The 54,998-nt window shown below is 60.9% G+C and carries 55 protein-coding genes and 1 pseudogene (2 of these 56 only partly in view); 25 read left to right on the forward strand and 31 right to left on the reverse strand.

The window, feature by feature from the left end; all coding sequences use genetic code 11:
• The 4 genes in view from J3P77_RS21325 to J3P77_RS21340 are tightly spaced (at most 32 nt apart) and all read left to right on the forward strand, a layout consistent with a single transcriptional unit that may run on beyond the window.
• On the forward strand, positions 1-1,265 hold the 3' portion of the coding sequence (locus tag J3P77_RS21325; RefSeq protein ID WP_434678553.1) for a COG3014 family protein. 127 nt of this gene lie to the left of the window's left edge; 1,265 of the gene's 1,392 nt are visible here — the last part of the coding sequence; its start codon lies off the left edge, out of view; the stop codon is at positions 1,263-1,265.
• Between the two features lie 21 nt (positions 1,266-1,286).
• Entirely contained in the window at positions 1,287-1,658 is a 372-nt protein-coding gene (locus J3P77_RS21330) for a YcfL family protein (protein ID WP_434678554.1), read from the forward strand.
• 32 nt (positions 1,659-1,690) lie between these two features.
• Positions 1,691-2,281, forward strand: coding sequence for a penicillin-binding protein activator LpoB (gene lpoB, locus J3P77_RS21335; protein ID WP_434678555.1), 591 nt, complete (start codon positions 1,691-1,693; stop codon positions 2,279-2,281).
• Between the two features lie 3 nt (positions 2,282-2,284).
• The gene (locus tag J3P77_RS21340; RefSeq protein WP_434678556.1) at positions 2,285-3,025 is read left to right on the forward strand and encodes a penicillin-binding protein activator LpoB; all 741 of its coding nucleotides are present in this window, start codon (positions 2,285-2,287) and stop codon (positions 3,023-3,025) included.
• A gap of 68 nt (positions 3,026-3,093) precedes the next feature.
• Here the strand turns inward: J3P77_RS21340 and J3P77_RS21345 are convergent, their stop codons facing one another.
• From J3P77_RS21345 to J3P77_RS21355, 3 genes are read right to left on the reverse strand one after another with little or no spacing between them, the layout of a single operon-like run.
• Positions 3,094-3,726, reverse strand: a complete 633-nt coding sequence (locus tag J3P77_RS21345; protein ID WP_434678557.1) for a LysE family transporter — start codon at positions 3,724-3,726, stop codon at positions 3,094-3,096.
• A gap of 56 nt (positions 3,727-3,782) precedes the next feature.
• A complete protein-coding gene (locus tag J3P77_RS21350; protein WP_434678558.1) occupies positions 3,783-4,370 on the reverse strand; it encodes a mechanosensitive ion channel domain-containing protein in 588 nt (195 codons plus the stop codon).
• Between the two features lie 16 nt (positions 4,371-4,386).
• On the reverse strand, positions 4,387-6,297 hold the full coding sequence (locus tag J3P77_RS21355; RefSeq protein WP_434678559.1) for an ATP-binding cassette domain-containing protein: 1,911 nt from the start codon (positions 6,295-6,297) through the stop codon (positions 4,387-4,389).
• 46 nt (positions 6,298-6,343) lie between these two features.
• On the opposite strand from J3P77_RS21355, the gene J3P77_RS21360 reads away from it, so the two are divergent.
• Positions 6,344-6,817, forward strand: a complete 474-nt coding sequence (locus J3P77_RS21360) for a TIGR02444 family protein (protein WP_434678560.1) — start codon at positions 6,344-6,346, stop codon at positions 6,815-6,817.
• Here J3P77_RS21360 and J3P77_RS21365 read toward each other — a convergent pair.
• The gene (locus tag J3P77_RS21365) at positions 6,814-7,638 is read right to left on the reverse strand and encodes an AlgP family protein (protein WP_434678561.1); all 825 of its coding nucleotides are present in this window, start codon (positions 7,636-7,638) and stop codon (positions 6,814-6,816) included. The genes J3P77_RS21360 and J3P77_RS21365 overlap by 4 nt on opposite strands.
• A gap of 217 nt (positions 7,639-7,855) precedes the next feature.
• On the opposite strand from J3P77_RS21365, the gene J3P77_RS21370 reads away from it, so the two are divergent.
• On the forward strand, positions 7,856-8,533 hold the full coding sequence (locus tag J3P77_RS21370; RefSeq protein ID WP_434678563.1) for an FKBP-type peptidyl-prolyl cis-trans isomerase: 678 nt from the start codon (positions 7,856-7,858) through the stop codon (positions 8,531-8,533).
• A gap of 87 nt (positions 8,534-8,620) precedes the next feature.
• Here the strand turns inward: J3P77_RS21370 and rsd are convergent, their stop codons facing one another.
• The 8 genes from rsd to J3P77_RS21410 form a co-directional block, all read right to left on the reverse strand.
• Positions 8,621-9,094 carry a sigma D regulator gene (gene rsd, locus J3P77_RS21375; RefSeq protein ID WP_434678564.1) on the reverse strand — a complete coding sequence of 158 codons (474 nt, stop codon included), beginning with the start codon at positions 9,092-9,094 and terminating at the stop codon, positions 8,621-8,623.
• A 172-nt stretch (positions 9,095-9,266) separates the two neighbouring features.
• Entirely contained in the window at positions 9,267-9,794 is a 528-nt protein-coding gene (locus J3P77_RS21380) for a disulfide bond formation protein B (RefSeq protein ID WP_434678566.1), read from the reverse strand.
• 218 nt (positions 9,795-10,012) lie between these two features.
• Positions 10,013-11,257 (reverse strand): heme biosynthesis protein HemY, encoded by a 1,245-nt coding sequence (locus J3P77_RS21385; RefSeq protein WP_434678567.1) that lies wholly within the window; start codon positions 11,255-11,257, stop codon positions 10,013-10,015.
• Positions 11,254-12,375 carry a uroporphyrinogen-III C-methyltransferase gene (locus J3P77_RS21390; RefSeq protein WP_434678568.1) on the reverse strand — a complete coding sequence of 374 codons (1,122 nt, stop codon included), beginning with the start codon at positions 12,373-12,375 and terminating at the stop codon, positions 11,254-11,256. The genes J3P77_RS21385 and J3P77_RS21390 overlap by 4 nt, the downstream gene beginning before the upstream one ends.
• 53 nt (positions 12,376-12,428) lie before the next feature.
• A complete protein-coding gene (locus tag J3P77_RS21395; RefSeq protein ID WP_434678570.1) occupies positions 12,429-13,202 on the reverse strand; it encodes a uroporphyrinogen-III synthase in 774 nt (257 codons plus the stop codon).
• A complete protein-coding gene (gene hemC, locus J3P77_RS21400; protein WP_434678571.1) occupies positions 13,199-14,140 on the reverse strand; it encodes a hydroxymethylbilane synthase in 942 nt (313 codons plus the stop codon). Before hemC ends, J3P77_RS21395 begins: the two co-directional genes overlap by 4 nt.
• A 229-nt stretch (positions 14,141-14,369) precedes the next feature.
• Complete coding sequence (locus J3P77_RS21405; RefSeq protein WP_434678572.1) at positions 14,370-15,116, reverse strand: LytR/AlgR family response regulator transcription factor; 747 nt, start codon at positions 15,114-15,116, stop codon at positions 14,370-14,372.
• Entirely contained in the window at positions 15,113-16,195 is a 1,083-nt protein-coding gene (locus J3P77_RS21410) for a sensor histidine kinase (RefSeq protein WP_434678574.1), read from the reverse strand. Before J3P77_RS21410 ends, J3P77_RS21405 begins: the two co-directional genes overlap by 4 nt.
• A gap of 135 nt (positions 16,196-16,330) precedes the next feature.
• On the opposite strand from J3P77_RS21410, the gene argH reads away from it, so the two are divergent.
• Positions 16,331-17,725, forward strand: a complete 1,395-nt coding sequence (gene argH / locus J3P77_RS21415) for an argininosuccinate lyase (RefSeq protein ID WP_434678575.1) — start codon at positions 16,331-16,333, stop codon at positions 17,723-17,725.
• 256 nt (positions 17,726-17,981) lie between these two features.
• Here the strand turns inward: argH and J3P77_RS21420 are convergent, their stop codons facing one another.
• Positions 17,982-18,656: a glutathione S-transferase family protein gene (locus tag J3P77_RS21420; RefSeq protein WP_434678576.1), complete on the reverse strand. Its 675-nt coding sequence runs from the start codon at positions 18,654-18,656 to the stop codon at positions 17,982-17,984.
• A 167-nt stretch (positions 18,657-18,823) separates the two neighbouring features.
• Here J3P77_RS21420 and J3P77_RS21425 point away from each other — a divergent pair, with 167 nt between their 5' ends.
• From J3P77_RS21425 to J3P77_RS21435, 3 genes are all read left to right on the forward strand, one after another.
• The gene (locus J3P77_RS21425) at positions 18,824-19,105 is read left to right on the forward strand and encodes a hypothetical protein (protein ID WP_434678577.1); all 282 of its coding nucleotides are present in this window, start codon (positions 18,824-18,826) and stop codon (positions 19,103-19,105) included.
• Positions 19,106-19,335: 230 nt separating this feature from the next.
• Entirely contained in the window at positions 19,336-19,584 is a 249-nt protein-coding gene (locus J3P77_RS21430) for a TIGR02647 family protein (protein WP_434678578.1), read from the forward strand.
• Positions 19,585-19,763: 179 nt separating this feature from the next.
• Complete coding sequence (locus J3P77_RS21435) at positions 19,764-22,616, forward strand: class I adenylate cyclase (RefSeq protein WP_434678580.1); 2,853 nt, start codon at positions 19,764-19,766, stop codon at positions 22,614-22,616.
• Between the two features lie 51 nt (positions 22,617-22,667).
• Here J3P77_RS21435 and rnk read toward each other — a convergent pair whose 3' ends face one another.
• The 3 genes from rnk to cyaY all read right to left on the reverse strand — a co-directional run bounded on the left by rnk (position 22,668) and on the right by cyaY (position 23,782).
• Positions 22,668-23,072, reverse strand: a complete 405-nt coding sequence (rnk, locus tag J3P77_RS21440; protein ID WP_434678581.1) for a nucleoside diphosphate kinase regulator — start codon at positions 23,070-23,072, stop codon at positions 22,668-22,670.
• Between the two features lie 135 nt (positions 23,073-23,207).
• Positions 23,208-23,447, reverse strand: coding sequence for a DUF1289 domain-containing protein (locus tag J3P77_RS21445; protein WP_434678583.1), 240 nt, complete (start codon positions 23,445-23,447; stop codon positions 23,208-23,210).
• Positions 23,448-23,449: 2 nt separating this feature from the next.
• On the reverse strand, positions 23,450-23,782 hold the full coding sequence (gene cyaY, locus J3P77_RS21450; RefSeq protein WP_434678584.1) for an iron donor protein CyaY: 333 nt from the start codon (positions 23,780-23,782) through the stop codon (positions 23,450-23,452).
• A 239-nt stretch (positions 23,783-24,021) separates the two neighbouring features.
• On the opposite strand from cyaY, the gene lptM reads away from it, so the two are divergent.
• The 6 genes from lptM to J3P77_RS21480 are packed head-to-tail and all read left to right on the forward strand — an operon-like array spanning position 24,022 to position 28,596.
• Positions 24,022-24,168: an LPS translocon maturation chaperone LptM gene (gene lptM / locus J3P77_RS21455; RefSeq protein ID WP_434678585.1), complete on the forward strand. Its 147-nt coding sequence runs from the start codon at positions 24,022-24,024 to the stop codon at positions 24,166-24,168.
• A gap of 9 nt (positions 24,169-24,177) precedes the next feature.
• Entirely contained in the window at positions 24,178-25,425 is a 1,248-nt protein-coding gene (gene lysA / locus J3P77_RS21460) for a diaminopimelate decarboxylase (RefSeq protein WP_434678587.1), read from the forward strand.
• Between the two features lie 4 nt (positions 25,426-25,429).
• Positions 25,430-26,260, forward strand: a complete 831-nt coding sequence (gene dapF, locus J3P77_RS21465) for a diaminopimelate epimerase (RefSeq protein ID WP_434678589.1) — start codon at positions 25,430-25,432, stop codon at positions 26,258-26,260.
• 13 nt (positions 26,261-26,273) lie between these two features.
• Positions 26,274-27,008, forward strand: coding sequence for a DUF484 family protein (locus J3P77_RS21470; RefSeq protein WP_434678590.1), 735 nt, complete (start codon positions 26,274-26,276; stop codon positions 27,006-27,008).
• Between the two features lie 3 nt (positions 27,009-27,011).
• The gene (gene xerC, locus J3P77_RS21475; RefSeq protein WP_434678592.1) at positions 27,012-27,911 is read left to right on the forward strand and encodes a tyrosine recombinase XerC; all 900 of its coding nucleotides are present in this window, start codon (positions 27,012-27,014) and stop codon (positions 27,909-27,911) included.
• Positions 27,904-28,596, forward strand: a complete 693-nt coding sequence (locus tag J3P77_RS21480) for an HAD family hydrolase (RefSeq protein ID WP_434678594.1) — start codon at positions 27,904-27,906, stop codon at positions 28,594-28,596. The genes xerC and J3P77_RS21480 overlap by 8 nt, the downstream gene beginning before the upstream one ends.
• A 179-nt stretch (positions 28,597-28,775) precedes the next feature.
• On the opposite strand, the gene sutA is transcribed toward J3P77_RS21480, so the two are convergent.
• The 4 genes from sutA to glnK form a co-directional block, all read right to left on the reverse strand.
• Positions 28,776-29,102, reverse strand: coding sequence for a transcriptional regulator SutA (gene sutA / locus J3P77_RS21485; protein WP_434678595.1), 327 nt, complete (start codon positions 29,100-29,102; stop codon positions 28,776-28,778).
• Positions 29,103-29,200: 98 nt separating this feature from the next.
• Positions 29,201-29,626, reverse strand: coding sequence for a secondary thiamine-phosphate synthase enzyme YjbQ (locus J3P77_RS21490; RefSeq protein WP_434678597.1), 426 nt, complete (start codon positions 29,624-29,626; stop codon positions 29,201-29,203).
• Between the two features lie 243 nt (positions 29,627-29,869).
• Positions 29,870-31,207, reverse strand: a complete 1,338-nt coding sequence (locus J3P77_RS21495) for an ammonium transporter (protein WP_434678599.1) — start codon at positions 31,205-31,207, stop codon at positions 29,870-29,872.
• Between the two features lie 34 nt (positions 31,208-31,241).
• On the reverse strand, positions 31,242-31,580 hold the full coding sequence (glnK, locus tag J3P77_RS21500) for a P-II family nitrogen regulator (protein WP_002555808.1): 339 nt from the start codon (positions 31,578-31,580) through the stop codon (positions 31,242-31,244).
• Between the two features lie 419 nt (positions 31,581-31,999).
• Here glnK and J3P77_RS21505 point away from each other — a divergent pair, with 419 nt between their 5' ends.
• Both J3P77_RS21505 and J3P77_RS21510 read left to right on the forward strand, forming a co-directional pair.
• Positions 32,000-32,284, forward strand: a complete 285-nt coding sequence (locus J3P77_RS21505) for an accessory factor UbiK family protein (RefSeq protein WP_434678600.1) — start codon at positions 32,000-32,002, stop codon at positions 32,282-32,284.
• 126 nt (positions 32,285-32,410) lie between these two features.
• The gene (locus J3P77_RS21510) at positions 32,411-33,904 is read left to right on the forward strand and encodes a YifB family Mg chelatase-like AAA ATPase (protein WP_434678601.1); all 1,494 of its coding nucleotides are present in this window, start codon (positions 32,411-32,413) and stop codon (positions 33,902-33,904) included.
• 155 nt (positions 33,905-34,059) lie between these two features.
• On the opposite strand, the gene J3P77_RS21515 is transcribed toward J3P77_RS21510, so the two are convergent.
• The 3 genes and pseudogenes from J3P77_RS21515 to J3P77_RS21525 all read right to left on the reverse strand — a co-directional run bounded on the left by J3P77_RS21515 (position 34,060) and on the right by J3P77_RS21525 (position 37,156).
• Positions 34,060-34,920, reverse strand: a complete 861-nt coding sequence (locus J3P77_RS21515) for a methyl-accepting chemotaxis protein (protein WP_434682096.1) — start codon at positions 34,918-34,920, stop codon at positions 34,060-34,062.
• 42 nt (positions 34,921-34,962) lie between these two features.
• Positions 34,963-36,084 (reverse strand): annotated as a pseudogene (locus J3P77_RS21520) (Cache 3/Cache 2 fusion domain-containing protein); the annotation flags it as partial.
• A 151-nt stretch (positions 36,085-36,235) separates the two neighbouring features.
• The gene (locus J3P77_RS21525; protein ID WP_434678603.1) at positions 36,236-37,156 is read right to left on the reverse strand and encodes a LysR substrate-binding domain-containing protein; all 921 of its coding nucleotides are present in this window, start codon (positions 37,154-37,156) and stop codon (positions 36,236-36,238) included.
• Between the two features lie 158 nt (positions 37,157-37,314).
• Between J3P77_RS21525 and J3P77_RS21530 the strand changes: the two genes are divergently transcribed.
• A complete protein-coding gene (locus J3P77_RS21530; protein ID WP_434678605.1) occupies positions 37,315-38,697 on the forward strand; it encodes a NorM family multidrug efflux MATE transporter in 1,383 nt (460 codons plus the stop codon).
• A 30-nt stretch (positions 38,698-38,727) separates the two neighbouring features.
• Here J3P77_RS21530 and J3P77_RS21535 read toward each other — a convergent pair whose 3' ends face one another.
• Complete coding sequence (locus tag J3P77_RS21535) at positions 38,728-40,383, reverse strand: putative bifunctional diguanylate cyclase/phosphodiesterase (protein ID WP_434678607.1); 1,656 nt, start codon at positions 40,381-40,383, stop codon at positions 38,728-38,730.
• Between the two features lie 202 nt (positions 40,384-40,585).
• Between J3P77_RS21535 and rep the strand changes: the two genes are divergently transcribed.
• Positions 40,586-42,595 (forward strand): DNA helicase Rep, encoded by a 2,010-nt coding sequence (gene rep, locus J3P77_RS21540; RefSeq protein ID WP_434678609.1) that lies wholly within the window; start codon positions 40,586-40,588, stop codon positions 42,593-42,595.
• 112 nt (positions 42,596-42,707) lie between these two features.
• Entirely contained in the window at positions 42,708-43,277 is a 570-nt protein-coding gene (locus tag J3P77_RS21545) for a xanthine phosphoribosyltransferase (protein WP_434678610.1), read from the forward strand.
• Between the two features lie 260 nt (positions 43,278-43,537).
• Here the strand turns inward: J3P77_RS21545 and J3P77_RS21550 are convergent, their stop codons facing one another.
• A complete protein-coding gene (locus tag J3P77_RS21550; protein WP_434678611.1) occupies positions 43,538-44,857 on the reverse strand; it encodes a sigma-54 interaction domain-containing protein in 1,320 nt (439 codons plus the stop codon).
• 260 nt (positions 44,858-45,117) lie between these two features.
• On the opposite strand from J3P77_RS21550, the gene J3P77_RS21555 reads away from it, so the two are divergent.
• From J3P77_RS21555 to J3P77_RS21565, 3 genes are read left to right on the forward strand one after another with little or no spacing between them, the layout of a single operon-like run.
• Positions 45,118-45,999, forward strand: a complete 882-nt coding sequence (locus J3P77_RS21555; protein ID WP_434678612.1) for an MBL fold metallo-hydrolase — start codon at positions 45,118-45,120, stop codon at positions 45,997-45,999.
• Between the two features lie 28 nt (positions 46,000-46,027).
• The gene (locus tag J3P77_RS21560) at positions 46,028-47,278 is read left to right on the forward strand and encodes an NAD(P)/FAD-dependent oxidoreductase (RefSeq protein ID WP_434678613.1); all 1,251 of its coding nucleotides are present in this window, start codon (positions 46,028-46,030) and stop codon (positions 47,276-47,278) included.
• On the forward strand, positions 47,271-48,086 hold the full coding sequence (locus J3P77_RS21565; RefSeq protein ID WP_434678615.1) for a sulfite exporter TauE/SafE family protein: 816 nt from the start codon (positions 47,271-47,273) through the stop codon (positions 48,084-48,086). The genes J3P77_RS21560 and J3P77_RS21565 overlap by 8 nt, the downstream gene beginning before the upstream one ends.
• A 253-nt stretch (positions 48,087-48,339) precedes the next feature.
• On the opposite strand, the gene J3P77_RS21570 is transcribed toward J3P77_RS21565, so the two are convergent.
• The 6 genes from J3P77_RS21570 to dadA form a co-directional block, all read right to left on the reverse strand.
• A complete protein-coding gene (locus J3P77_RS21570) occupies positions 48,340-50,271 on the reverse strand; it encodes an acetyl-CoA hydrolase/transferase C-terminal domain-containing protein (protein ID WP_434678616.1) in 1,932 nt (643 codons plus the stop codon).
• A gap of 128 nt (positions 50,272-50,399) precedes the next feature.
• Positions 50,400-50,819 carry a c-type cytochrome gene (locus tag J3P77_RS21575; RefSeq protein WP_434678617.1) on the reverse strand — a complete coding sequence of 140 codons (420 nt, stop codon included), beginning with the start codon at positions 50,817-50,819 and terminating at the stop codon, positions 50,400-50,402.
• A gap of 180 nt (positions 50,820-50,999) precedes the next feature.
• Positions 51,000-51,548, reverse strand: a complete 549-nt coding sequence (locus tag J3P77_RS21580; RefSeq protein ID WP_434682097.1) for a cupin domain-containing protein — start codon at positions 51,546-51,548, stop codon at positions 51,000-51,002.
• Between the two features lie 155 nt (positions 51,549-51,703).
• Positions 51,704-52,777, reverse strand: coding sequence for an alanine racemase (alr, locus tag J3P77_RS21585; RefSeq protein WP_434678618.1), 1,074 nt, complete (start codon positions 52,775-52,777; stop codon positions 51,704-51,706).
• Between the two features lie 69 nt (positions 52,778-52,846).
• Entirely contained in the window at positions 52,847-53,200 is a 354-nt protein-coding gene (locus tag J3P77_RS21590; protein WP_434678620.1) for a RidA family protein, read from the reverse strand.
• Entirely contained in the window at positions 53,172-54,473 is a 1,302-nt protein-coding gene (gene dadA, locus J3P77_RS21595; RefSeq protein WP_434678621.1) for a D-amino acid dehydrogenase, read from the reverse strand. Before dadA ends, J3P77_RS21590 begins: the two co-directional genes overlap by 29 nt.
• Before the next feature lie 157 nt (positions 54,474-54,630).
• Here dadA and J3P77_RS21600 point away from each other — a divergent pair, with 157 nt between their 5' ends.
• Positions 54,631-54,998, forward strand: partial view of an Lrp/AsnC ligand binding domain-containing protein gene (locus J3P77_RS21600; protein WP_434678623.1) — the 5' portion only. Its footprint extends 121 nt past the window's final position; only the first 368 of its 489 coding nucleotides appear in the window; the start codon lies at positions 54,631-54,633; the stop codon falls past the right edge of the window.

The following is a 54,998-nucleotide window of genomic DNA, read 5'->3' on the forward strand; positions in this document are numbered from 1 at the left end:
ACGCCGCACTGACCACCCTCGAAAAGAACAACACCAGCGCCGACAAGGATCTGCTGTATTACTTCGAGAAAGGTGAGTTGCTGCGTGCCAAGGGTGACTTCACCGGCAGCCAGGCCGCCTGGCGCGCGGCCGACCAGGTGGTTTACAAGTGGGAAGAGTCGGTGAAACTCGACACCGAGAAGTACCTCGCCCAGTTCGGCAGCTTTCTGGTCAACGACAAAGTCCGTCGTTACGAAGGCTATGACTACGAAAAGGTCATGCTGACCACGCAGATGGCGCTCAACCTGCTGGCAAGCAACGACTTCGACGGCGCTCGTACCGAAATCAAGAAAACCCACGAGCGCGAGGCCGTGATCGCCGAGCTGCGCGACAAGGAATACCTCAAGAGCGAGCAGGAAGCCGAGAACCGTGGTGTGAAGACCCAGTTCAAGGACCTGCAGGGTTACCCGGTCGCTTCGCTGGACGCGCCCGAAGTCGTCGGCCTGAAGAACAGCTATCAGAGTGCCTTCAGCCATTACCTTTCAGGCTTCGTGTATGAAGCCCTGGGCGAAAAGGGCCTCGCCGCGCCGGGCTATCGCAAGGCCGCTGAACTGCGTCCCAACACGCCACTGCTGGAACAGACCATCAAGGACCTCGACGCCGCCTCCAGCAAGGAAGGCAATAGCGAGGTGCTGATCGTGGTGCAGACCGGCTTCGCGCCCGCCCGCGATTCGGTACGCATTCCGCTGCCGCTGCCGATCAGCGGTAATCTGGTGATCACTCCGCTGTCGTTCCCGGTGATCAAGCCGGACACCACGACCCCCGCTTTCAACCAGATCACACTGGACGGCAAGCCGCTCAACCTGACGCTGCTCAACAGCACTACTGACATGTCGCGCCGCGCCCTGCGCGACGACATGCCCGGCATCATCCTGCGCACCACCGTGCGTGCGATTACCCGCGGCGTTGCGCAAAAGCAGATCAACGACGTCAACCCGCTGGCTGGTCTGGCGGTCGGCATCGCCTCGGCAGTCACCGAGGGCGCGGACACCCGCACCTGGCGCACCTTGCCGGACAACACCCTGGTAGCGCGGCTGCGCCTGCCACAGGGTGAGCACCAGATCATGTTGCCCAGCTCATTGGGCGGTTCTCGTGTCCAGGTCAAGGTCGACCAGCGCTATCAGGTGATTCCGCTGCGCGCGCTTGGCAATCAGGTGTACGCCGGCAGTCTGGCGGCGCAAGTGATACCGACCCAGGTGCCGCAAGCCATCGCAGTCGCCAAATAAACCCTGAAACGGAGATTTCCAATGCGTATCAAGATTCTCGGCGTGCTGGCCTTGGCCATGCTCGCCGGTTGCGCCACCCCGCCGCCGCCAGCGCCGGGCAGTGCCGCCAGCAAGGTCGTGCCGATGGGAGACACCAAAAACATTGAGGTTGGCGCCATGCGCGTGGCCCGCGAAAACGGCTTTCTGACCGTCAAGGCGCAGCTGACCAACACGAGCAGCCGAAACCGAATGATGTACTACCGCTTCGCATGGCTGGGTAACGACGGGTTCCCGGTGGCCGACGAAGAAGGCTGGAAAAGCCTGACGCTGTATGGCTCGCAGAGCACGGTCCTGCCAGCAATCGCGCCGGTTCCACGCGCGACTGACTTCCGTCTCGAAATCAATACGCCTTGATCACCCTTCGTTCAGTTCAAAGAGAATTCCGTATGCTGTCCATTCGTCTGTGCTCCATCGCTGCAATTGCCCTGCTGGCCACCGGCTGCGCCAACAACTCGCCGGTTCTTGGCAACAAGAACATCAACTACGGCGACACCAAGGCCGTCGAAACCGTGACCAACGAATTCGGCTCCACCGATCTGCAAATGATCGCTGAAAGCATGACCCGCTCCCTGGCACAGTCCGGCATTCTGCAGGGCCGCCCGGTCGTTCAGGTCTACGATGTGAAGAACAAGACCAGCGAGTACATCGATACCCGCGAAATCACCACATCCATCAAGACCCAACTGATGAAAACCGGCACCGCCCGCTTCGCCAGTGACAACACCCAGATGCAAAGCCAGGTCGACCAGCTCAAGCTGCAGAACCAGAGCGGCCTGTACAAGCAGACCACCGTTGCCAAGACCGGCAACATGATCGCGGCCAAATACCGTCTGGAAGGCTCGATCAGCTCCATCGTCAAGCGCAGCAGCGATTACAAGGACGTCTTCTACAAGTTCAGCCTGCAACTGATCGACGTGGAAAGCGGTCTGGCCGAATGGATGGACGAGAAAGAAATCCGCAAAACCACGGAGCGCTGACCAATGCGTGCATGGATGGGAATCATCGGCATGGTGTGCGCCTTCGGCGTCCAGGCTGCACCGAAGATCGCCGTGACGGACATGGCGTTCCAGGAACGTGTGGAGCAGTACATCCACACCGTTTCGGCCAGCAGTAATCTGCAGGTCAATCGCTACAGCGCCAGCGGCTCGGCCAGCTATGACGAGTATGAATCTCGCACCAGCTACATCGAGCAGGGCGAACTGCGCAAGTTCAGCGGAGACATCAAGGGCGAGATCCTCAAGTCGGGGATGTTCCAGCTGGTGCAGGGCACGCCTTACACCGCCAGCTCCAAGGAAGACGTGTACGACGTCATCAAGCGCATCAAGAACGGCAACTTCAAGGGCGCGGATTACGTGCTGTTCGGCACAGTCTCGGACATCGACTTTCGCCAGGACGTGGGTGAGATTGCCAACACCGATAGCCACTCGGCGATTCTCGGCCTGACGCTGGTGGCCGATTTCAGCCTGATCAATACCCGCACCTTCGAAGTCACGTCGGCGTTCACAGCGATGGGTGAAGGTCAGGACACCAAACTGGTAAACGGTCGGGACATCAAGGTCTCACTCAACCGTGGCCGCGTGGTCCGTGATGTGTCCAAATCGATTGGTATGGATGTCGCTCGCCAGCTGCGCGAGCAGCTGCGTGGTGAGGTGGAGTACACCGGCCAGCCCGTGCCGCAGAACAACCTGCCTCGCGACGAGGCGCCGCGGATTCTGCGTTGAGCGCGGGCTCTTGCCTGAACCGCCCAGTCGGCTCCTCGCTGTAGAGGAGCCGATTGACTCCAGCAGGCTCAGGCCGTTCCGCGGTGCAACGTCGCGAGAAACCCCGCAGCCCCCACGAACAGACTGGCAAACGTGCGATTGAGCCGGCGCTGCTGCGCTGGCGTCTTCAGTGCCCGCAGCACTCGGGCAGCGAGCCCGGTGTAACCCGCCATCACCATCAGATCCACAGACACCATGGTCGCCGCGATAGTCACGTACTGAATCAGCAACGGCGCGGCCGGATCGATGAACTGCGGCAGGATCGCCAGCATGAATACCAGCGCTTTGGGATTGCTGATGTTGACCAGAAAGCCTCGGAAAACCAGACTCAAGGGCTTGCCGATCGGGCGGATCGTCGACTCGTCTGCCAGGTCGGCGGGCAAGGCGCACCACTGTTTTACGCCCAGATAGATCAGATAGGCCACGCCAAACCATTTGATCAAGGTGAATGCCAGCTCGGAAGCCGCCAGCACGGCACCCAGCCCGGCTGCCACGACTGCAATCTGCGCCACCAGTGCGATTTGCAGACCGAGGGCGTTCCAGTATCCGCGCCAGAACCCGTATTGCAGGCCGCAGGACATCGACGCGATGGCGCCGGCGCCTGGGGAAAGACTGATTATCCAGCTAGCGGCCAGAAAACCCAGCCACGTCTCAAGTTCCATCGCACCCTCCAGGCAGAATCATGTGTCGCTACGTTAGTGCCTGACCGCGATGATTGCTACTCGCCGAGGTTTTTTTCGACAGAAACCTGAGGCAGCACGTCGCTGCCGCGCCAGCGGCGGACCGATTTCTGGAAAAACTGGCTGTTGGGCACCTGAACCAGCGAGCCGCCTGACTCCGGCATCTCGATCAGGGTCGTGAACATCAGGTTGATAGCGACCACACGGCCCTTCACCCCGGGCTTGTCGAGCGTATCGACCAGCTCGACGACGTCCCCGATACGGAACGGGCCGATGGTGTAGATCAGGATCGCGCACAGCAGGTTGGACAGCACACTCCACATTGCGAAGAACGCAACGGCCGCAACGGCAACGAAGCCAGACAACGCCGTCCAGAGCACCGTGGCCGAAACGCCGAGGCGACCCAGCACGAGCACGCAAGCGCTGCCCATGATCAGCCAGCGAAGGACGCCACGAACCGGCACCAGCAACTCTGGGGGCAACGGATAGCGTTCGCCCAGCCTGGTCAGAAAACGCCCCACCAGCCGCTGCAACACATAACCGGCCAGCAGGATAAGCAGAATCTGCAACCCCAGCAGGATAGGCTCCACCCAGTGCGGGGCAACCAGAAAACCGAAAACTTCCATCAATCTACCGCCTTGTTCACGACAGCGCTTCGAGCTCGGCCTGCATCGACTCCAAAAGCTCCAGCGCTTCCATCCACGCTTCTTCCAGCTCTGACTCGCGAGCCTTCAGTTTCGCCTGCTCCGCGAGCAGATCACGAAGTTTGTCCTTGTTGGCTGCGTCGTAGTTGGCGCTGTCAGCCAGTGCCGCTTCGACTTTGGCCAGCTTCTCATGCAGCGTGCCGAGATCACGCTCCAGCTTTTCCGCTTCACGCTTGTGCGGTGCAAGCTGTTGGCGCAATGCCGCAGCCTGCTGTCGCTGGGCCTTCTTGTCGGTCTTGTCGGCGTTGACCGGCGCGTTGCTGACCGGGGCATTACGCAGGCGGTAATCCGCCAGCCAGCGCGTGTAATCGTCCAGGTCGCCGTCGAACTCCTGCACGCGACCGTCGGCTACCAGCAGGAAGTCGTCCGTCGTGCTCTTGAGCAGATGGCGGTCGTGGGAAACCACCAGTACCGCACCGCTGAACTCCTGAAGCGCCATGGTCAGCGCCAGGCGCATCTCAAGATCCAGGTGGTTGGTCGGCTCGTCGAGCAGCAACAGGTTGGGTTTTTCCCAAGCGATCAGCGCCAGGGCCAATCGGGCTTTCTCACCACCGGAGAAATTCAGCACAGGCTCGTCGAGACGTGCGCCACGGAAGTCGAAGCCGCCCAGGAAGTCCCGCAGCGTCTGCTCCCGTTCGGTCGGCGCGAGCCGTTGAAGGTGCAGCAACGGGTTGGCCTTGGCGTCCAGCGAGTCGAGCTGATGCTGGGCAAAATAGCCCACGGTGAGGTTCTCGCCACGCACCAGTCGACCACTCTGAGGAGAAAGCTCGCCCGCGAGGTTCTTGATCAGGGTCGACTTACCGGCACCGTTGGGGCCGAGCAGGCCAATCCGCGCACCGGGAGTCAGCTGTAGCTTGACCTTCTCCAGCACGGTCTTGTCGCCATAGCCCAAGCGGGCATCGGACAGGTCCAGCAACGGGCTGGAGATCTTGTCCGACTCGCGGAAAACGAAATTGAAGGGCGAGTCCACGTGCGCGGCGGACAACTCTTCCATGCGCTCCAGAGCCTTGATGCGGCTCTGCGCCTGACGTGCCTTGGTGGCCTGGGCCTTGAAGCGCGCGATGTACTTTTCCATATGCGCGCGCTGCGCCTGTTGTTTCTCGTAGGCTTGCTGCTGTTGGGCCAGCCGCTCGGCACGGGCGCGCTCGAAGGCGCTGTAGCCGCCCCGATAGAGCGTGATCCGACGCTGTTCGACGTGGGCAATGTGATCGACCACGGCGTCGAGAAAGTCCCGGTCGTGGGAGATCAGCAGCAACGTGCCGGGATAGCTCTTGAGCCATTCTTCCAGCCACAGAATTGCGTCGAGGTCCAAGTGGTTGGTGGGTTCGTCGAGCAGCAACAGGTCGGATGGGCACATCAGCGCCTGCGCCAGGTTGAGGCGCATCCGCCAGCCACCGGAGAAGCTGCCGACCTGGCGCTCCATCTGCTCGTTGGTAAAGCCCAGGCCAGCCAGCAACTTGCGGGCGCGGGCGTCGGCGGTATAGCCATCGGCGCTGTCGAGTTCGGCGTGCAGTCGAGCCTGTGCCGCGCCATCCTGCGCCGCCTCGGCTTCAGCGAGCTCACGCTGAACCTCGCGCAGGCGAATATCGCCGTCGAGCACGTAGTCGACGCCCAGGCGTTCGAGCGTGTCGACCTCCTGCCGCATGTGCGCAATGCGCCAGTCGGCAGGCAGCAGGCAATCGCCAGAATCAGGCGTCAATTCACCGCGCAACAACGCGAAGAGGCTGGATTTACCGGCGCCGTTGGCACCGATCAGGCCGGCTTTCTGGCCGGCGTGCAGGGTCAGCTCGGCGTCTTCTAGCAGACGTTGCGGACCACGCTGTAAGGTAAGGCTTTGAATTCGAATCATAATGGCGGCGGAGTCTACCAGCTTCGTCCCGAACAGGTTGATCACTATGCCTTCTGACCTCTGGAGTTTCACCCTCGATTTTTACGCCAGGGCTGGCGTTGAACAGGCATGCCTGGCCCTGCAGGCCGACGGGGCGAACGTTTGCATGGTGTTGTGTGGGGTCTGGCTGCGAGTGCGAGGCGTTCCATGCACTGCGCAACGTCTTGATGAAATCGGTCAACTGGCCACCCCGTGGCACGACGATGTGGTGCGGCCGCTGCGCGAGCTGCGCACCCAATGGAAAAGCGCCGCACAGCACGACGTAGCGCTGGGCACGCTGCGCAATCAGGTCAAGGCTCTGGAGCTGGATGCCGAGCGGCAATTGTTGGTCCGATTGCAGACAATGACTGAGAGCTGGTCGGAAACTGGAGAAGTGGCCCAGGGAGAATGGCTGGGCGGACTGGCGGGAGCGGCGGGTGAAAACAACCACGACGCGCTGCAGGTGCTGCGCGTCGCGGCGGATCTGACGACTGACGCTTAAGACGCGCTGGTTGGCGTCACGCCATTGCCCGCCGCAGGCGCGGTCGGGGCGGCTGGAGCGGGAGCGGCGGTTGCCGAGTTCGGCGCTGATTTGACGGCGCGCTTGGCAGCAGGTTTCGCCGCAGCCTTGGTGGCGGCCGGTTTGGCTGCAGACAGGGCAATCGCCTTGCTTGCCGCCGCCTTTGCAGGTGCTTTGGCAGCAGAAGGTTTAGCCGCAACTGGCGTGGCAGCGGCTGGTTGCGCGGCAGATTTGGCGGCAGGAGTGCGTTTGGCGACAGCCTTGGCAACCGGGGTTTTGGCGGCGGGGACTTTCGGCTCAGCCGCTTTCGCGGCTGCAGCTTTGGCAACCGGGGCCTTGGCGGCAGTCGTCTTGGCAGCTGATGGCTTGGCTGCGACTTTCACCGGGGCTGCCGGTTTGGCTTCACGTGCGATCAGCACCTTGCCAACGGCTTCTTTGACTCGCCCGACGCCTTGCGCCAGTTTCAGGCTTTCCTGAGCGTCGCGCTTGAGTTGCAGGATGTAGGCACGGGTTTCGGTCTGACGCTCCTTGAGTGCGTCGAGCAGTTCTTCCAGCTCACTGACCGCGCCCTTGCTCTTCTTCTGAACCTTGGCTTTGCCCAGCGTGGCGGCGTCCTGCATTTTGGTACGCGACTTGTGCAGTTTTTCCTGCGCTTTGCCACGTTGTTTTTCAAGTTTGGCGAGCAACTTTTCGGCATCAGCCAAAGCTTGGGAACAAGCGTCTTCCAGATGTTCGAGCAAGCTGCCCGACAGCTGCTGTAGCAGGTGCAACGGGGTGTTTACTGGCTTTTTTTTGGCCGACATGACTTACCTCCTGGCTGACGAATTTGCGGCTCATACTAGACCTCTGCCCGAACCGCGGCTAGGGCATCTTGACACCATCGGATCCACCCTGTTGCATACCGCCGCGAATCGCTGGAAATGTCACAGCATCCGCCATTGAAAATTTCATTCACTCACAACCCCAACTGTACGAGCTGGCGCTGGCATAATCGCTGCCTTCCCAGGCCGGAGAGCATTTATGTCGCGCTACCTGTTAACGTCGTTGTTCCTGTTGCTGCCGATGGCTCAGGCTGCGGAAACCGCCCCCGACGCCAGCTCTCATGAGCTGGCCTACAGTCTGGGCGCGAGTCTGGGCGAGCGCCTCCAGCAGGAGGTACCTGACCTTGACCTCAAGGCATTGGTCGATGGGCTGCAGCAGGCTTATCAAGGCAAGCCGCTGGCGCTAAAACAGGAGCGTATCGATCAGATCCTGCGCGAGCATGACGCGGCGATGGCGCAGGTCGAGGCCTCGGGGCTGCCGGATGCGCAAAGTACCGCCGCGCTGAGTGCCGAGCGCCAGTTCATGGATGCAGAAAAAGCCAAGCCTGGCGTCAAGGTGCTGGCCGACGGCATTCTGGTGACCGAGCTGGCACCTGGCGCCGGCCCCAAGCCGGACGTGAATGGTCGCGTAGAGGTGCAATACGTGGGACGCCTGCCGGACGGTACGATTTTCGACCAGAGCAAGAAACCGCAATGGTTCCGGCTCGACAGCGTGATCAGCGGCTGGACCACTGCACTGCAGGAAATGCCGGTAGGTGCAAAGTGGCGGCTGGTGATTCCGTCGGACCAGGCTTATGGCGCTGAAGGCGCGGGCGACCTGATCGACCCGTTCACCCCGCTGGTATTCGACATCGAGCTGATCGCCGTTTCCGAATAAGCCTGACTGGCAGGCAGATATGCAAAAGGGTGCGAAAGCACCCTTGATTACTGCACGTCATTTGCACATCGCAGCGATGCCAAGGCATCAGGCCTGGGTAGCGACTTCTTCTTTATGGGAGTTGTGCAGCACCTCGATCAGGCAGTCTTCGAGCTCGAAGCGCTCATGCAGCAAGCCGCCCAGCTTGTTGAACTCGCTCGCAACGATCGAGCAGTCCGAGCAGTCGCCCTTATCGCACCGGTCGTTGAACGCCAACGCGAATTTGGTGATGACATCCAGTCTCGGATAGATCGTGTCGGCCAGCTCAAGCCCACGCTCATCGTTGAACGCCTTGGCTTCGTTGCTCAGCTGTTCATAGATTTCGAAGTGTCCGGCTGATACGTAATCAACCAGGATTTCACAAAACCGCTGCAGCGCCTCGATATCCGCCGCCAGTGCTTCGGGCGTGTCACCCAGCGCATCGTAGGCCTTGATCAGTTCATGGCGATCCTGCAACCAGCGGTCAACCAGCAGATTGACACCACCCCAACGTTCCTGAGCGTTCTGACAACTTTCCAGCATGATGTTTTTCTTCCCTTCAAGGGGTATGCGGTCCTGTGCTGGCCCTGATGTTCACAGGGACCCGCCTGAGTGAAGCGTCAGGACTGCATACTTCCAATGACGCGTGCGGCCCAGATTATGCCCGCACGACAAGGCCATCAAGGTACGCAGGAGAGAAAGTTCATACAAGCGTTTAATCCCCCACCCGACCTTCGGCAACCGGCCGTCGCCCCGGGCCGCTGAAAAGCGGGTAGCCGGCAAGCAAAATGAGCGCACTGAAAGCCAACAGACTCAATTCAGGAAGGCTGAATCCGAACAACGACCAGTTGATTTCGGCACAGAATACGAATTCGCTGTCCAGGCGGTTAACCCAGGCGTCCAGCGACAATGCGTGGAGCAAGTGTTCGAACCGGGCCACGATGGGCACTAGTTGATCATCCGTAGCCGTCTGCAACCAGACCTGACTACCCGCCACTCCAGCTCCAACGGCTGCAATCAGCAAAAGGACAAGACCATATCGACGCCAGCCTGCGGTACCAGGTGAATGCCAGGCTGCGGCTAAACACAGAGCACCACAGACAATCATCACGGCCCGTTGCGCCAGACAAAGGACGCAAGGCTCAAGACCGAAGGTTTCTTGCAGGTAAATGATCGTGCCGAGGATCAGTGCACATGCGATGAAAGCAAACAGAAACAGGAAGCGTGTGCAAGCCAGATGCATGGCGAATCCGTAACCAAAGACTAAGGCGGTTACGGTAGAGGAAAGCGCCCGACGCTATCAAGGCGACAAAGTACAGACCATTCGCTGTTTTAAGAGGAAACGGCGCATGCAACACAGCGGCTTTTGTACGCACGAATGTAGGAAATATCTGGACCAAATCACGGGCCCGGAAATTCGATACGGCGGGGCATGAGACCTTTGCGGGTCTCATGCCTTCATCAGATGCTGGTCAGTGCCGGAACCGGTCTAGTCAACAAACGCTCGTCCAGCATTCCCAACCCCTCCTGAAACAGCTGGTTGCTGCGATCGGTCTCACCCAGTTGCGCCAGCAAACGAGCCAGTTCCGCACAGGTTTCCGGATTGCGCTGCATGCGCAGGCTGCTTTCCAGATAGTCCCGCGCCTTGCCCCACAAACGGCTTTGCAGACAGATGCGGCCCAGACTCAGCAACAGACTGGCATCGTTGGGATGCTGCTTGAGCCAGCCTTCGGCGGCGTGCAGCTGTTTGGCGAGATCGCTGCCTCGTACCAGCCCGTAGAGACGAGCCAGATGGCTGTGATACTCACGCTTGAGCGCGGTGCGCAGGACTTCCTCGGCCTGGGCGTCCGCTCCCAGTCGACGCAGTTGCTCGGCATAGGCGAGCACCAGCTGGGGCTCCTGACGCTGTGCGGAAGTCAGGCCTTTCCAGGCATTTTCCAGCGAAGGCAAACCGGTCGGCGCCCCTTCGCTCTCATCCCGCCAGGCCGCCAGTGTCAGGTTTTCGCCCCAGGCTCGACGCTCCAGCTCAGCCAGTTCCTTGGGCGGCAATACCTTGTCCTTGCGCAGCTCGGGAAGCATGCGGATCAGCTCGGACCAATCCCCGCGTTGCTGATACAGGCGTTGCAGCTGACGCAGAACCTGCGGGTTGTGCGGATGGCGTTCATACATCGCCTGCAGAGTGATCAGCGCGCCATCGGTGTCGCCACGATCCTGTTGCAGCTGCGCGTGGCTCAAGGCGATTGCCAGTTCAGCCTGAGGCTGTCGCTCCAGCGCGCGTTCGAGCAGATTGTCGCAATCTTCGTAGCGGCCCTGCTCGTTGGCGGCCCGCGCCGCGCCGAGGTAATACAACAGCGGCTGCGGATCGGCCTCGGCGGCGCGATGCAGATGGCGCTGGGCACTGGCCCACCGGCCTTCGGCGAGGTCCATCTGGCCCTGTTCGATGGCCACCTGCACGCGGCGGCGATTATTGCGGCGCGACCATGGGTTGACCACTCCGCCGGATGTGGTCAGCAGAGCGATCAAGGCACGAACAAGGAAGATCACCAGCAGCACGGCGATCAGCAAGCCCAGCGTCGCCCACAGGCTCGATTCATAACGGAAGTTGTTGTACGCGATCAGCACGTAGCCGGAATGCTCTGCAATTGCGACGCCGATCAGGGCTGCCACCACGATGGCAATGAACAGCAGGACATAGACGCGCTTCATGGGCTGACACTCCGCTGCGACTCGGCAGGTTCGCTGGCAGCATGGCGACGCTCGATGTAGGCCTGCACCGCGCTCAGGCTTTGCGCCAGATCCGGCGTCTTAACCGCCACCGGTTGTGTCGTCAGCGCGTTCAGACCCTCGCCGATTGCTTTGCTCTGAGGATCATCCTGATTGAAATTGGCCTGCAGCACGTTCCTGGCTTCGGCCAGCGCCTTGGCGTAAACCTGCGGCTCGCCGTTCAGAGCCGCCCATTGCGCTTGCTCCAGTGCAAGGCTCAGGGCAAGTCTCACTTGCGACAAACCTTGTCCCGCCAGAATCGGGCGAATGTCCTTGTCGGCGTTGAAGTCGACACGGAAGTAATGGGAAATGGTGTTCCACCAGCGCGTCAGGTAGCCGTCTTCGGATTTGTCTGAAGTCAGGCCCAACAGCGACTCGCCCTTGTCTTCGTACTCAGGTGCCAGCTTGTTGAGCTGCACGGCCTGGTCACGCAGGGCAGCCAGTTGCAGGAACAGCCCCGTGCGATCCGGCTGCTCGATGCTGCGCAATGCGGCGAGACTGCGCGCGAGTTGCTCGCGGGCGGCGAAAGAGCCGGGGTCGTCCTGCTCGCGCAGGATTTCATCGGCACCCTGAACCAGCGCCAGTGCACTGTTGATATCCTGCAGCGCCGACAGACGCAGGCTGGCGAGACGCAACAAATGCTCGGCCTCGGCCAGACGCCAGTCCTTGCGGCTGGCACCCAGCACGGTTTCTAGACGCTGGCTGAGGCGCTGCTGATCGCCCTGCAATTGCGCAACGAGACGGCGGCTGTCTTCCAGTTGGTCAGCTGGCGGGAACTGAGCCAGGCGCGCGTTCAGTTGCTGATCACTCTGGGCGAGCGCCAGAGTCTGCTCGGCAATATTCTGCACCTGACCACGTTGCTGCTGGTGCCCGGCCTGCAACATGCGCAGCTGCCACACGCCCCAGCCGGCAACGGCGACGCCTGCAATGCCCAGCAGCAACGCGAGGATGACCAGGCCGCTGTTGCGGTTGCCGGGACGTTCGGGGCGAACCGGATCGGGAGTGGATGTCGGCGTTTTGATTACCGATTCTTCGTCTTTGGGCAAGGCTGTTTCGCTCACGTATCCATCCTTTGCATGTTGGCGTAATAGCGTAACGACGTGCTGTCGACTCACTACGCCTTGAGGGCAGGCTGCGGCTGATTCCGCAACGCTGCCAGCAGTGCCAGGGCACCGGCGCCCTGGCAATCAATAACGGTTGATGCTCCGGCTGTTCGGGCAATCTCGGCGACCCGCGCACTTGGCACAAAAAGAGGCAGCCCGGCGAGCCGGGGCCACGAATCACCCGCCAGCTCCAACAGATGTTCAAAACCCTGCCCACTGCTGACCACCAGCCCGTTCAAGCGTTCCAACTCGACCCGGTGCAACAGCGCCGAGGCCGGATAGGACGGCAGGAAACGCCGATACAACGGCAGATAGTCGACGCTGACACCTTGTTCGCGGAGGCGCTCGCCCAACCATTCGCGGCCGCCTTCGCCGCGCAGGATCAGCACCCGACAGTCCGGCTGGGCAACCACTTCCTGCAAGCGCGGCAGGCCGAGCAAGGCCTCGCTGTCATCGCCATCCGCGGGCCAGCTTACATCGAGCCCGTAATCGGCCAGGATCTGCCCGGTCGCCTCGCCCACACTGAACCACGGCTGCATGGGCGGCTGCGGCCAGACTTCGTCGATCAATTCCACCGCCAACCGGGCCGCAGGCTTGCTCACCACGATGACCGCAGAATAGTCGAGCAATATATAGATGACCGAACGCTGCGCGGGCGTGAGCTCAAGTGGCTCGGTTTCAAGCAATGGCAGGCTGCTGCTGAAGATGCCTTCTTCGCCCAGAGCACGGGCCAGAGCCGCCGACTCCTGTGCGGGGCGCGTCAGCAGCAGGCGCCAAGCGCTCATTCGTTGTCGGCCTCGCCGTACACGGCTTTGAGGATTTTGCCCGCACCCTGCGCCAGCAGTGCCTCGGCCACTTCAACACCAAGTGCCTGAGCGGACGTTTGTGGCGCACGTGCTTGCGCATGCAGAAGTACGCCGCCCGACGGAGCGCCTACCAGACCACGCAGCCAGACCTGATCACCTTCGAGTACTGCGTAGCAGGCGATGGGCACCTGGCAGCCGCCGTTGAGGTGCTTGTTCAACGAGCGCTCGGCGATAACCCGCACCGCCGTATCGGCATGATGCAACGGCGCGAGCAATGCGTGGATTTCAGCGTCGACACTGCGGCACTCGATACCTACGGCGCCCTGCCCGCCAGCCGGCAGACTGTCTTCGACACTGATCGCCGACGTGATCCGGTCTTCGAAGCCCAGGCGGATAAGCCCCGCCGCGGCAAGAATGATAGCGTCGTATTCACCCGCATCGAGCTTGGCCAGACGCGTATTGACGTTGCCCCGCAGGAACTGGATTTTCAGATCGGGACGACGCGCCAGCAACTGTGCCTGACGCCGCAGGCTGGACGTTCCGACGATGCTGCCGGCAGGCAGTTGCTCAAGGCTGGCATAGGTGTTGGAAACAAAAGCGTCGCGTGCGTCTTCACGTTCGCAGATGCAAAACAGCCCAAGGCCTTGCGGAAAGTCCATCGGCACGTCTTTCATCGAATGCACGGCGATGTCTGCCTCGTTTTCCAGCAAGGCAGTTTCCAGCTCTTTGACGAAAAGCCCTTTGCCGCCGATCTTCGACAACGGGGAATCGAGCAGCTTGTCGCCACGGCTGACCATCGGCACCAGGGTAACAACCAGACCCGGGTGCGCCTGCTCCAGCCGCGCCTTGACGTATTCGGCCTGCCAGAGGGCCAGCGCACTTTTGCGAGTGGCAATGCGGATTTCGCGAGAGGACATTGAACAACAATCCGTACTTGATAGATGCCACGGATAATAACAGCTCAGCCAGAAGGACTTCAGTCATCGACTGAAAACTAGCGTCGGCTCAATGATCTCGATCGGGAATCGGGCCGTTATGCGTCGGACGTTATCCGCTCGCAAGAACCCGGACTACTCACCACCGCAGGCGGATGCGAATGCATCGACTCGGCCTCTGCAAGCAGGACGTCTCGCTTGCCAAGGCGGTCTAGAGCTGTTGCATCATCTTGCGTACGCCTGCGACATGCCGACGGCTGACGATCAAGGCGTCACCGTTGAGCCCTCTGAGGAAAAGCTGAAAATGTCCCAGAGGCGTACGTTGCAGACGCTCGATCCGCTCACGCGCCACCAGCGCATTACGGTGGATACGAACGAATCTGTCGCCAAACTCGTCTTCCAGCGCCTTGAGCGGCTCGTCGAGCAACACTTCGCCGCCGTCATGACGCAAGGTGACGTACTTATGATCGGCGATGAAGAAGATCACCTGATCCAGCGGGATCAGCTCAATGCCCTTGCGGGTCCTGGCGCTGATATGGCTACGGGGGCCGTTGCCGCTTTCGGCAGCCGGACGCGTCATCGCGGCCAATTGCACACGGTTGGGCCGCTCGGCCTTCTTGAGCGCCTCGATCAGGTTCTCCGATCGAACCGGTTTGACCAGATAACCAACCGCGCTGACCTGAAAGGCATCCAGGGCAAATTCGTCGTGCGCAGTACAGAAAACAACCGCAGGCGGTGCTTCGCGCTCGCACAATTTGGCAGCCACTTGCAGGCCGTCGATACCCGGCATGCGGATGTCCAGCAGGACAACATCCGGCTTCAGATTTTCAATCAGCGCCAAAGCTTCTTCGCCATTGGCGGCGCTGGGTTCAAGTACCCGGTAGCCCTCGATTTCGCCGACCAATCGGCTCAGTCGCTCGCGGGCCAGGGGTTCGTCATCAACGATCAGGACATTCATATAGCTCTGGCTTCCTGCGTGAGTCTCGCACAAGGATAGCGTAGACAGGTGTAGTGACGACCGTCACGGCGCTCCACGCTCAGACTGGCGTGCGGGCCAAAAAGTGCCGTAAGACGAGCACCAATATTTACCAAGGCCTGTTGAGTACCGTGAGGAGTCTGCCGTGTGGCAACTTCATCAAAGGGATTGCTGACGCACAATGTAAATTCTCCCCCTCTGTAGTCTGCGTCGACCCGGACCACGCCCCCCTCGACTCGCGGGGCAATACCATAGATCAATGCGTTTTCGAGTAGTGGTTGCAAGGTTAGCTGGGGAATCGGCAAGTCATCGGGAATTGTCTCCACCCTCCAGTCCAACTGTAGACGCTCGCCGAGACGATATTGCTCAATCGATAAATATCGTTTCGCCAACGCCAGCTCCTCGCGCCACGAAACCAGGCTCCCGGGTCGCGCCAGACTGGCCCGGAAAAGGTCGGAAAGATCCAGAACCGCCTGCTCGGCCTTGACCGGGTTGCTGGCAACCAGGCTTGCGATGCTGTTGAGTGTGTTAAACAGAAAGTGCGGGCGAATGCGCGCTTGCAGCGACTCGATCCTGGCCCGCAGCTCGCCCTGCTGTTGCTTGCGCCACTGACTTTGCAAATAAAAGTAGCGCAGCATCAGTGCGGACATGATCAGGGCGATCAATGCGTAGCGCAGGTAGCGCTCGACCATGCCGCCTGCCGATGTCCGCCCGTTGAGCTGGCAGATATCGGTGACTGCCGTACACAACAGCGTCAGCGCAACCACCAGCAGACAGCTCAGCAGCCCGGCCAGTCCGGGAGGCAATCGCGCCAGCCATGGCCGCAGACCGCAAAGCAATGCCGCGGACAGCAGCACGATCCACTGCACGAACAGCGACATCAGCGCCAGACGCACCCAGTCGAATCCTGTATGCATGGGCTCGACCAGAACGAGAACCAGCACCATCAGTTCGGCGAGCACGACAAGCACCAGCAACGCCTGCGGCAGGCACAGTTCGGGAAGGAAGAAATCTTTGCCGGGCGCGGGGCTCGCGGACGGGTCTGCAGGGTTCTTTCGCATGGGGTCAGTCTCGTCCCTGGCCTCATCAGCGGCAAGCCGTACGGGGATAAAAAAGCAGCAACCCTGTTATCATCCATCCGCCGTTGTGCCGCGTTTGCGGGCACGCCACTTTCAAGCACAGCTATGAGCGAATCCATGAGCACCGACAAGACCAACCAGTCCTGGGGCGGCCGCTTCAGTGAACCCGTCGACGCCTTCGTCGCGCGCTTCACCGCCTCCGTCACTTTCGATCAACGCCTGTACCGCCATGACATCATGGGTTCGATCGCGCACGCCACCATGCTGGCCAAGGTCGGCGTGCTGACCGACGCCGAGCGCGACACCATCATCGATGGCCTGAACACCATTCAGGGCGAGATCGAAGCGGGCCAGTTCGAGTGGCGTGTCGATCTGGAAGACGTGCACATGAACATCGAGGCGCGCCTGACCGACCGCATCGGCATCACCGGCAAAAAGCTGCATACCGGGCGCAGCCGAAACGATCAGGTGGCCACCGATATCCGCTTGTGGCTGCGTGACGAAATCGACCTGATCCTGAGCGAAATCACTCGTCTGCAGCAGGGCCTGCTGGGCCTGGCGGAGCGCGAAGCCGACACCATCATGCCGGGTTTCACGCACTTGCAGACCGCGCAGCCGGTGACCTTCGGCCACCACATGCTGGCCTGGTTCGAGATGCTGAGCCGCGACCATGAGCGTCTGGTCGACTGCCGCAAGCGATTGAACCGCATGCCACTGGGCAGCGCCGCGCTGGCCGGCACCACGTATCCGATCGATCGCGAGCTGACCTGCAAACTGCTGGGCTTCGAAGTCGTTGGCGGCAACTCGCTGGACGGCGTTTCGGACCGTGACTTCGCCATCGAATTCTGCTCCGCGGCCTCGCTGGCCATGATGCACTTGTCGCGCTTCTCCGAGGAACTGGTGCTCTGGACCAGCGCCCAGTTCCAGTTCATCGATCTTCCTGACCGCTTCTGCACCGGCAGTTCGATCATGCCGCAAAAGAAGAACCCGGACGTTCCCGAACTGGTTCGCGGCAAGAGCGGCCGTGTGTTCGGCGCGCTGATGGGCCTGTTGACCTTGATGAAAGGCCAGCCACTGGCCTACAACAAGGACAACCAGGAAGACAAGGAACCGCTGTTCGACGCAGCCGATACCCTGCGCGATTCGTTGCGCGCCTTCGCCGACATGGTTCCGGCCATCAAGCCAAAGCACGCGATCATGCGTGAAGCGGCGTTGCGCGGGTTCTCCACTGCCACCGACCTGGCTGACTATCTGGTGCGCCGCGGCCTGCCGTTCCGCGACTGTCACGAGATCGTGGGCCACGCCGTGAAGTACGGTGTCGAAACCGGCAAGGACCTGGCGGAAATGAGCCTGGAAGAACTGCGCAAGTTCAGTGACCAGATCGAGCAGGACGTGTTCGCCGTGCTGACGCTTGAAGGCTCGGTCAACGCCCGCAACCACATCGGCGGCACCGCGCCGGAGCAGGTCCGTGCAGCAGTGGCGCGTGGGCAGGCGTTGCTGGCAGGGCGTTGATGGGCACCTGATCGCCAGCAAGCTGCCTCCCACAGGTATTGCGCTAGTCGATCAAGCGTGGGGGGCTTCGGTAAGGGCCTGCACTTTTTCTGGGAGCCCGCTTGCTGGCGAGAGGTCTGTACACGCGCAGCAGATCTGTTGCCTGTCACGCCGCCCTCGCCAGCGAGCTGGCTCCTACAGGTAATGCGCTAGTCGATCAAGGCGCGGGGGCTTCGGTATGGGCCTGCACTTTGAGCTGCACCCTTGGCGGTTTCGACTACCCCTCAGCCTGCGCTACCGCCTGCACCCGCGCCATGAATCGTGGCCAGTCCGCTTCGCGGTCGGCTGCGACTTTCTGCACGTTTGGGTTGGCACCCAAGTGATCGAGCAGTGCGCGCGCGCCGGGTAATCTGCCAAGCAGATCCAGGTCGAACATCTCCTGACTTACGCGCTGGGCAAGGTTTACGGTGTAGAGAAAGTAGATATCCGCGAGGGTGAACTGGTCGCCTGCCAGGTAAGGCGCGAAGCAGGCGCGCTGGGCGAGCGCGGCGAAGCCTTTGATCAGATCGCGCCGGGCCTTGGCCCGCAGGTCGGGCGGCGTCGGACGGCCACCGAAAATGACTTCGACGTAACACAGGCGCGCGGGCAGCTCGATGTACAACTCGATTTCCTTGGCGATGGTCCACATTTGCGCGCGAGCGAACGGATCGGCAGGCGTCAGCGGCCGGTCGGTCGAGATTTCTTCGAGGTAACGCAAGATAACGTCGGTCTCGCTGATGAAACCCTCCGACGTGCCCAGAACCGGCACCTTGCCCCGCGCGCTGACGGCGAGAACGTCCGGGTTCCGGCAGCCGTGCAGAGGCACGACCTGGAACGGCAGCTGCTTTTCCAGCAGCGCCAGCTGGACCATATTGAAATAGTTGCTTGCAGCAAATCCATAGAGTTTCAGCACGGTGCCCTCCTTGAGCGTGATTTGAGGGGGCCAGACTCTATCGACTTTTCAGGCAAAGTCAGCGCCAAGGAATGGCAGAAAAAGCTTTTCAGACGCTTCCTACATCGCCCGCCGATTCAGGCCACAGGATTGCGGTTAAAATGCGCTCCTAATTTGAGGAATTGCCCATGACTGATGTAATCGATAACGCCGACGACGAAGAAGAATTCACAGCTTCGACCCTGATCCAGGCCATCGAAAACCAGATCGAAGCCGACAACCCGCCTGCCGCCAAGGCCATCTTCAACAAGCTGACGCTGGTCGGCTATGAGCGTGACGACATTCTGGAGCTGATGGCCCACGTGCTGGCCTTCGAGATCGACGCCATGCTTGAAGCGGATCGACCGTTCGACACTCAATGGTACGAAACTGCCTTGCGTGCCCTGCCAGAGTTGCCTCCCGAGAAGTAACCTCTGATGAATAACCCAGATAAATAACCAAAGGAACGCGGCGAGATATCAGGCAGGTTTTTCAGACCCTGACTACACTGCAAAAGCCCCCTGTCGACGCTTGCCCGGGGCTTTCGCGCCAAGCCGGCTTCAGCGGTGTTCCGATGCCGACGAGCATTGACCGCGCTCGTCGATCTCAGAATCTTCCGTCAGCCTGCGAGGACGTATTACTACAAAAGTCTGGAGCACCTATGTCGTATACCCCTGAGCTGGTTGCCGAACTGGAAATCCTTGCACTGTTTAACCTGGCCAATACCCAGGAAGGCCTGAAGGTCCATCACGTCGCCGCACCTTCGGCCATTGCAGCTGCACAACGACTGTTTGAAAAAGGCCTGACGACACAGGTCGATGGCGGTTATCTCACCAGCCTCGGGCTGGAAGCCGCGGAGCATGCTCAATCACTGCTGACAATTCTCAACGTATCCAGAGAAGCCGCCTGAACACCCACGGGGCCTGCACAAAAAAAATGTGATGGCCCCTTCATTTCTGCAATGATCGGTCGATATAAAAAATTGGCGTCAGAATAGTAACTCGACCGAACATGCATCCTTTCGGCTGTAGCTTCTTCGCCATCTTGCTCATTATTTCAGCGCCTGCACGGCAGGTAACATGAGTTGCGATGACGCATAATCTCGAACTTCGCCCCGACCTGGATGAGGGCATAGACCGCAAGGTGCTCCACCAGCTACGTAGCCGCTTCCTGACTCTCAATGACGGGCGGTACGCGCGCGCCATGGAAGGACTGTCGACGCGCCAGCAAAGCGTGTTGACCCTGCTGCCGCTGTTCTTCCATGTGAACCACCCGCTGCTGCCTGGCTATGTTTCCAGCAGCACGCCGGCCGGCGTCTCGCATTACGAGCCTGATGCCCAGGCGCTTGCCGAAGCGCAGCGCCTCACGCGCTCGTTTTCCTACAAAGCCCGCCGAGGAAATCCACCCCAGCCTATTCATGGCCTGTTTCTCATGGGCAGCCTCGGCACCTTGGCCCAGGCGGACCAGAGCGACATGGACGTGTGGGTGTGCCATGACTCGGAACTCGCGCCAGAGGCCATCGCCGAGCTGCGCAAGAAATGCCAGGCCCTTGAAGTCTGGGCAGCCAGCATGGGAGCGGAAGCGCATTTCTTCCTGATCGATCCGCAACGCTTCAAGTCGGGGGAGCGTGACACGCAGCTCAGTTCGGATGACTGCGGAACCACCCAGCATTACCTGTTGCTAGATGAGTTCTATCGCACTGCGATCTGGCTGGCGGGCCGCACGCCAATGTGGTGGCTGGTGCCGGTCTATGAAGAAGAGAATTACGAGGATTACAGCCACACGCTGTTGTCCAAACGCTTCATTCGCGCGGACGAAGTCCTCGATCTGGGCCCTATGGCGCATATACCGCCCGGCGAGTTCATCGGCGCCGGACTATGGCAGCTGTTCAAGGGCATCAATTCGCCTTACAAGTCGGTGCTCAAGCTGCTGCTGATCGAGGTGTATTCAAGCGAATACCCGAGCGTCCAGTGCCTGAGCCTGCGATTCAAGCAGGCGGTGTTCGCCAATAAGGTGGACCTGGATGAACTCGACCCGTACATGGTGGTTTACCGCCGCATCGAGGATCACCTGCTGGCGCGCAGCGAGCCCGAGCGGCTGGAACTGGTGCGTCGCAGCCTGTACCTGAAGGTCAACAAAAAGCTCACCGGCCCCGCACGGCAGCGCAGCAACAGTTGGCAACGCCAGCTCCTGGAGCGCTTGACTCGCGAGTGGCACTGGGACGAGCGCCAGCTTGCGTTGCTCGACAGCCGTAGCCAGTGGAAAGTCCGCCAGGTGGCGCACGAGCGACGTTCGCTGGTCAATGAACTGAATTTCAGCTATCGGTTCCTGACCCAGTTCGCCAGGCTGCAGAACATTACCAGCTCGATCAATACCCGAGATCTGACGGTATTGGGGCGCCGACTGTATGCCGCCTTTGAGCGCAAGGCCGCCAAGGTTGAGTTCATCAACCCCGGCGTTGCGCCGGATCTGGCTGAAGACACAGTGACGCTGGTGCATTCGCCCAACAAACGCGAGCCGGGCAAGCATCAGTGGGCGTTGTATAACGGCAATCTGGCCGTGCATGAGTGGGAAAACTTTTCGCCGATCAAACGCAGCCGGGAATTGCTCGAACTGCTGACCTGGTGCCATCGCAACAATGTGATCGACGCCACCACACGCCTGGCCCTGCATCCTGGAACCAGCGATCTGAGCGAGTTCGAGCTGTTCAATCTGCTGGGCGCGCTGCAACAGACCATTGCGCTGCCCCTGGCCGAGGTCAGCGATGAAGTTCTGCTCAAGGCCAGCGCACCGAAGGAGATCCTTCTGCTGGTCAATGTCGGCGTCGACCCGCTGCGCCACCACCGCGATCTGAACATTCTGATGACCACGGAGCGCACTGACTCGCTCAGTTACGCCGGGGTCCGGGAAAATCTGGTCCTGACCCTGGACCAGATCACCCTCAACAGCTGGAACGAGACACTGGTCAGCCGGTTCGACGGCCCGCATGCATTACTCGACTGCATCAGCGAGCTGCTCGGCAGCCTGATGGACAGTCCGAGCGAGCCGCATATCCGCGTCCGGTGTTTCTGTCACAACCGAGCCTCGGCTATCGCCCAGCGCGTCGAAGAACTGGTCAACACGGCAAGACTCCTGCACGCCAGACGACTGAACCATCGCTATCTGATCCAGGTGCAGCAGCAGTACCACGTGCTGGAGATGAACCCCGATCAGGTCACTCATGTGGTCGTCAACAGCCTCAAGGGGCTGTTCAATTATCTGGGCGAAGAGCGGCCCCGCTACAGCCCGCTGCACCTGGACCCGCAGGCACTGGACGATCACGATCTGGCGCTGGTTCTGCCGTTTGGCCAGCCCGAGTGCATTCAGGTGTTTTACCGATTGAATGAAGAGGAAGCGGACCTGTACGTGCTCGACGAACACAACGCGCTCTGGCACCAGCGTCTGCCTTATCACGATGACCACAGTTTACTGATGCCGCTGCAGCGCTTTTTCCATTCGCTGGTGTACCGCCGCGGCGCATCGCTGCCACTGGACAATCCCGCCGAACCGGTATCGCTGGAAACCCTTTATTACCAGGTTCTGCCGTCCGGAGCCGGTCATGCCCGGCGAATCGAACCGCGCCCGGCGCCCACGGCCGCGCACCGGCCTTTTTATGACGTGCAGGCGATCATTGAAGAAACCTCACCGGGCCAATTGAGCGTGACGCTGTACTGTGACAACAGTGAATACTCCGAGCTTGAGTACGGCGATCAGCTTTATACCGAAGTTGCCCGCCAGATCCTGGCAAAACGCCGGGAAACCCGGCGCTATCGCTGCTACATCACCGACCTTGATCTGTCCGGTCTGCTCAATGACGGACACGGGCAAAGCATTGTGTTCCTGCGTCACAAGGCCGAGCTGGAAAAGCTGCTTAATGAAGCCATGGATGATGTCGGCGCTTGACCTGTAGGAGCGCGCTTGCCCGCGACGGGCAAACACCACAGCCGTTTCAGGCTACTGATACTCTCCGGCCGCCTCCGGCTGATATTCCACCGCCAGCAAGGTCAGTTTGAGGGTCTTGCCGCCCGGTGCGGGCCAGTCGATATGCTGACCAACCTGCAGGCCCAGCAGCGCCGAGCCAATCGGAGCCAGAACGGACACGGTGCCTTCGACCCCGGCATCCTGCGGGTATACCAGCTTGAGGTGATAATCCTTGCCACTGCCCTCTTCACGGCAATGCACGCGCGAATTCATGGTTACCAACCCTGCAGGCACCTCGTCGTGACCCACCACTTGCTCGGCGCGATCCAGCTCAGCCTGCAGCGCCTGAACGCCCGGACTGTTCTCGTCCTGGTTGGCGATCAACCGTTCGAGACGCTGCACATCGAGTCTGGTGAGGATGATGGGTGTGGTGTTCATGGCAAGGCAAACTCCTGTTCTGCATGTGAAAAACAAAACCCCGCCAGCGTGGGCGGGGTTTTGGTTAGCCTCTCTTTCAAGAAAAGCAGGTTCTGACACTAACACAGGCCAATAAATACACAACCCGACGGGATGTCAGCAGGTCGTGGCGGCTTGTCTGCGTTGCTCGGCATCGAGACAGATCTGCCGCCTGCGCGAGTCGTCGGCCGAGCGCCACTCGCGAATGTCTTCTACATGGCGGAAGCAGCCCAGGCAGACTTTCTGCTCGTCGAGGCGGCACAGGCTGACGCAAGGGGACGGCACGGCCGGGCTGACGTTGCTGAACAACGGCTTTGGTGGCCGCGGCGGCGGCGTGGGAACGTTGGGCTGGGTCACAATCAGATCTCGTCGAAATCCAGTTCGACGCCGGCCTGTTCAAGCGTGATCCGCGCCAGCATCTCGCTCAGCAGTTCGTCGCTGGAATCGCAGGCCCAACGACCATGCTCTTCGTCGTAGTCGAAGTGAAAACCGCCCGAACGCGCGGCCAGCCACAGCTGACGCAAAGGCTCCTGCCGGCTGAAAATGAGCTGCGAGCCGTTCTCGAACTTCACGGTCAGAACGCCGGCCGAGTTTTCAAGATCCAGGTCCAGGTCGCTCTCGTCGAAGATATCCTCCAGCGCCTGCTGGGTGGCATCGACCAGATCGTGAAAGCGGGCTTCGGTCAAACTCATTGCGGGAACCTCGAAAAGTGTCTGCTGATGACGCAGTCACGCAAGATACGGACGCCGCAAGCCAAATGCAAAGCTTACCCGCCGAGCGCGTCAGGCAGGCGCCAATAAATCCGAGGCACTGCCGCTAATCCCCGGATATCGGCTCGCAGGCCCGCCGGACGGGCGGGAGACCACGTAGGCAATTGGAGAGGTGGTCGGTATACTCGGGCGCAATTAACGCTTTTACAAAGGATTTCGCCATGAAGCGCCTGATCTCTTCGCTTGCTGCGCTCGTCGCGGTCGCTTGCCTCGTTACTGCCTGTGGTCAGAAGGGCCCGTTGTACCTGCCTGACGACACCAAGTCTTCCGACGAGCAAGGCAAATCGCACTCGCACAAGCATTTATAAGGGAATCCCATGGACGCCTTCAACTACCGCGACGGCGAGCTGTTCGCGGAAGGAGTGGCTTTGTCTGCCATTGCCGAGCGCTTCGGCACGCCGACCTACGTCTACTCCCGCGCTCATATCGAAGCGCAATATCGCGCCTATGCCGATGCGCTGAGCGGCATGCCGCATCTGGTGTGCTTCGCGGTAAAAGCCAACTCCAATCTGGGCGTTCTCAACGTTCTGGCCCGCATGGGCGCCGGTTTCGACATCGTCTCGCGGGGCGAACTGGAGCGTGTGCTGGCCGCTGGTGGCAAGGCGGACAAGATCGTGTTCTCCGGCGTCGGCAAGACCCGTGACGATATGCGTCGTGCCCTGCAGGTCGGCGTGCACTGCTTCAACGTAGAGTCCACCGACGAGCTTGAGCGCCTGCAAGTGGTTGCCGCCGAACTAAACGTTCGTGCGCCCGTCTCGCTGCGGGTCAATCCGGACGTGGATGCCGGTACGCACCCGTATATCTCGACGGGTTTGAAAGAAAACAAGTTCGGCATCGCTATCGCAGACGCCGAAGACGTCTACGTCCGCGCTTCGCAGCTGCCAAACCTTGAAGTGATTGGCGTCGATTGCCACATCGGCTCACAGCTGACCACTCTCGAACCGTTCATTGATGCGCTGGATCGCCTGCTGGATCTGGTCGATCGTCTTGGCGATTGTGGCATTCACCTGCGCCATATCGATCTGGGCGGCGGGCTGGGTGTTCGTTATCGCGATGAAGAGCCTCCGCTGGCGGCCGATTACATCAAGGCGGTGCGCGAGCGTCTCGAAGGTCGCGACCTGGGCCTGGTCTTCGAGCCCGGCCGCTTCATCGTCGCCAACGCGGGCGTGCTGCTGACGCAGGTCGAGTACCTCAAGCACACCGAACACAAGGATTTCGCCATCGTCGATGCGGCGATGAACGACCTTATCCGCCCGGCACTTTATCAGGCCTGGATGGATGTCACCGCTGTGCGCCCGCGCGACAGCGAGCCGCGTGCCTACGACATCGTCGGCCCGATCTGCGAGACCGGTGACTTCCTGGCCAAGGGCCGGGAGCTGGCACTGGCCGAAGGCGACCTGCTGGCCGTGCATTCGGCGGGCGCCTACGGCTTCGTCATGAGCTCGAACTACAACACCCGTGGCCGCGCCGCAGAAGTGCTGGTCGATGGCGCCCAGGTGTTTGAAGTGCGTCGTCGCGAAACTATCGCCGAACTGTACGCTGGCGAAAGCCTGTTGCCGGAGTAAACCCATGCTGCTGCGTTTTACCAAGATGCATGGGCTGGGTAACGACTTTATGGTCCTCGACCTGGTGAGTCAGCACGCACATATTCTGCCCAAGCACGCCAAACAATGGGGCGACAGGCACACCGGGATCGGTTTCGATCAGCTGCTGCTGGTTGAAGCGCCGAGCAATCCGGACGTGGATTTTCGCTACCGGATCTTCAATTCGGACGGTTCCGAAGTCGAGCAATGCGGCAACGGCGCGCGCTGCTTCGCCCGTTTTGTGCTCGACAAGCGCCTGACGGCCAAGCGCCAGATTCGCGTGGAAACCAAGGGCGGCATCATTGAACTGGACATCCGCAACGACGGACAGATCAGCGTTGACATGGGGCCGCCGCGCCTGGCACCAGCGCAAATCCCTTTCGAAGCACCTGAGCAGGCATTGAGCTACAGCCTTGAGGTCGATGGGCAAACCGTCGAACTGGCTGCGGTTTCGATGGGCAACCCTCACGCAGTGCTGCGAGTCGATGACATCAATGCCGCGCCGGTTCATCAGCTCGGCCCGAAAATCGAACATCACCCGCGCTTCCCCGCTCGGGTCAATGTCGGCTTCCTTCACGTAGTGGATCGTCAGCGTGCGCAATTGCGCGTATGGGAGCGCGGCGCCGGGGAAACCCAGGCGTGTGGCACCGGCGCCTGCGCTGCTGCCGTGGCGGCCATCACCCAGGGCTGGATGGATTCTCCGCTGTTGATCGACCTGCCGGGCGGGCGCCTGTCCATCGAATGGGCCGGCCCTGGCCATCCTGTAGTGATGACCGGCCCGGCCGTGCGGGTCTACGAAGGCCAAGTCCGGCTATAAGTGAGCAAATACGATGACCGATCAGCCTCCGGCTTCAACCGGCAACACCAGCGAATCGCCTGCCGATAGCGCAGCGCCCAATCTTGAAGCGGAGGCGGTCATCGCCTTCCTGCTCCAGCACCCCGATTTCTTCGCCGAACACGACGAGCTGCTGGTATCGATGCGCATCCCGCACCAGCGCGGTGATACGGTTTCGCTGGTAGAGCGCCAGCTCAAGCTGCTTCGCGAACGCAACATCGAGATGCGCCACCGCCTGTCCCAACTGATGGACGTCGCGCGGGACAACGACCGGCTGTTTGAAAAGACCCGCCGCCTGAATCTTGCACTGATGGACGCCTGCAGTCTCGATGAACTGGTGATCGCCGCTGAAGACAGCCTGCGCCAGGAATTCCAGGTGCCATTCGTCAGCCTCATTCTGTTCAGTGACAACCCCACGGCAGTGGGCCGCTGGGTCAGCAGCGCCGAAGCTCAAAAGGCCATCGGCGGCCTGATCGGCGAGAAGACCGTATGCGGCACGCTGCGCGAGCATGAGCTGACGTTCCTGTTCGGCGCCGACCAGAGCAAGGAAGTGGGGTCGGCGGCAGTCGTCACACTGAACCATCTGGGGCTGCATGGCGTACTGGCCATCGGCAGCCGTGACCCGCAACACTACAAAAGCTCGGTCGGCACGCTGTTCCTCAGCTATATAGCCGACGTGCTTGGCCGACTGGTGCCAAGGTTCAACCACTCGCTGCGCTCGGTCCGCTGATCCATGGAAAAGCAGCTGGACGCCTACTGCATGCACCTGCGCAGTGAGCGCCAGGTCTCGCCGCATACGCTGGAAGCTTATCGCCGCGACCTGAACAAGGTGCTCGCATATTGCGAGAAGGCGCAGGTTGCCAGCTGGGTGGACCTGGACATTCAGCACTTGCGCAGCTTCGTTGCACGTCAGCATCAGCAAGGCCAGTCTTCGCGCAGCCTGGCGCGCATGTTGTCAGCGGTGCGCGGCTTTTACCTTTATCTGAACCGCGAGGGCGTCTGCCAGCACGACCCGGCCAACGGCCTTTCTCCGCCGAAAGGTGAACGACGCCTGCCCAAGACGCTCGACACGGACCGTACCGCGCAATTGCTGGACGGCGGCGTGGAGGATGATTTCCTGGCGCGTCGCGACCAGGCCATTCTGGAACTGCTGTATTCGTCCGGCTTGCGGTTGTCCGAACTGACCGGGCTGAACCTCGATCAGCTCGATCAGAGCGCCGGGCTGGTGCAGGTGCTCGGCAAGGGCAGCAAGACCCGCGTGCTGCCGGTGGGCAGCAAAGCGCGCCAGGCACTGGAAAACTGGTTGCCTTTGCGCGCGCTGACCAACCCGCAGGATGACGCGGTGTTTGTCAGCCAGCAGGGCAAACGTCTGGGACCACGCGCGATCCAGATGCGCCTCAAAAGCGCGGGCGAGCGGGAGCTGGGTCAGAACCTGCATCCACACATGCTGCGCCATTCGTTCGCCAGCCACCTGCTGGAATCCTCGCAGGATCTGCGTGCCGTACAGGAATTGCTCGGGCATGCCGACATAAAGACCACGCAGATCTATACGCATCTAGACTTCCAGCATCTGGCCACCGTGTACGACAGCGCCCACCCCCGGGCCAAACGCAAGGGATCTGCTCATGATTAAGCTCGTCACGTTCGATCTGGACGACACCCTCTGGGATACTGCGCCCGCCATTGTCGGTGCGGAAGCTGCCCTGCGCGACTGGCTGACCGAGCACGCCCCGCTGCTTGGGCCGGTGCCTGTAGAGCATTTGTGGGAGATCCGCACACGCCTGGTCGAGGCAGAGCCGTCGCTCAAGCACCGGATCAGCGCGCTACGCCGCAAGGTCCTGTTTCATGCGCTGGAAGACGCAGGTTACGACTCCGAGGAAGCGCAGGACCTGGCCGACGAAAGTTTCGAGGTGTTCCTGCACGGCCGCCACCAGGTGCGGATATTTCCCGACGTGCAACCCACCCTGGAGATCCTCGCCAAGACCTACACGCTGGGCGTGATTACCAACGGCAACGCTGACGTTCGTCGCCTGGGGCTGGCGGACTATTTCGCGTTCGCGCTGTGCGCTGAAGACCTGGGCATCGGCAAGCCAGACCCTGCGCCGTTTCTGGAGGCATTGCGTCGTGGCAATGTTGATGCCGGCAATGCCGTGCATATCGGCGACCACCCCAGCGACGACATTGCCGGGGCACAGCGCGCCGGCATGCGCGCCATCTGGTACAACCCGCAAGGCAAGGCATGGGACGCGGACAGCCGCCCGGATGCCGAAATCCACAACCTTTCGCAACTGCCCGAGGTTCTGGGCCGCTGGGCATAAGCCGCGTCACCCGGCTACACCGGCACGACTCGTCGCTTGTAGGAGCGCGCTTGCCCGCGACACATACGACGCGCTGCGTCAGGCAAACCGCGTAAGGCTGTTCGCGAGCAAGCGCGCCCCTACAGGCCAAAAAAAGCCCGCAGCGACAGCGGGCTTTTTTTCAATACGACTGTGCTGCCTCAGATAGGGCGGCTGCCGTATTTGTTGTCAGGCTTCTTGGGCGGATCGGCGACCACGTTGGCCTCCACTTCCTGCACCTTGCCACCACGCGCCAGGAACTCTTCCATGGCACGGGCAAGAGCATCACGCTCCTTGTTCTTGGCTTCTACGCTAGGCAGTTCATCGACCGATACCGCAGCTTTGGCCTTGCCTTTGACAGGTGTAGCCGAGACTTCAGCACCATCGTCAGCGTCGGAGACGTCGTCTTCAGGTGCAGCAGCAAGCTCCTCACCTTCGTCTTCGCCTTCCAGGTCGTCTACCAGATCATCGTTGTCGTCGTCGCTCATGTTCTACCTCATGACTTGCGAAAGCAGATTAGTTATAGCCCGGCAGCTTTGAAACCCAAGACTGTCGGAAAAAATTCAATAACCGCCATGTCTGGCGATCATGCCCATTCACCCTGAAGGGTGGCAAGGACATTGCGAGCACCGCCTGAATCCCGGTGCTCACCTAGATAAACACCTTGCCAGGTGCCCAGCGCCAGTCGGCCGGCCGTAACTGGCAAAACCACCTGGCAGCCCAGCAAACTGGCTTTGAAGTGCGCCGGCAGGTCGTCAGGCCCTTCATCGTTATGCTCGTATCCGTCGGTGCTTTGCGGCACCAGCCGGTTGAAGAACCGCTCGAAGTCGCGACGCACGGCCGGATCGGCATTCTCGTTGACGGTCAACGAGGCCGAAGTATGTTGCAGCCACAAGTGCAGCAGTCCGACACGACAGTGACGCAGCTCGGGCAGGCCTGCGGTTATCTCGTCAGTCACCAGATGAAACCCACGAGGCCGGGGCCTGAGGGTAATCCTGGATTGGTGCCACATACCGTTCTCCGTACGCTCGGCGCGCATTCTAACTCGCCTGAGAAAAAAGCAAAGCGCCCAGTAATGCGGCTTTTGGACGAGTTGACATTCATACTGCCGGCCAAGTCGAAGGCACGTCATCAAACTGCCGAAATCCTGGCCAGCGGCAAGATCAATGACAGCGCAAACCTACAGTTGATTCACAAATGACAGACAAAAAAATGCCCGGAGACCGGGCATTTTTGTTTCCGCAACGGTTGCCGCTTACAAGTTGTAGCCACGCTCGTTGTGTTGCGCAAGGTCCAGACCTACAGACTCTTCTTCTTCGGTGATGCGCAGGCCCATCACCGCGTCCAGCACCTTGAGGATGATGAAGGTCACAATCGCGGTGTAGACCACTGTGAATGCCACGCCTTTGAACTGGATCCAGACCTGCGAACCGATGTCGGTCACGGTGCCGAAGCCGCCCAGCGCCGGGGCTGCAAACACACCGGTCAGGATCGCGCCGACGATGCCGCCGACGCCGTGGACGCCGAATGCGTCGAGCGAGTCGTCGTAGCCCAGCTTGCGCTTGAGGCTGGTCGCGCAGAAGAAGCAAATCACGCCGGAAGCCAGACCGATCACCAGAGCACCCATCGGGCCGACGGTGCCGGCGGCGGGAGTCACGGCAACCAGGCCTGCGACTACACCCGAGGCGATGCCCAGTGCGCTTGGCTTACCATGGGTCAGCCATTCGGCGAACATCCAGCCCAACGCAGCGGCAGCGGTAGCGATCTGAGTGACCAGCATCGCCATGCCTGCGGTGCCGTTGGCAGCCGCGGCGGAGCCGGCGTTGAAGCCGAACCAGCCGATCCACAGCATCGCCGCGCCGACCAGGGTGTAACCCAGGTTGTGCGGAGCCATCGGAGTAGTAGGGAAACCTTTACGCTTGCCCAGAACCAGACAGGCCACCAGACCAGCCACACCAGCGTTGATGTGAACCACAGTGCCGCCTGCGAAGTCCAGAACGCCCCAGTCCCACATCAGGCCGCCGACGCCGCCCCATACCATGTGAGCGATAGGCGCGTAGACCAGAGTGAACCAGATACCCATGAACACCAGCATCGCGGAGAACTTCATGCGCTCTGCAAATGCGCCGACGATCAGCGCCGGAGTGATGATGGCGAACGTCATCTGGAAGGTGACGAAAACCGCTTCAGGGAACAGCGCTGCCGGGCCGGTGAGGCTCGCCGGTGTAATGCCCGCCAGGAACGCCTTGCCCATGCCGCCGAAGAAAGAGTTGAAGTTGACGACGCCAGCTTCCATACCGGTGGTGTCGAAGGCGATGCTGTAGCCGTAGACGACCCACAGAATGCTGATCAAGCCGGTAATGGCGAAGCACTGCATCATCACGGAAAGGACGTTTTTCGAGCGAACCATGCCGCCGTAGAACAGCGCGAGTCCCGGAATGGTCATGAACAGGACCAGCGCGGTGGCGGTCAGCATCCATGCGGTATCGCCGGAATTGAGTACAGGTTCGGCAACCGGATCAGCCGCCAGGGCCAGACCAGGTAATGCAAGGGACAACAGGGCTCCTAGCCCTGCGAATTGACGCAGAGTCATATTGTTTTCTCCTGGGGCTTTGGGGTTTGGCGGCTTAAATAGCGTCGGTATCGGTTTCGCCGGTACGGATGCGGATAGCCTGTTCCAGATTCACTACGAAAATCTTGCCGTCGCCGATCTTGCCGGTGTTAGCGGCCTTGGTGATGGCCTCGATCACGCGGTCCAGATCCTTGTCGTCGATCGCGACATCAATCTTTACCTTGGGAAGGAAGTCGACTACGTATTCAGCACCGCGATACAGCTCAGTGTGACCCTTCTGACGACCGAAGCCTTTGACTTCGGTAACGGTGATGCCCTGCACGCCGATTTCGGACAACGACTCGCGCACGTCGTCCAGCTTGAACGGCTTGATGATTGCAGTGACTAGCTTCATGAAACTTTCTCCCGAATTGGTGGACTTGCCCCAGGAAAACAAACCCGACTCAAGTCTAAGCGCAGTGCCTGGCTTTGTAACGCGTCGGTCGCCGGATAAACTCCGGACCAACTCCAGAAAACCGCTTCTGACGAAACATTCCCCGCTCCGCCTGCCGCACTGCCTTCGTCACAGCGACTGCATCAGTGCATGGGTCATCAGCCACTAAGCAGAAAGCTTGCCATCTCTCTGCGATTCGCTGAATACAAGCCTTGCAGCCATGAAACCGGTGTGCGGCAACGATCCAGCGCCCCGCTTACGCACAACTATAGTGCGCACGTGCCCGCGACGATGCTCAATAACCGTGCACCGATCCGCTGCGAAATCAGTGCCGGACGCTGCGTGCTACACTGCGGCCACTCTGACTCCGGAAGATCATCATGCTCGCGCCAAAAGCTTTCCTGGACGCCCTGAGCGGCCATGCCACCCGCCTCTTCAACGGCGACACCCCGTTGCCCCGCGGCGAATTCGAAACCCAGTTCAAGGCTCTGATGCAGAGCGCCTTCAGCAAGCTCGATATGGTCAGCCGTGAAGAGTTCGACAGCCAGATGGCCGTCCTCGCCCGCACTCGCGCTCGCCTTGAGGCTCTGGAAGCGAAGGTTGCCGAAATGGAAGAGAAGATGTCCGCTCCCACTCCGGTAGACGTTCCTCGCGATCCGCTCTGAGCCGTGTCATCGGCCTGCGGCCGCGCCGTAGAGCCGAAGCGGGTTTACACCCTGTATCCATTCCTTTGCTCGCCACGCTCCTGAATGTCGCACGATGACGTCCGTCGAGTATTCAAGGAATGAATCATGTCTCTGGCCATTGTTCACAGCCGAGCCCAAGTGGGCGTGGAAGCCCCCGCTGTAACTGTTGAAGCGCATCTGGCCAATGGTCTGCCGGCCCTGACCCTGGTGGGCCTGCCGGAAGGTGCGGTCAAAGAGAGCAAGGACCGCGTGCGCAGCGCCATCCTCAACTCGGGGCTGGACTTCCCGGCGCGGCGCATCACGCTCAATCTCGCGCCTGCCGATCTGCCCAAAGATGGCGGCCGCTTCGATCTGGCCATCGCGCTGGGGCTGCTAGGTGCCAGCGGGCAGGTGCCGCTGGTAGCGCTGCAGGATATCGAGTGTCTGGGCGAGCTGGCGTTATCCGGGGCGATTCGTCCGGTGCAAGGCGTACTGCCTGCCGCGTTGGCGGCCCGCGCCGCGGAGCGCACGCTGATCGTGCCGGCAGCGAATGCGGAGGAAGCTTGTCTGGCATCGGGTTTGCGCGTTATCGCAGTGAACCACCTGCTGGAGCTGGTTGCGCATTTCAATGGCCAAATGCCCATTAGCCCTTATCAGGCCAGCGGACTGCTGACCCGGGCTCATCCCTACCCCGATCTCAATGAAGTTCAGGGCCAGACCGCCGCCAAGCGGGCCTTGGTGGTCGCGGCCGCTGGCGCGCACAACCTGCTGTTCAGCGGACCGCCGGGCACTGGCAAGACCCTGCTCGCCAGCCGCCTGCCCGGTCTGCTGCCGCCGCTGGACGAACATGAAGCACTGGAGGTTGCCGCAATCCAGTCGGTGGCCAGCCAGACGCCGCTCATTTGCTGGCCACAGAGGCCGTTTCGTCAGCCGCATCACTCGGCGTCCGGCCCTGCGCTGGTAGGCGGTGGCAGCCGTCCGCAACCCGGTGAGATCACCCTGGCCCATTACGGCGTGTTGTTTCTGGACGAGCTGCCCGAGTTCGACCGTCGGGTCCTGGAAGTCTTGCGCGAACCGCTGGAGTCAGGCCACATCGTCATCTCGCGGGCGCGCGACCGGGTACGCTTCCCGGCCCGCTTTCAGCTCGTGGCGGCCATGAATCCCTGCCCTTGTGGCTACCTCGGCGAGCCGACCGGACGCTGCCGCTGTTCCACCGAGCAGATTGAGCGCTATCGCAACAAGCTGTCAGGTCCGTTGCTGGACCGCATCGATCTGCACCTTACCGTCGCCCGCGAAGCGACCGCGCTGCATCACACGCCGCAACCTGGCGAGGACACTGCCAGCGCCGCCGCTCTGGTTGCCTTGGCTCGCGAGCGTCAGCAACGCCGCCAGGGCTGCGCCAACGCCTTCCTCGATCTGCCCGGGCTGCGCCAGCATTGCGCGCTGTCCGGCACGGATGAGCGCTGGCTGGAAACGGCGTGCGAACGGTTGACGCTGTCGTTGAGGGCCGCGCACAGACTGCTCAAGGTCGCCCGCACCCTGGCGGATCTGGAGCAGGTGGACGAGATCAGGCGCGAACATCTGGCGGAGGCACTGCAGTATCGGCCTTCGAGTCAGTAATGGTGAAGGCCGATACTGACAGAAAGGCTTCGCGGACAAGTCCGCTCCTACCGGCGATGATGCTCATCGCGGGCAAGCGCGCTCCTACTGTGGGAGCGCGCCGGACGGCGTTCCGCTTGTCCACGAAGACGTCAGACATCATCGCGGACAGTTACTCAGCGAAACCGGTCCACTTCATTACGCAGTTCGGCGGCCAGGGAGTTCAGTTCTTCAGCGGTGATGGCCAGGTTGGAAACCACTTCACGCTGTTCGCTGTTTGCCATGGCGATGCTTTGCAGGTTGCTGCTCAGCATGGTCGCGGTGCTGCTTTGTTCCTGAGTAGCAGTGGTGATCGCGGCAAATTGCAGGCCGGCGGAGCGGCTTTGTTCGTCGATCTGGGCCAGCGCCGCAGCCACTTTCGCGTTACGCGACAAGCCTTCCTGCATTAGCACGTTGCCTTGCTGCATGGTGCTGATGGCGTTGCCGGTTTCCTGCTGGATGCTGGCGATCATGCCGGAAATTTCGTCGGTAGCCTGACGGGTGCGCGATGCCAGGCTGCGGACTTCATCCGCCACTACCGCGAAACCGCGTCCCTGTTCGCCGGCGCGTGCCGCTTCGATGGCGGCGTTGAGCGCGAGCAGGTTGGTCTGGTCGGCAATCGAGGTGATCACGCCGACGATGCTGCCGATTTCCTGTGAGCGTTGGCCCAGGGTGTCGATAACAGTCGCGGTGCTGTTCAAGGAGGTAGCGATCTGCTGCAGCGAAGAAGATGCTTCTTCCATGGAGGTACGACCGATGCGGGTCTGCTGCGCGTTTTCCTGCGCCAGACGCTCGGTGTTGCTCATATTGTCAGCGATGTTCATCGAGGTAGAGCTGAATTCCTCTACCGCGCCGGCCATGCTGGTGATCTCGCCGGACTGCTGCTCGATGCCTTCGTAAGCACCGCCCGACATGCCTGACAGCGCATGGGCGCGGGTGCTGACTTCCTGAGCGGCGGTACGAATGTGCGAAACCATCGATGACAGCGCTTCGCCCATCTTGTTGAAGCTACCGGCCAGTTGACCGATTTCGTCATGGCTGGCGACGTTCGAGCGAACACTCAGGTTGCCCGCGCCGAGCGCGTCTGCCTGACGGACCAGCTCGGACAACGGACGCAATTTGCTGCGCAGCAACCAGACAGCACTGGCCACCGCGATCAGCATTGCCAGCAGGCTGCCGATTGCCAACTGGGTGCCGACCTTCCAGGTCACCGCGCCGATCTCCTCTTGCGGCATGCTCGACAGCACTGTCCACGGGCCGCCATTGAAGGTCTGCCCCACGCTGTAGAATTGCTTGCCCCCTTCGGTCCAGAACTGCCCTTTGCCGGGAGTGCTGACCAGGGGAGCAACGGCTTTGGCGGCGTCCTCTGGCGACTTGATGCCAGCAGGCGGAACCAGCCACGTGCCCTTGTCATCCAGCAGCGCGAGCGAGCCGGTCTTGCCGATGCGGAATTTCTTCAGGTTTTCAAACTGGGTGTTCTGCGCGTCGGTGTAGTCGAAGCCTACGTATAGCGCGGCGATGATGTTACCGGAGCCATCTCGCACAGGAGAGTACTGGGTCATCGCGTTGCGCTCGAACAGGATGGTCTTGCCCACATATTCCTGCCCCGCCATGAGCCGGCTATAGGCCGGACTCTGGTGATCGAGAACGGTACCGATGGCGCGCGAGCCGTCCTGTTTGGTCACCGACGTACTGATGCGCACGAAGTCATTGCCACGGCGTACGAAGATCGTGGCCGCGCCTGCGGTCAGCCGGCGGAATTCGTCTACTTCGGTGAAGTCGTTGTTGAGCGGCTGGTCGCCCAGAAACAGCCCTGGCGTCTGAGTGCCGCCAACCGTATAGGTCTTGTCGTTCTGGATAGTCAGCCCGGCTGCGAAACGCTTTTCAAACAAGCCACTCAAGCGCTGAGTGCTGTCACGCAAGGTGCTGTGGAAGGTACTGAGTTGATCAGCGAGCAAACGCGCTTCGCTGCTCATGTGTTCTTCGCGGATGATCAGGTTCGATGAATCCAGGGATCTCAAGGCAAACAGCGTGCTGCCACTGATGACCACTGCCAATATCACAGCCAAAGCAATACCGAGTTGCGTAGCAATCCGGGCACGGGGCTTGGACATAACGACTCCGAGCAAGATGGTTATACTCACCGAGCTCCCGGCGACCATCCCGCAAATTATTCTAGTTAGGGTTCAAAACCGTTTTGGAAAAGAACGGCGCTTCGACTCTTGATTCGGCACAAAGTCCGGATACTTGAGCTCAGGACGCGGACATTAGCAAACGATTGCGACAAAGTGCAGTCAAAAAGCCACTATTTTTTTAGAGTAATAATTCAACTTGTGGCAGCTCCATTGCCTTGACTTCCCCTTGCAGAAAATCACTAAGGCGCCGCAATCGATCAGCTCCAGGCCGGGTTTTCGGCCAGACCAGATAATAGTTTTCGCCACTGAAGACTGCTGTGCGCCATGGCAGACTGAGGCGGGCCTGAGCCACGTCTTCGGCGACCATCAACAGATCACCCATCGAAACCCCGTATCCGCGCGCCGCTGCAATCATGCCCAGCTCCAGCGTGTCGAATACCTGGCCGCCTTTGAGCGAAACCTGACCGGCCAGACCCATTCGTTCCAGCCATCTGCGCCAGTCTCGACGGTCTGGTGTGGGGTGCAGCAGCTCCGCCATCGCCAAGCGCTCGACCGTCCATGGCGGATCTTGCAGCAAGGTCGGAGCACCGACCGGAATCAGCCATTCGGGGAACAGCAGCGTCGCTTCCCAGTCCGGCGGAAAATGCCCGCGACTCAATAGAATGGCGCAGTCAAAGGGTTCCTGCGCAAAGTCCACAGCGTCGATGTCCATCCATGCGCTGGTGAGCTGCACTTCATTGCCTGCCTGGATATGGCGAAACCGGCTAAGCCGCGCCAGAAGCCAGCGCATGGTCAAGGTCGAAGGCGCCTTCATGCGCAAGATACCTTCTTCGGCCAGCACCGTGCTGCATGCCCGTTCCAGAGCGAGAAACCCGTCTCGAACTCCCGGCAACAAGGCGCGTGCCGTTTCCGTCAGTTGCAGATTACGGCCGTTACGCTGAAATAGCCGGCAGCCGAAGTGATCTTCCAGCGTACGTATATGACGGCTGACCGCGCTCTGGGTAATTGACAGTTCCTGCGCTGCGCGGGTAAACGAAGCATATCGAGCCGCCGCCTCAAACGCGCGCAGTGCATATAACGGGGGCAGACTTCGAGGCATTGCCGGACTTCCTGTCACAATGAAGCGACAACTCTACGATAAAAACCGTCCGCATGAGTATTTGTCATGCCAATGATCGGATTTATCGCTTTGTGCTATGCGTCCTGAATACCCAGAATAAGCGGCTCTTGGGACTTTCAACTAGTTGAGCAGATGTTATGCAGCACCCCGCTTTAAAAGAACTATGGATCATCCTGCGTCTGGCCGGACCGCTGATTGCGTCGCAAATGGCACATATGCTGATGGTCTTCACGGACACGGTCATGATGGGCAAGATCGGCCCCGACGCACTGGCGGGCGGCGGTCTGGGCGCAGCGACTTACAGTTTTGTTTCGTTCTTTTGCGTGGGTGTCATGGCCGCCGTCGGCACGTTGGTGTCGATCCGGCACGGTGCGGGGGATGCCGAAGGCGCGACGCGTCTGACACAGGCCGGTTTATGGCTGGCGTGGGGCATGGCGCTGGTTGCGGCGCTGTTGCTCTGGAATCTTGAACCGCTGTTGCTCAGATTTGGTCAGGACGAAGCCAACGTTCACATGGCTGCTCAGTTTTTGACCACTCTGCCGCTGGCATTGCCCGGCCTGTTGAGTTTCATGGCGCTGCGCGGCTTTACCAGCGCCTTGGGGCGAGCCCGTCCGGTGATGACCATCAGCCTCATTGGCGCTGCGGCCAACTACGTTCTCAACCATGCGTTGATCGACAACTGGTTCGGGCTGCCCAACCTTGGCCTGATGGGCATTGGCCTGGTGACTGCCGTTGTGACCAACTGCATGGCGCTCGCGCTTGCGCTCCATATCCGCCGGCATTCGGCTTATGCGGGCTATCCGATTCATAAAGGGCTGAGCAAGTTGTCGCGCAGCCATCTGGCCGAGCTGTGGCGGCTGGGTCTGCCGATTGGCGGCACATATGCGGTGGAGGTCGGCTTGTTCACCTTTGCTGCGTTCTGCATGGGCGCGATGGGCAGCACCCAGATGGCAGCGCACCAGATTGCGATTCAATCGGTGTCGATGGCGTTCATGATCCCTGTCGGAATTTCCTACGCGGTCACCATGCGCATCGGCCAACACTACGGCGCGGGAAATGCGCCGATGGTGCGCACGGCAGGTCGAGTCGGGATTGGGTTCGGCGGCGCGGTCATGCTGTCGTTCGGTCTGCTGTTCTGGTTGGCGCCCCATCAGATCATCGGCCTGTTCCTGGACGTCGACGACCCTGCATTCACGGAAGTCGTCGTGCTGGCGGTCAGGCTGCTCGCCGTTGCGGCGTGGTTCGAGCTGTTCGATGGCATGCAGACCATCGCAATGGGAGCGATCCGCGGCTTGAAGGACGCCAAGACCACTTTCCTCATCGGGCTGGGCTGTTACTGGCTGATTTCGGCGCCGGCCGCCTGGCTGCTCGGTTTCTCCGCCGACATGGGTGCGCCGGGCGTTTGGTGGGGGCTGGCGCTGGGTCTGTTCTGCGCGGCGGTGGCCCTGACCTGGGCCTTCGAATACAAGACCACGCGCATGCTCAAGAGAGCACGGGTCAGCGATCTGGCGACCGAGTGACGGGAGAACCGCGCCCGCAGCCGCGCGCGCTCAGACCACCTGAGACTGCGTCTCGTCGGCAGTCAGATAGGCCACCAGTTCCGGTAAAGGCAGCGGCCTGCTGATCAGATAGCCTTGCACCTGGTCACAGCCAAAACTGCGCAGCAGCTCCAGCTGTTCCTCGGTTTCCACCCCTTCGGCCACCGCTTCCAGATTCAGGTTGTGGGCCAGATTGATCATGGCGTGCACCAGCTTGCGGTTCTCGGCGCGTTGCTGCATCTCGCCGACAAAGCTCTTGTCGATCTTGAGCAACGCAATCGGCAGGCTGTTGAGGTGCATGAATGACGAAAAACCGGTGCCGAAATCATCCAGAGAGAAGCGCACGCCCAGCCGCCGCAGAGCGTCCATGGTCTGCCGCACTTGTTCGCTGCGGCGCATGACGGCGGTTTCGGTCAGTTCGAATTCCAGCCAGCGCGCGTCTACCGCATGTTCCACGATCAATCGGTTGAGCGTCGCCAGCAGCTGGCTGTCCTGAAACTGGCGAAATGACAGATTGACCGCCATGTGCAGGGGTGCGAAACCCTGCTCTCGCAGCGCCTGCATGTCACGCAAGGCCCTGAAGATCACCCAGTAGCCCAGCGGCACGATCAGGCCGCTCTGCTCGGCCAGCGGCACGAACTCGCTGGGCGGCAGCAGCCCGCGTTCGTGATGGCGCCAGCGCACCAGCGCTTCAAGGCCGACCAGACGGCCGCTCTTGAGGCACAGACGCGGCTGGTAATGCAGTTCCAGTTCATCACGGCGCAATGCCCGGCGCAGCTCTCCTTCCAGATCCGCAAGGCTGCGTGCGTTGCGGTTGATCCGCTCATCGAAGACATGGAAGGTGCAGCCCTGGGTGCTCTTGGCCTGACGCATGGCGATATGGGCGTGCCACATCAGCGGATCGGCAGCGCGGTCTTCTCGGGCGTAGGCAAGCCCCAGGCTGCAACCGATCAGCAGGCTTTCGCCATCGATCCAGTAAGGCTCGGACAATGCGTCAGTGATGCGCTCGGCCAGTTGGGTGGCGCGCTGGAAGCCGCCGCGCGTGTCGATCAGCAGCGCGAATTCGTCGCCACCCAGGCGGGCGATCTGGTCGCTGCTTTCCAGCTCGCTCTTGAGCCGTGCCACGACCTGCAGGATCAGCCTGTCGCCCGCCTGATGGCCGAGCGCATCGTTGGTGCGACGAAAGTTGTCGAGGTCCAGATGACCGAGGGCAAGGTGGCTGCCTTCGTCGAGTCGTGAGGCCAGCAGCGCATGGAAACCCTGTCGGTTGACGATGCCGGTAAGCGGGTCCTCGCCAGCAAGCCTGCGCAGCGCATCTTCCAGCAAACCGCGCTCCAGGACATGGCGCAGGCAGCGGCGCAGGATGTCGTGGTTCAGCGCATCGCGCACCAGCCAGTCACTCACGGCGCTCGGTCCGACCAACGGTTCCTCATCGAGGAGCAGAACGGTCGGCAATGTGCGCTGATCCTGAGCGGGAAGCAGGTCGGGCGTCGCCAACAGCACCGTGTTGCGGTCCTTGCCGTAGAGCGCGTTGAACGCTGCCCAGTCGGTGACCTGCAATAAGATGACCTCGCCGCCTGGAGGGCCCAGGCAATCACTCAGGAGCGCCAGCCATGCTGGTTCTTCTGCCAGCAGTAGCAACCGCAAGGATTCGACAGGCCTGGGCAATCTAACTCCCTAAATGCAAAGGAAAAACCGATAGCCACACCCAAACGTGGGTGCACGTAAATTCGCGCCGCGCGCAAATGTAACAAAATCAAAGAAATTAGATAGCCGTTCCTGACAAAGACAATCGTCGACGATGGCGACGCATAAACCCTCCGGCCTGTTAAAATGCCCGCCCATTTCGCAACACGACTCCCTTACCGTCATGTCCCGACTCAATCCTCGGCAGCAAGAAGCCGTGAACTATGTCGGCGGCCCTCTTTTGGTGCTCGCCGGTGCTGGCTCCGGCAAGACCAGCGTGATCACGCGCAAGATCGCTCATCTGATCCAGAACTGCGGTATTCGTGCCCAGTACATCGTCGCCATGACCTTTACCAACAAGGCCGCGCGGGAGATGAAGGAGCGGGTCGGTACGCTGCTGCGGGGCGGTGAAGGCCGCGGCCTCACCGTGTCGACGTTTCACAACCTGGGTCTGAACATCATCCGCAAGGAACACACGCGGCTGGGTTACAAACCAGGCTTCTCGATCTTCGATGAAACCGACGTCAAGGCCTTGATGACGGACATCATGCAAAAAGAGTACTCAGGCGACGACGGCGTCGACGAAATCAAGAACATGATCGGCGCCTGGAAGAACGATCTGATCCTGCCCGAGGAGGCGTTGACCAACGCGCGCAACCCCAAGGAACAGACCGCCGCCATCGTTTACACCCACTACCAGCGCACGCTCAAGGCGTACAACGCGGTGGACTTCGACGACCTGATCCTGCTGCCGGTCAAGCTGTTCCAGGAACACGCCGACATTCTGGAAAAGTGGCAGAACAAGGTCCGCTATCTGCTGGTGGACGAATACCAGGACACCAACGCCAGCCAGTATCTGCTGGTGAAGCTGCTGATCGGTACGCGCTGCCAGTTCACCGTGGTAGGCGACGACGACCAGTCGATCTACGCCTGGCGCGGCGCGCGGCCGGAAAACCTGATGCTGCTCAAGGAAGACTATCCGTCGCTGAAAGTGGTGATGCTGGAGCAGAACTACCGCTCTACCAGCCGGATTCTGCGCTGCGCCAACGTGCTGATCTCCAACAACCCCCATGCGTTCGAGAAGCAGCTGTGGTCGGAGATGGGCCATGGCGACGAAATCCGCGTGATCCGCTGCCGCAACGAAGACGCCGAAGCCGAGCGAGTGGCGATGGAAATCCTCACCCTGCACCTGCGTACCGACCGGCCATACAGCGATTTCGCGATTCTTTATCGCGGCAACTACCAGGCCAAACTGATCGAGCTGAAACTGCAGCACCATCAGGTTCCGTATCGGCTTTCGGGCGGCAACAGTTTCTTTGGCCGCCAGGAAGTGAAGGACCTCATGGCCTACTTCCGCCTGCTGGTCAATCCGGATGACGACAACGCCTTCTTGCGGGTCATCAACGTTCCGCGCCGGGAAATCGGTTCCACCACGCTGGAAAAACTCGGCAACTACGCCACCGAGCGCAAGATTTCGATGTACGCCGCCACCGATGAAATAGGACTGGGCGAACATCTCGACAGCCGTTTCACCGACCGTCTGCAACGCTTCAAGCGCTGGATGGATGGCGTGCGTCAGCAATGCGCGCAGAACGACCCGATCGCCGCACTGCGCAGCATGGTCATGGACATCGATTACGAGAACTGGCTGCGCCAGAACAGCTCAAGCGAAAAGGCCGCCGACTACCGGATGAGCAACGTCTGGTTTTTGATCGAAGCGCTCAAGAACACGCTGGAGAAAGACGAAGAAGGCGGCATGACCATCGAGGAAGCCATCGGCAAGCTGGTTCTGCGCGACATGCTCGAACGTCAGCAGGAAGAGGAAGAAGGCGCCGAAGGCGTGCAGATGATGACCCTGCACGCGTCCAAGGGGCTGGAGTTTCCATACGTGTTCATCATGGGCATGGAAGAAGAGATTCTGCCGCACCGCTCCAGCATCGAAGCCGACACCATCGAGGAAGAGCGCCGTCTGGCCTACGTCGGTATTACCCGTGCGCGTCAGACGCTGGCTTTTACCTTTGCCGCCAAGCGCAAGCAATACGGTGAGATCATTGACTGCGCGCCGAGCCGCTTCCTTGACGAATTGCCCCCCGACGATCTGGCCTGGGAGGGCAATGACGATACTCCGACCGAGGTAAAGGCCGTGCGAGGAAACACCGCACTGGCCGACATACGCGCCATGCTGAAACGCTAGGCTTTGTACAGACGTCTCTACGCATTGATGATGCTGCGTTGAACAGTCCGTGCCGGCCCAAGGCGCCCAATACACCGATTATTTCGCGCCATCGCGCACCCAAGGAACTGAAGTGGAAGCATTGCACAAGAAAATCCGTGAAGAAGGCATCGTACTGTCCGAGCAGGTGCTCAAGGTCGACGCCTTTCTCAATCACCAGATCGACCCGGCGCTGATGAAGGCCATTGGTGACGAATTCGCCCGTTTGTTCGCTGATTCGGGCATCACCAAGATTGTCACCATCGAAGCTTCAGGCATTGCGCCTGCCGTCATGGCCGGCCTGAACCTGGGTGTGCCGGTGATCTTCGCCCGTAAGCATCAGTCTCTGACGCTGACCGAAAACCTGCTGACCGCCACGGTGTATTCATTCACCAAGCAGACCGAAAGCACGGTCGCCATTTCGCCACGCCACCTGAACAGCAACGACAAGGTGCTGATCATTGATGACTTCCTGGCCAACGGCAAAGCCTCGCAGGCACTGATCTCGATCATCAAACAGGCAGGCGCGACCGTGGCCGGCCTGGGCATCGTGATCGAGAAGTCGTTCCAGGGCGGCCGTGCCGAACTGGACGCGCAGGGCTACCGCGTCGAATCGCTGGCTCGCGTCGAATCCCTTGCAGGCGGCGTAGTGACGTTCAAGTAATCGGGCATCACCGCAGACCGAGCGGCGTTCCGCCTGTCCGCGATCTGACGCGTAGCGGCCGTGCTTCAGCTACATCGCGTGCGCCGGTTTTGCTGCCGGTTCCCGGCAGATCGTCGGATTGCCGCCCACAGCAAGCTAACTCCCACGCCCTGCGGGCAGAATCAAAAGCAAGCTCGGCGCTTCTGCCCGGAGGGCGTGGGAGCGGACTTGTCCGCGATCTGGCGCGTAGCGGCAGGCCGTCAGCTAAGGGCGGCTGTCGGTCAATCGCGTATGCCGAGCGAGCGCAGTCGGCGGTACAAGGTGCGCTCGCTCAGCCCCAGTTCGCGGGCCAGCTCGCTGCGCGAGCCCTGAAATACCGTCAGCGCGTGGGCCAGCTTCTCAAGCCCGTCGTCTCGGCGCGGGCCCGACCGCGGATGCTCTCGGGCATAGCCGCGAACCTCGGCGGGAAGGTCCTGCACGCGGATCACACCGTCGTCTGTAAACAGCCGGGCGCGTTCGAGGATATTGCGCAGCTCCCGGATATTGCCGGGATAGCTGTAGAGGCTCAGTACCTTCATGGCCTGCGCATCAACCCGCAGCGCCGCACCCTGCGCGCCCCGCTGCAGAAGGCTGTCGATCAACAGCGGAAGGTCCTCGCTGCGTTCGCGCAGGGCGGGCAGACGAATCGGAAAAGCGCTGATCCGATAGAACAGGTCCTGCCGAAAGCTCCCGTCGGCAACCATCTCCCGGAGCGGTTTGTGAGTCGCCGCCACCAGCCGGAAATCGGAATGTACCGTTCTGAGGCTGCCGACCGGGCGAAAACTGCCGGACTCGATCAGCCGCAGCAGTTTGACCTGCATGGCTAGCGGTACTTCGCCGATTTCGTCCAGAAACAGCGTGCCGCCGTGAGCCGCTTCGGCCAGGCCGGTCTTGCGCTGGAGCGCGCCGGTAAACGCGCCTTTCTCATAACCGAACAGCTCGCTTTCGAGCAGGGTCTCGGTCAATCCGGTGCAGTCGACCACCACCAGCGGCCCGGCCGACCGTGAACTGCTGCCATGCAGGGCGCGGGCGAACAATTCCTTGCCGGTGCCCGACTCGCCTTGCAGCAATACCGGAATCTGTGACGGCGCGGCTCGCGCCAACTCCCCGAGCACTTCCTTGAAAGGCGCCGAGCGGCCAACGAGCCCGTGCTGCTGTGGCTGAACCGACGCCACCGCCACCGTACTGAGCCGTTCAACGTAAGCGACGACCTCACCCTGGTCGTCGAGGATCGGCCTGAGCTCCACATCAACGTGCTCAGGGCCGCGCGGCGTGTGATGGATGTGCAACAGACGCTCGGGCAGACGGGTCTCATAGGCCTTGCGCATCGGGCATTGCTCGCCCGCCTGATCACAGGGCACCGCGAATCGATGCGAAACGCGGTAGCACTTCTCACCTAGATGCGGCATCCCTTCGATACCGAACTGCCGCTGATACGCGGGGTTTGCAGCAATGATGTTGTAGTGGGTGTCGAGCACGATGGTCGGACGCGGGTCGTGTTCAAGGTACGAAACAAGCGACTGCATTCGACCGCTCGGGCTGTCGCTGACAATGACTGACATGACGGCTCCTGATCGGCTCTGCAGGTTACCGCAAGCGGCTGCCATTCGCTGCCAACGACTGCCATTTGACTGCCATAAAATGGCAGCCCGCACAGAGCTCCACCTTCGTGACAGGCCGAGACCCCGCTGGAAGCCAGCAATATCGGTGCTTTCGCGAAGACTTGCGGCTGGCACGCTTATTGACAGCTTTCAGGACGACTGCCAGCCGCCTTGCCTGCGATCACAGGCCTGCAGGCGAACTACAGCCAGAGGAAAAACCAATGATCATCGGTGAAAGGCTCTACGTCGAAGCACTGTTCGACGCCCATACCTCGACCATCAGTTATCTGGTAATGGACCGCGCCACTATGCAATGCGCGCTGATCGACAGCGTGCTCGACTACGATCCCAAGTCCGGCCGCACCGCCACCGAATCGGCTGACCGCCTGATCGACCGCGTCAAGGCGCTGAATGCTTCGGTGCAATGGATACTTGAGACCCACGTTCATGCCGATCACCTGTCTGCGGCGGCGTACCTGAAAGGGAAGCTCGGCGGACAGGTCGCCATCGGCAACCACATCACCACCGTTCAGGAAGAGTTCGGCACGCTGTTCAACGACAAGGCTCTGGCCCGCGATGGCAGTCAGTTCGACATCCTGCTCAACGACAATGAACCTTTTGCCGTCGGCGGGTTGCAAGCGCGGGCGATGCACACGCCCGGCCATACGCCGGCATGCATGACTTACGTCTTCGAAGACGGCAATGAAACGGCGGCGTTCGTCGGCGATACCTTGTTCATGCCCGACTACGGCACGGCACGCTGCGACTTTCCGGGTGCCGATGCACGCACCCTGTTCCGGTCGATTCGCAGAATCCTCGCACTGCCTGACCAGACCAGGCTGTACATGTGCCACGACTATCTGCCCAACGGCCGCGGGCTGCGGTACATGACCAGCGTTGCCGAACAACGTGCCACCAACATTCACATCCACGACGGCATCGATGAAGACAGCTTTGTCCAGATGCGCGAAAGCCGCGATGCGACCCTCGACATGCCAGTGCTGATGCTGCCGTCGGTGCAGGTCAACATGCGTTGCGGCCATCTGCCGGAGCCTGAAGACAACGGGGTTCGCTACCTGAAAATCCCGCTCAATGCGCTGTGACCTTTTTCTCTGATAACGGAAATCTGCGATGAACCTGCCCACAATCAGCCACCAGATCGTGATCGTTGGCGGCGGTGCCGCTGGCATTGCGACCGCTTCAAGTCTGTTGGCGCGCGACGCAACCCTCGATATCGCCATCGTGGACCCGGCTGAAGACCACTATTACCAGCCTGGATGGACCATGGTCGGCGCTGGCGTATTCAGCGCTGAGTCCACTAGACGCAGAATGGCCGAAGTGATCCCGAAAGGCGTTCAGTGGATCAAAGCCGGCGTAGATAGCTTCGATCCTCAACGAAACGTGCTGCAACTGCACGACGGCCGCTTGCTCGGCTATGCGCAACTGGTGGTCTGTCCTGGCCTCAAGCTCGACTGGGCAGCCATCGACGGGCTTGTCGCCACGCTGGGTTCCAACGGCGTGACATCCAACTATCGCTTCGATCTGGCGCCTTACACCTGGAAGCTGGTTCAGGAGCTGAAAAACGGGCAGGCACTGTTTACCCAACCGCCGATGCCGATCAAATGTGCGGGCGCGCCGCAAAAGGCGATGTATCTGTCCTGCGACCATTGGCGGCGGAATGGACGGCTCGGGCAGATCAAGACGCGATTCTGTAATGCGGGCGGCGTGCTGTTCGGCGTGCCGGAGTATGTGCCGGCGCTGATGAAGTACGTGGACCGCTATGCCATCGACCTGCAACTGAGCCGCACACTGGTGGCGGTGGACGGCCCGGCCAGACGCGCGACGTTCTTGCAGACAATGCCGGATGGTACGCAGCAGACCCTCGAACAGCCTTTCGACATGCTCCACGTGGTTCCGCCGCAAGTCGCGCCTGACTTCATTCGCAACAGCCCGCTGGCCGATGCGGTCGGGTGGCTGGACGTCGACCCTGCGACTCTGGCGCATCGGCGGTTCGCCAATGTTCATGGCCTGGGTGATGTCACCAACACGCCAAATGCCAAGACCGCTGCCGCAGCGCGCAAGCAGGCACCAGTCGTGGCCAGCAATGTTCTGGTAGCGCTGGGTCGGGCGACCCAGTCGGCGATTTACGACGGTTACGGCTCCTGCCCGCTGACGGTGGAGCGCGGCAGGATCGTACTGGCTGAATTCACCTACGGCGGCAAGCTGGCGCCGAGTTTTCCGCGATGGTTGCTGGACGGGCGCGAGCCGACTCGCCTGGCCTGGTGGCTGAAATCACGCGTGCTGCCGCCGCTGTACTGGCGCGGCATGCTCAAAGGTCGCGAGTGGCTGGCGAAACCGAACAAGGCGGCGCTCGATGGTTGAACACCCGCTGCTCGGGGCTGGACTAGGGACGATCATCGGTGCCGTGCTGGCTTTGACGGGCGCGGGTGGCGGGATTCTGGCCGTGCCGCTGCTGGTCTTCGGGCTCGGTTTATCCATCGTCGACGCAGCGCCGGTCGGGTTGCTCGCTGTCGGCCTGGCTGCGGCACTGGGCGCGGTGCTGGGTTTGCGGCAGGGCATCGTTCGCTATCGCGCGGCTGGCTATCTCGCTGCTATCGGCGTTGTGGTTTCGCCTTTCGGGTTGTGGCTTGCGCACCGTTTGCCCGGCCAACCGCTGGCGCTGATTTTCGCCGGGGTCTTGCTGTATGCCTGCGCGCGGATGTTCACCAAGGCCAGACGCGAGCTCTGTCACGGCGAGCCGATGGCCCGGCCGGAAATATTGCCTTGTGTTCTCAATCCGCAATGCGGGCGACTGCGCTGGACCCTGCCCTGCGTCCGGGCACTGACGTTGACCGGTGCGGCACTGGGACTTTTGTCGGGCCTGCTGGGTGTGGGCGGTGGCTTTGTGGTGATTCCGGCGCTGACCCGCTATAGCGATCTGGATATGAAAAGTGTGATGGCCACTTCTCTGGCCGTGATTGCCCTCGTGTCGGCCGGCAGCGTCGTGACCGCGTCAGTCGCTGGCGCAATGCAATGGGCGATTGGCGCGCCATTCGCCTTGGGCGCCGTGGCGGGGCTGCTGGTTGGACGGCAGGTTTCGGGCTATCTGGCAGGCCCTCGATTGCAACAGTCGTTCGCGCTGTGCGGCATTGTTGCGGCGGGGATGCTTGCTTACACCGCCCTGCGCTGATCCGCGATTTTTGGGCCGCGTTCAGCAAATTGTGGGAGCCAACTGTCTTTAACCCACTGCTGCCAATCCGTCCGGTTCTGCTGCCGCTACGCGCCAGATCGCGAGCAAGCTCGCTCCTACAAGTAAAGGGTGACCACGATCCTGCGGGAGCCAGCTTGCTGGCGAGAGGCCTGTACATGCGCAGCAGATATCTGGCCAGTAACGCCGCCCTCGCCAGCAAGCTCCCTCCCACAGGTTCTGTGTAGGGGTGGACCTAACTGGTCAAACCTGCCGAGTTATGCAGGCCGGCAAGCAGCAGACGCTGGTACAGCTCTTCGCGCAGACCCTGTGGCTGGTCGAGCTGCATGCGTTGCAGGTGCTCGGCGTATGCGTCGGGTTCGGGTGCGTCGAGGGTGGCCTTGCCCAGTTCGAGGATTTCGGTGAGCTTGAACTTGCTCTTGAGCCAGTTCAAAGCGCGCAGCAGGTCGCGTTCCTGCTGGGTGAAATCCGAGCCCAGCGGGTATTCGGTAAACAACGACGGAAAGCGCGAAGCGATATCCTGCAGACGCTCGGGCGTGTTGTGCAGAAAACGTGGATCGAGCTGAAAGTCTTTCGGCAGCTTGCCGGCCTTCTGCGCCTGCTCGATCAGGCCGCCCTGAAAGCGTGAGTCGGTAATGTTCAACAGGCGCTCGATGACCGTCGCATCAGTCTGACCACGCAGGTCGGCTATGCCATATTCGGTGACCACAATGTCGCGCAGGTGCCGTGGAATAGTCGCGTGGCCATAGGTCCAGACAATATTGGAGCTGACCTCACCGCCTGACTCGCGCCAACTGCGCAGCATCAGGATCGAGCGCGCGTCTTCCAGCGCATGCGCCTGGGCGACGAAGTTGTACTGGCCGCCTACGCCGCTGAGCACGCGACCGTCTTCCAGCTGGTCGGCGACCGCCGCGCCCATCAATGTCATGGTGAAGGCGCTGTTGATGAACCGCGCATCACGGCGCTGCAGGCGCTTGAGCTGCTCTTCGCCGTATAGCTCGTTGATGTAACTGATGGCAGTCATATTGAATTGCGCGCGGCGCTCAAGCGGTAGTTCACGCAACCGCTCGTAGAAACTCAGCGGCCCCAGAAAGAACCCGCCGTGCACCACTACCCCGTGCGGGTGAGCTTCTTCATCCAGCGTTCCCAGGTTGGCAAGCCGCTGCAGTTCGGCGTCGGCGTACACCTTGCGGCGCAGAATTCCCGCGTCAGCCAACACCAGCAGGCCGTTGACGAACATCTCGCTGCACCCGTAAAGACCGCTCGCAAAGGGCTGCAATCCGCCTTCGCGGTCGATCATGGTCTGCCAGTTGCTCATGTTCAGCTCGCCAAGCAGTGAGCGATACGCCTCGTTATTGGCCTGGCGCGCCAGCAAGGCGGCGGTCAGTGCGTCGCCCATCGAGCCGATACCGATTTGCAGAGTGCCGCCGTCCCGCACCAACGTACTGGCGTGCAGACCGATCAGGTGGTCCTGATAGCCCACCGGCATGTTCGGGGTCGAGAACAGCGTGCTGCGCTCTTCTTCATCGAGCAGCAGATCGAATGCTTCCACGTCCAGCTCGGCATCACCCGGCATGTAAGGCAAGTCGGCATGGACCTGTCCGACGATCAGAATGGTTTCGCCCGCGGCCCGGCGCTTGGCGATCATCGGCAACAGGTCGAGGGTGACGTCCGGGTTGCAGCTCAGGCTCAGCTTGTCGGGATGACCGTCGTCACGGGCGACTAACTGGGCGATCAGGTTCAGGCCATTGGCATTGATATCCCGCGCGGCGTGGCTGTAGTTGCTGCTGACATAATCCTGCTGGGCCGAATGGCTGCCCAGCAGGCTGCCCGGCTGCATGAAGAACTGCTGCACGCTGATATTGGCTGGGAGCTTGTCGCGGCGCAGTGCGGTGAGGAATTCCAGCTCTGGATAATCGCCGAATATGCGCTCCAGAAACGGCTCAAGAAATCGGCCTTGCAGGCCTTCGCCGGGTGTCGGCCGGCCCAGGCTCAGGGCGGTGTAGATCGTCAGGCGTCTTTCCGGTAACTGGCGAATACGCTCGAACAACGCGTTGACGAAGCGATTGGGTTTGCCCAGCCCAAGAGGCATGCCCAGATGAATATGCTCGGGCAATTGTGCAAGAACATGATCGACGGCTTGCTCGATGGAACAGGACTGCGGCATCCCGGCTCTCCGGTTTTTGTTGGCGAATGGAGGTTGGACCGGGCCACGGGCCAAAGTGCTGCAAAACCATCGCGCGGAAAAAAGCCGCCGGGGCCTGGCCTGCGGCGGCTTCGGGTGCAGCGTGATAATTATTTGATGCCGGACATCTTCTCGATGGCTGCCTTGAGGTCGCTGTCGGAGCAATCACCGCAGGTGCCCTTGGGTGGCATGGCGTTGATGCCGGTAATGGCCCTGGCCAACAAGCCGTCCAGACCGCCCTCTTTCTTGGCTCGCTCGCCCCATGCAGCAGCATCGCCGATCTTGGGTGCGCCCAACAGGCCGGCGGTGTGGCAAGCCGTGCAATGCTTGGCGATAACGTCATCCGGAGATTTCGCGCCGCCGCCCGCTGTCGCGACGACCTCCATGCCCGGGCATTCCTTGCCCTGGACGCAGACTTGCCCGACAGGTTCGAGGCGCTTGGCGATAGCGTCGTTGGGCGCAGCCTGAGCATTGATTGCCCAAATAGCCAGCACGGCAGCCACTGCCAGTATCTTGTTTATCAGGTTCACGCTTACACCCTCATGGTGACTAATCACGCCCAAGGCCACGGTTTGCCAGGCCGGCGAATTATAGCGACAAGCCTTGGGGCCCGGAACACCCCCATAGAAAGAAGGGCTATTACGCCGCTTGCCCACGTTACCGGTACGAACCGTGCCGCCCCATGTAAACAGGCGTCTGCGCGCCCCTGATCAGAAATTGGCCGGTGTGGCTGCGCTGATTAGTCGCGCCGGGACGTCGAACGGATTGCGGAAGCGATGTGGCTTGGTGCTTTCGAAATAGTAGCTGTCGCCAGCTTCGAGGATGTAGGTCTCCTGACCGACGACCAGTTCCAGGCGTCCCTCGACGAGAATCCCGGTTTCCTCGCCTTCATGAGCGAGCATTTCTTCGCCGGTGTCGGCGCCAGGCGGATAGGTTTCGGTGAGGAAAGCGATGGCACGTCCCGGATGCGATTTGCCCACAAGCTTCATGGTCACCGCACCGTCGGATATGTCGATCAGTTCACTGGCCTTGTAGACGACCTGGGTAGGATTCTGCGTCTCCAGCTCTTCGGAGAAAAACTCGACCATAGACATCGGAATGCCGCTCAGCACCTTACGCAGGGAGCTGATCGAGGGGCTGACGCTGTTTTTCTCGATCATGGAGATGGTGCTGTTGGTCACGCCTGCGCGCTTGGCGAGTTCACGCTGGGACAGGCCCTTGAGCTTGCGAATCGTTTGCAGCCGTTCACCGACGTCCAATGCGGTATTCCCCTTTGTCTTCGAGGTCATGTGCTCGGTAAGGTTAAGTCGAGATGAGCGCCATGATGGCAACAGCGTTCAGTATTTACAACACTCGACTTGGCGACCGCAATATCAGGGGATTGACGGGCTGTCGGCGGGGCGGACCCGCGGGTTCAGCTCTCGGTATAGCTGCGCGGGACGCGACGCAGGTTGCAGAATATCTGATAGGGAATCGTTCCGGCGCAGGCTGCCACCTCGCTGGCCAGCACGTTGCGGCCCCACAGTTCGACCCGGCTGCCAAGCCCGGCCTGCGGCAGGTGAGTGAGGTCGACGCACAGCATGTCCATGGACACCCGGCCCAGCAACTGGCTCGGCCGGCCGTCGATCTGGACAGGGGTGCCGGTCGGCGCCTGCCGTGGATAACCGTCCGCATAACCCATGGCGACCACGCCGACCCGGGTGCTGCGCTCGGTCACGAAAGCCGCGCCGTAACCAACCGGTTCACCGGCCGGCAACTCGCGCACGCTGATGATGTTTGATTCCAGGGTCATCACCGGCTGTAACCGGTCCGCCAATTCCTGGGGCCGGTCGAAAGGTGTTGCGCCATAAAGCATGATGCCCGGACGAACCCAGTCGCTCGGAATCTTCGGCCAGCCGAGCACCGCCGGGGAATTGCGCAGGCTGACTTCAGCCACAAGGCCTTCGGTAGCTGCTTCGAAGACGGCGAGCTGTTCGTTGCTGCGCGGGCTGTCCAATTCGTCGGCACGAGCAAAGTGGCTCATGAGGATAATCTTCGCCACCTTGCCGCTCGCCAGCAGGCGCTGGTAAGCGGCCCGGTATTCGCCAGGCTGAAAGCCAACCCGGTGCATGCCGGTATCCAGCTTGAGCCAGGCCGTCAGCGGCCTGCCAACGGATGCCTGTTCAACGGCTTCCAGCTGCCAGCTCGAATGCACGACGAACCACAGGTCGTGCTCGACGATCAACGCCAGCTCATCGGCTTCGAAGAAACCTTCCAGCAACAGGATCGGCGCGCGGATACCCGCTGCGCGCAATTCCAGTGCCTCCTCGATGCAGGCCACCGCAAAGCCATTCGCTTCGTCTTCCAGCGCCTGAGCTACACGCACCGCACCGTGCCCATAGGCATCCGCCTTGACGACCGCGAGCGCTCTGGCACCAGTGCTTTCGCGGGCCAGTCGGTAGTTGTGACGCAGGGCCTGGAGATCGATGACGGCGCGAGCTGGACGCATGAGAGGTTTCTTGCTTGAGAATTAAAAAAAGCCCGACGCCGAGGGAGGTCGCCGGGCCAAGGAAAACGGTTATGGCAGGGCTGCGGTAACCGACAGCTCAACCAGAATTTCAGGTTCACACAACTTGGCTTCAACCGTCGCACGGGCTGGCGCGACACCCTTTGGCAGCCACTTGTCCCACACGCTGTTCATGTCCTGGAAGTGGGCGTCAATGTCCTTCAGGTAGATAGTCACCGACAGGATACGGTTCTTGTCGGTACCGGCCAGGTCCAGCAGCCGTTCGACAGTGTCCAGCGTCTGCTGCGTCTGTTGCTCGATCCCCGCACTCAGGTCATCAGCTACCTGGCCCGCCAGATAGACAGTGCCATTGTGGACGACGATCTGACTCATGCGCTCATTGGTGAGCTGGCGCCGGATTGACATGCTTTGCGTTCTCCTTGGTACTGCCATAACGAAAGATATCCAGGCCTGCGGCGCTGATCTGGGGCGTCCTGCTTGCCATCAGGTCGGCCAACAGCCGACCGGAACCGCAAGCCATGGTCCAGCCGAGCGTGCCGTGCCCGGTGTTCAGGAACAGGTTGCGCAATGAAGTCGCCCCCACGATCGGCGTGCCATCTGGAGTAGTCGGACGCAGCCCGGTCCAGAAGCTGGCCTGGGCAAGGTCGCCGCCCTGAGGATAGAGGTCGCCGACGATCATCTCCAGCGTTTCGCGTCGACGCGGATTGAGCGACAGGTCGAACCCGGCGATTTCCGCCATTCCGCCCACGCGAATCCGGTTGTCGAAACGAGTGATCGCGACCTTGTAGGTTTCGTCGAGGATCGTTGAGGTGGGCGCCATGTCACCGTTGGTGATTGGCACTGTCAGGGAATAACCCTTGAGCGGATAGACCGGGACCCTGATGCCAAGTGGCTTGAGCAACTGCGGCGAGTAGCTACCCAGCGCCAACACGTAACGGTCGGCGGTTTCCAGCTTGCCGTCGATCCACACACCGTTGATGCGGTCACCTGTGTGGTCGAGACGTTCGATGTTCTGCCCGTAGCGGAACTCCACGCCCAGCTTCGCAGCCATTTCCGCCAGACGGGTGGTGAAAAGCTGGCAATCGCCGGTCTGGTCGTTCGGCAGACGCAAGGCACCGCTGAGGATATTGGTCACCCCGGCGAGCGCCGGCTCGACCCGGGCGATACCCGCACGGTCCAGCAGCTCATACGGCACGCCGGACTGTTCGAGTACAGCGATGTCCTTGGCAGCGTTGTCCAGTTGCTCCTGAGTACGGAACAGCTGAGTGGTGCCGAGGGTGCGACCCTCATAAGCAATACCGGTTTCAGCGCGCAACTCGTCCAGACAGTCGCGGCTGTACTCGGACAGCCGGACCATGCGCTCCTTGTTGACCGCATAACGGCTGGCCGTGCAGTTGCGCAGCATCTGCGCCATCCACAAGTACTGGTCGATATCAGCGGTAGCCTTGATCGCCAGCGGCGCATGACGTTGCAACAGCCACTTGATGGCCTTGAGCGGCACGCCCGGCGCGGCCCACGGAGACGCATAACCCGGCGAAACCTGGCCTGCGTTGGCGAAACTGGTTTCCATCGCAGCAGCCGGCTGACGGTCAACGACGGTCACTTCAAAGCCCGCCCGCGCCAGATACCAGGCACTGGTTGTACCGATCACACCACTACCAAGGACCAGAACGCGCATGTCGAAGACCTCATCGCGGATATCCGCTGACGTTTTGAAGTTTTAAGCAAGGATGCAGGCAGTATATGGAGCAACGAGCAGTGTTTCTCACCATATAACTGCGTATATTCAGTGTTAAATCCCGGCAATGAATGCTTTGGTAGAGAGGACCTCGACCGTGCGTACCCAACATCAGTCAAAACGTGAGCTGGACAAGATCGACCGCAATATCCTGCGCATCCTTCAGGCGGATGGACGTATTTCGTTCACGGAGCTGGGCGAAAGGGTCGGCCTTTCCACTACGCCGTGTACTGAACGGGTTCGCAGACTGGAGCGTGAAGGCATCATCATGGGCTACAACGCACGTCTCGATCCGCAAAGCCTGAAGGCCAGCCTGCTGGTATTCGTGGAAATCAGCCTGGACTACAAGTCGGGCGACACGTTTGAAGAGTTCCGCCGCGCCGTCCTCAAGCTGCCGCACGTACTGGAATGCCATCTGGTGTCCGGCGACTTCGATTACCTGGTCAAGGCGCGCATCTCGGAAAT

Origin of the sequence: Pseudomonas sp. R1-18 (assembly GCF_051132095.1) — a bacterium.
In the GTDB taxonomy this organism is placed as follows: Bacteria; Pseudomonadota; Gammaproteobacteria; order Pseudomonadales; family Pseudomonadaceae; genus Aquipseudomonas.

What these genes read in the sequence shown, in the direction of transcription:
- J3P77_RS21330 (WP_434678554.1), top strand. Translation starts at nt 1,287, where the DNA reads ATGCGTATCAAGATTCTCGGCGTGCTGGCCTTGGCCATGCTCGCCGGT.
- lpoB (WP_434678555.1), top strand. Translation starts at nt 1,691, where the DNA reads ATGCTGTCCATTCGTCTGTGCTCCATCGCTGCAATTGCCCTGCTGGCC.
- J3P77_RS21340 (WP_434678556.1), top strand. Translation starts at nt 2,285, where the DNA reads ATGCGTGCATGGATGGGAATCATCGGCATGGTGTGCGCCTTCGGCGTC.
- J3P77_RS21345 (WP_434678557.1), bottom strand. Translation starts at nt 3,726, where the DNA reads ATGGAACTTGAGACGTGGCTGGGTTTTCTGGCCGCTAGCTGGATAATC.
- J3P77_RS21350 (WP_434678558.1), bottom strand. Translation starts at nt 4,370, where the DNA reads ATGGAAGTTTTCGGTTTTCTGGTTGCCCCGCACTGGGTGGAGCCTATC.
- J3P77_RS21355 (WP_434678559.1), bottom strand. Translation starts at nt 6,297, where the DNA reads ATGATTCGAATTCAAAGCCTTACCTTACAGCGTGGTCCGCAACGTCTG.
- J3P77_RS21360 (WP_434678560.1), top strand. Translation starts at nt 6,344, where the DNA reads ATGCCTTCTGACCTCTGGAGTTTCACCCTCGATTTTTACGCCAGGGCT.
- J3P77_RS21365 (WP_434678561.1), bottom strand. Translation starts at nt 7,638, where the DNA reads ATGTCGGCCAAAAAAAAGCCAGTAAACACCCCGTTGCACCTGCTACAG.
- J3P77_RS21370 (WP_434678563.1), top strand. Translation starts at nt 7,856, where the DNA reads ATGTCGCGCTACCTGTTAACGTCGTTGTTCCTGTTGCTGCCGATGGCT.
- rsd (WP_434678564.1), bottom strand. Translation starts at nt 9,094, where the DNA reads ATGCTGGAAAGTTGTCAGAACGCTCAGGAACGTTGGGGTGGTGTCAAT.
- J3P77_RS21380 (WP_434678566.1), bottom strand. Translation starts at nt 9,794, where the DNA reads ATGCATCTGGCTTGCACACGCTTCCTGTTTCTGTTTGCTTTCATCGCA.
- J3P77_RS21385 (WP_434678567.1), bottom strand. Translation starts at nt 11,257, where the DNA reads ATGAAGCGCGTCTATGTCCTGCTGTTCATTGCCATCGTGGTGGCAGCC.
- J3P77_RS21395 (WP_434678570.1), bottom strand. Translation starts at nt 13,202, where the DNA reads ATGAGCGCTTGGCGCCTGCTGCTGACGCGCCCCGCACAGGAGTCGGCG.
- hemC (WP_434678571.1), bottom strand. Translation starts at nt 14,140, where the DNA reads ATGTCCTCTCGCGAAATCCGCATTGCCACTCGCAAAAGTGCGCTGGCC.
- J3P77_RS21405 (WP_434678572.1), bottom strand. Translation starts at nt 15,116, where the DNA reads ATGAATGTCCTGATCGTTGATGACGAACCCCTGGCCCGCGAGCGACTG.
- J3P77_RS21410 (WP_434678574.1), bottom strand. Translation starts at nt 16,195, where the DNA reads ATGCGAAAGAACCCTGCAGACCCGTCCGCGAGCCCCGCGCCCGGCAAA.
- argH (WP_434678575.1), top strand. Translation starts at nt 16,331, where the DNA reads ATGAGCACCGACAAGACCAACCAGTCCTGGGGCGGCCGCTTCAGTGAA.
- J3P77_RS21425 (WP_434678577.1), top strand. Translation starts at nt 18,824, where the DNA reads ATGACTGATGTAATCGATAACGCCGACGACGAAGAAGAATTCACAGCT.
- J3P77_RS21430 (WP_434678578.1), top strand. Translation starts at nt 19,336, where the DNA reads ATGTCGTATACCCCTGAGCTGGTTGCCGAACTGGAAATCCTTGCACTG.
- J3P77_RS21435 (WP_434678580.1), top strand. Translation starts at nt 19,764, where the DNA reads ATGACGCATAATCTCGAACTTCGCCCCGACCTGGATGAGGGCATAGAC.
- rnk (WP_434678581.1), bottom strand. Translation starts at nt 23,072, where the DNA reads ATGAACACCACACCCATCATCCTCACCAGACTCGATGTGCAGCGTCTC.
- cyaY (WP_434678584.1), bottom strand. Translation starts at nt 23,782, where the DNA reads ATGAGTTTGACCGAAGCCCGCTTTCACGATCTGGTCGATGCCACCCAG.
- lptM (WP_434678585.1), top strand. Translation starts at nt 24,022, where the DNA reads ATGAAGCGCCTGATCTCTTCGCTTGCTGCGCTCGTCGCGGTCGCTTGC.
- lysA (WP_434678587.1), top strand. Translation starts at nt 24,178, where the DNA reads ATGGACGCCTTCAACTACCGCGACGGCGAGCTGTTCGCGGAAGGAGTG.
- dapF (WP_434678589.1), top strand. Translation starts at nt 25,430, where the DNA reads ATGCTGCTGCGTTTTACCAAGATGCATGGGCTGGGTAACGACTTTATG.
- J3P77_RS21470 (WP_434678590.1), top strand. Translation starts at nt 26,274, where the DNA reads ATGACCGATCAGCCTCCGGCTTCAACCGGCAACACCAGCGAATCGCCT.
- xerC (WP_434678592.1), top strand. Translation starts at nt 27,012, where the DNA reads ATGGAAAAGCAGCTGGACGCCTACTGCATGCACCTGCGCAGTGAGCGC.
- J3P77_RS21480 (WP_434678594.1), top strand. Translation starts at nt 27,904, where the DNA reads ATGATTAAGCTCGTCACGTTCGATCTGGACGACACCCTCTGGGATACT.
- sutA (WP_434678595.1), bottom strand. Translation starts at nt 29,102, where the DNA reads ATGAGCGACGACGACAACGATGATCTGGTAGACGACCTGGAAGGCGAA.
- J3P77_RS21490 (WP_434678597.1), bottom strand. Translation starts at nt 29,626, where the DNA reads ATGTGGCACCAATCCAGGATTACCCTCAGGCCCCGGCCTCGTGGGTTT.
- J3P77_RS21495 (WP_434678599.1), bottom strand. Translation starts at nt 31,207, where the DNA reads ATGACTCTGCGTCAATTCGCAGGGCTAGGAGCCCTGTTGTCCCTTGCA.
- glnK (WP_002555808.1), bottom strand. Translation starts at nt 31,580, where the DNA reads ATGAAGCTAGTCACTGCAATCATCAAGCCGTTCAAGCTGGACGACGTG.
- J3P77_RS21505 (WP_434678600.1), top strand. Translation starts at nt 32,000, where the DNA reads ATGCTCGCGCCAAAAGCTTTCCTGGACGCCCTGAGCGGCCATGCCACC.
- J3P77_RS21510 (WP_434678601.1), top strand. Translation starts at nt 32,411, where the DNA reads ATGTCTCTGGCCATTGTTCACAGCCGAGCCCAAGTGGGCGTGGAAGCC.
- J3P77_RS21515 (WP_434682096.1), bottom strand. Translation starts at nt 34,920, where the DNA reads ATGGGCGAAGCGCTGTCATCGATGGTTTCGCACATTCGTACCGCCGCT.
- J3P77_RS21525 (WP_434678603.1), bottom strand. Translation starts at nt 37,156, where the DNA reads ATGCCTCGAAGTCTGCCCCCGTTATATGCACTGCGCGCGTTTGAGGCG.
- J3P77_RS21530 (WP_434678605.1), top strand. Translation starts at nt 37,315, where the DNA reads ATGCAGCACCCCGCTTTAAAAGAACTATGGATCATCCTGCGTCTGGCC.
- rep (WP_434678609.1), top strand. Translation starts at nt 40,586, where the DNA reads ATGTCCCGACTCAATCCTCGGCAGCAAGAAGCCGTGAACTATGTCGGC.
- J3P77_RS21550 (WP_434678611.1), bottom strand. Translation starts at nt 44,857, where the DNA reads ATGTCAGTCATTGTCAGCGACAGCCCGAGCGGTCGAATGCAGTCGCTT.
- J3P77_RS21555 (WP_434678612.1), top strand. Translation starts at nt 45,118, where the DNA reads ATGATCATCGGTGAAAGGCTCTACGTCGAAGCACTGTTCGACGCCCAT.
- J3P77_RS21560 (WP_434678613.1), top strand. Translation starts at nt 46,028, where the DNA reads ATGAACCTGCCCACAATCAGCCACCAGATCGTGATCGTTGGCGGCGGT.
- J3P77_RS21565 (WP_434678615.1), top strand. Translation starts at nt 47,271, where the DNA reads ATGGTTGAACACCCGCTGCTCGGGGCTGGACTAGGGACGATCATCGGT.
- J3P77_RS21570 (WP_434678616.1), bottom strand. Translation starts at nt 50,271, where the DNA reads ATGCCGCAGTCCTGTTCCATCGAGCAAGCCGTCGATCATGTTCTTGCA.
- alr (WP_434678618.1), bottom strand. Translation starts at nt 52,777, where the DNA reads ATGCGTCCAGCTCGCGCCGTCATCGATCTCCAGGCCCTGCGTCACAAC.
- J3P77_RS21590 (WP_434678620.1), bottom strand. Translation starts at nt 53,200, where the DNA reads ATGTCAATCCGGCGCCAGCTCACCAATGAGCGCATGAGTCAGATCGTC.
- dadA (WP_434678621.1), bottom strand. Translation starts at nt 54,473, where the DNA reads ATGCGCGTTCTGGTCCTTGGTAGTGGTGTGATCGGTACAACCAGTGCC.